Source organism: Gammaproteobacteria bacterium (assembly GCA_015709615.1).
GTDB lineage: Bacteria > Pseudomonadota > Gammaproteobacteria > Burkholderiales > Nitrosomonadaceae > Nitrosomonas.
In genome coordinates this window covers 3044884-3102554 of sequence record CP054179.1, presented here as the reverse complement: position 1 = coordinate 3102554, position 57671 = coordinate 3044884, and the positions used below count along the sequence as shown (strand labels likewise).

The following is a 57671-nucleotide window of genomic DNA, read 5'->3' as shown; positions in this document are numbered from 1 at the left end:
TTTCGTTTTAATCATCGCCGTGATAATCTCTATCATGAAATTCTTAAATTGTTACGTTTAAACCCGCTTTAACTTCCTAAGACCCAAACAAAATAAATGCGACTACTATTTTTATTGATTCTCCTTTGCTGTATCGGTCTGCTAGGCTATGCACAATTTTTGCAGCATGTGCAAGGATTGCTCCCTTGCCCGTTGTGTGTAGCGCAACGCGTTGCTTACTGGCTATTGGGATTAACCGCTTTGCTCGCGTTCCTTCATAACCCCAAAGTAATCGGGCGCCGTATTTATGGTTTCTTGCTGTGCGGATTTGCCCTGACAGGCGCAATCATCGCCGCGCGGCATGCGTGGTTGATACGGTATCCGGAAGCATTCGAATGCGGTATCAGTCCGGAGGAAGCTTTTCTGAATTCCTTACCGATTGCCGGCTGGTGGCCTGAGATGTTCGAAGCCAACGGCGATTGCGCCACTATTGATTGGCAGTTCCTATCGCTCACCATCCCCGATTGGTCGTTGATTACTTTTATGGGCCTTGGGAGTCTGGCGTTTTATGTACTGTTAGCTAAAAGATGATCCGTGATCGCTGCTTGATTAACCACGGGGGTGATGCTTAGCATGCAACTGTTTCAGGCGTTCACGCGCGATATGGGTGTAAATTTGCGTAGTGGAAATATCCGCATGTCCCAGCAGCAATTGCACAACGCGCAAATCAGCACCATGATTCAATAGATGCGTGGCAAAGGCATGTCGCAGAGTATGCGGGGATAGTTGCTTCTCAATACCAACGACTTGCGCATAGCGCTTAATCAAGTACCAAAACGCCTGGCGTGTCATAGCCGCACCACGCGCTGTCACAAAAATGGTATCGGTAACAATACCGTTCAACAGTGAGGGTCTGGCTTCTTTGGTGTAGCGGCTTAGCCATTCGAGAGACTCTTCCCCCAGTGGCGCAAGACGCTCCTTTCTACCTTTGCCCATGACGCGTAAAACCCCCATATCCATGCTGACCTGCGAGTACTTCAAATTGATTAACTCCGATACGCGCAATCCGCTGGCATATAAAACTTCCAGCATGGCACGATCACGCAAGCCAAGCGGATGTTGTAAGTCGGGAGCACTCAGTAGCAGCTCAACTTCTTTCTCAGTCAGACTTTCCGGTAAGCTGCGCTGCAATTTGGGTGTTTCAATATTGAGACTGGGGTCCGTGGTAATTTTTCCCTGGCGCAATAAGAAACGATAGAAACGCTTCAGGCTGGATAATTCGCGGCTGGTTGTACTGGCCTTGATCTTGGCGGAAACTCTGGAAGCCAAAAATTCAAGCAGATCGGTATGAGTCGCGTCAGTCAATATCCGGTTATCTTGATTGCGTTTTCTGAGCCATTCGCTAAAAAGTTGCAAATCATTGCGATAACTGTCGAGTGTGTTACGCGACAAACCATCTTCCAGCCATAAGGCATCGGAAAACTCATCCAGCAAACCAGCATTAAGTTCAGGTGCTCTCATGACGCAATAACCAACGTTTGATCTCAAGGGGATCACCATCACTCGCATTCATAAAACCTCCTAATCCGCCATTCTTAGCAATAACCCGATGGCACGGTATGATGATCGGTATCCGGTTGGCGCCGCATGCCCGGCCTACTGCTCGAGGAGCGGAGTGTAATTGCACTGCAATTTCTGCATAACTGCTTGTTTTACCGCTTGGAATTTCCTGAATAGCTTGCCAAACGCGCTGTTGATGCGCTGTTCCGCTGATATGCAAACTCAGATCAAATATAAAATCTGGTCCCGCCAGATAAGCTTGCAACTGTCTGCATACTTCTTTCGCCAGCAAGGTCTGCGGTGCGAGTGTCGGCGTATCGACTGGCAAATAATCTATGGCCGTAAGCCAATCTTCTTCTGTTTTAATACCGAGTACAGCAAACGGCGCCAGCAGCTTTGCTTGATAGGGTTCGGTTATATCCGCAATCTGATTTTTTTTTGATCTACCCACTGTCTACCTGAATGCTTATCTTTAAAATTGTTCAATGTTTTTGTATGCAAGAAATGGACAGTCGAACTGAGTAGAAGTTTCAAGCGATTCTTGAATCTTCCGGCCTCATCAGGCTTATGCCGGAAGATTTATTGGAGGCACAAAAACTTTATCAACTTCAGGATTTCAGCAGTAACAATTCATTCAGTCTTCTTACAAATGCGGCCGGATCTTCAAGTTGCCCTCCCTCCGCCAGCAAAGCTTGACCGAATAGTAAATGACTCCAATCCTCGAAATTTTCGACTTCGGTCTTCAATCGCTGTACCATCGGATGATGTGGATTGATTTCGAGGATCGGTTTGGCATGTTGCACCTTCTGTCCTGCGGATTTCAGTAATCTCTCAAGATTTCCGCCCATATCATACGTATCCGCAACTAAGCAAGCCGGTGATTCGGTTAATCGGAAAGTAACACGAACATCTTTTACTTGCTCGCTGAGCGTTTGTTTCATTTTTTCTGTCAGCTCATGGAAGGCGGTAGTTTCTTTTTCACGCTCTTCTTTTTCTGCCTCATCTTCCAGATCGCCCAAATCCAAGCCACCTTTTGCGACTGATTGCAGCGGTTTTCCATCAAACTCGGTTAAATTACTCACTAGCCATTCATCAATACGATCAGACAGTAATAACACTTCAATACCCTTCTTGCGGAAAACTTCCAGGTGAGGGCTATTCTGTGCAGCTTTCAGATTATCGGCAGTCACGTAATAAATTTTTTTCTGACCTTCTTTCATGCGCTGCACATAAGTATCGAGTGAAACAACCGGTTCATCAGTATCGCTGTGCGTAGTAATGAAACGCAACAATTTCGCGATACGCTCGCGGTTGGCAAAGTCTTCACCGACACCTTCCTTAAGAACCTGACCAAACTCCCGGTAGAAAGTTTTGTATTTTTCTTTCCCTTCTTCGTCCTCATTTTTGGATAAGTCTTCGATCAATCCCAGCACTTTTTTGACTACACCAGCTCGGATTGAGTCGATATCCTTAGATTCCTGCAAGATCTCGCGCGACACATTCAGCGGCAGATTGTTCGAATCGATTACACCACGCACGAAGCGCAGATAGTTCGGCAGTAGCTTTTCCGCATCATCCATAATGAATACACGCTGCACATACAATTTAATTCCATGCCGGCGCTCACGATCGAATAAATCGAAAGGTGCGCGCGCCGGAATGTACAAAAGCTGCGTATATTCCTGCTTGCCCTCTACACGTGCATGCAAATAAGCCAACGGAGGCTCGAAATCATGCGCTACATGTTTATAAAATTCATTGTATTGCTCAACGGTTATTTCACTCTTAGGGCGCGCCCATAATGCATTAGCTTGGTTTATCGTTTCATCTTCATCGGTAATTTTATTTTTCTTTTCATCTTGCGACCACTCTTCTTTCTTCATTACGATAGGCAACGTAATGTGATCGGAATACTTACGAATGATGTTACGAATTCGCATGCCATTAAGAAATTCATCTTCATCGGTGCGCAAATGCAAAATAATGTCCGTGCCTCTGGCTGTTTTCTCGACGGTTTCCAACGTGTAATCACCCTCACCGCTGGATTCCCAGCATACACCATGCTCGGCAGTCAATCCTGCCCGCCGGGTAATCAGGGTAACTTTATCGGCCACAATAAATGCGGAATAAAAACCGACACCGAATTGACCGATCAAATGCGCATCTTTGACTTGATCACCGGTTAAAGAGTTAAAGAATTCACGCGTCCCCGACTTCGCAATGGTTCCAATATGATCGATGACTTCTTGTCGCGACATACCGATACCGTTATCCGAAATGGTCACCGTCCGTTCGTTCGCGTTATAGCTCACACGAATTTTAAGATCGGAATCTGATTCATACAGCGCAGCATCGGTAAGACCTTCAAAGCGCAATTTATCAGCTGCATCCGATGCATTTGAAATCAATTCACGCAAGAAAATTTCCTTATTACTGTATAAGGAATGAATCATTAATCTTAATAATTGTTTCGCTTCCGCTTGAAAGTTTAAGTGTTCTTTGTTTGTTTCAGCTTGCACATTAATCTCCTCAAATGTTTTGCTTTAATGTGGGGATTACAATAAGAAAATCAAGATAGTGAAATAACAATTGAAATTTTTATGTACTGCGCACCCCTTCCTGGCAATTCTTGCAAGGAAGGAGACAATTAGAGAAAAGAAAATACTTCAGTTAGGAAGATACTTTTCAACTTTGAAGGGTGTTTTTTATAGAATGTACTGAACAAGGATATTTTCTGAGTAATACCCTTGCTTATTTCCGGCTACATGGAATTTTGAATGGCGTATAAGCTGAGACTCATCAATGCTTGAGGAAAAATACCCAGAGCCAGTACCGCAAAACCGTTCGCACTCAATAGGATTTTTACGTCACTATTAGGTGACAGCACTTCTGTGTCTTCAGGCTCGTCAAAATACATTAATTTGATAATACGTAAATAATAGAAAGCACCGACCAATGAGAACAATACCGCCGCAACAGCCAACCAAATGTATCCTGCATTCACAACAGCTTGTAATACAGAAAATTTTGCATAAAATCCGATCATCGGTGGAATGCCTGCTAAGGAAAGCATCAACAACAATGTGACAAACGCGTACCAGCTGTTTCTTTTACTGAGTCCTTTGAAGTCATTGATATTTTCAGCCTCAAATCCACTTCGGCACAGTAACATGATCATAGCAAATGTACCCAATGTCATCAGAACATAAGCAATCACATAAAATAACGCCGAACTGTAACCGTTCGAATCGGCACTGATAAACCCCAGCAACAAGAACCCCATATGCGAAATAGTTGAGTAAGCCAGCATGCGCTTGATATTAACTTGTGCAATAGCGGCAATATTACCCACCGCCATCGACAAAACAGCAAGAATCACCAGCATGCCTTGCCAATCGGAAACCATCTCTCCCAAACCTTCGATCAATAAACGCATAACAAAACCGAAGGCTGCAAACTTAGGAGCAGAACCGATAAATAAGGTGATTGCTGTCGGAGCGCCTTGATAAACATCGGGAGCCCACATGTGAAAAGGTGCCGCGCTCAATTTAAAACCAATTCCAGCCACAATAAATACCAAACCGACAACCAATACTTCTTTGCTACTTGCTTCACTTTGAATGATTTGAGCAAGTTGCGATACATGCAATGTACCGGTCGCACCGTAAACCATCGACATGCCGTAAAGTAAAAATCCAGAAGCAAGAGCACCTAACACAAAAAATTTCATGGCAGCTTCCGTCGCCACAATGGAATCACGCCGCAATGCAACAAGCGCATAAAGTGACAGTGAGAGCAACTCCAGCCCAATGTAAAGAGTGAGAAAATGACTGGCAGAGATCATCACCATCATTCCCAGAGTCGCAAACAGAATCAAGCTGAAAAACTCACCTTTCAGCAACCCGCGATCGCTGATATAAGAATGGGAATAGACTAGAACAGCCGACACAGTACCATACACCATCAGTTTAAGAATATCCGCCATCGCATCATCGACATACAGGCCATAAAAAGTCTGTTTGACTTCGGTAGAAAATGATACAAAGGTCAGCACAGCACAACCTAATAACGTTACTTGTGTCAATAAATAAGCGACATAACGTCTATTGTCACCTGCTGTGAGGTCAGCCAACATGACCACACACACCATGATGAGCATGAATATTTCGGAAGAAGCTGGCGCAAAATCAGGCGGTATAAAATTCATTAATTCTTAATCCTTATATCAGGAGCTTTATCGTTTCAAAATGATTTTTTATAACTTGCTGTTACTGACATGTGTCAATAATTGATCAACTGTCGTATGCATAACTTCAGTTAATGGATAAGGATGCACACCGATCCATAAAACCGAAATTGCCAGAATGGCCAGTAAAGCAAACTCACGTTTTGAAATATCCTGCAAACTCTCAACCGCAGGGGTTGCTATAGCACCGAATATCACTCGCTTATACATCCACAACGTATAGGCGGCACCGAAAATGAGTGTGGTGGCTGCCAGAAATGCATACCAAAAATTAACTTTGATTGCGCTCATTATGACCATAAATTCGCCGACGAAACCGCTCGTTCCCGGCAAACCAGCATTCGCCATTGCAAATAACATGAAAAAAGCTGCAAAAACGGGCATCTTGTTGACAACTCCACCATAATCAGCAATCTGACGGGAATGCAATCTATCGTATAACACACCGACACAGAGGAACATAGCACCGGAAATAAATCCGTGGGAAATCATTTGTACCATGGCACCTTCAATTCCATAAGCATTCAACAAAAAGAATCCTAGGGTAACAAATCCCATATGTGCTACGGATGAATAAGCAATCAGCTTTTTCATATCGACCTGCATCAATGCAATCAAGCCGATATAAACAACGGCAATCAAAGATAGCACGATCATCATATCTGCTAGATAAAGACTGGCATCAGGCGCAATCGGCAATGAGAAGCGTAAAAATCCGTAACCGCCTAATTTCAGTAGAATCGCCGCTAGGACGACCGATCCACCTGTTGGTGCTTCAACGTGAGCATCCGGTAACCAGGTATGTACTGGCCACATTGGAACTTTAACCGCAAACGCCAGCAAAAATGCGACAAAAATAAATATTTGCGGCGTCAGAGGAATTGCAAGTTTATGGTAATCTTCGATCGAAAAACTTCCTTCCGATGCCTGATATAGATAAATGAATGCAATCAGCATCAATAAAGAACCGAGCAACGTGTAAAGAAAAAACTTGATTGCAGCGTAAACCCGGTTAGGTCCACCCCAAATACCGATAATCAAAAACATCGGTATTAAAGAAGCTTCCCAGAATACGTAGAACAGAATGGCATCCAGTGACGCGAATACACCATTGACAATACCGGACATAACGAGAAATGCACCCATATATTGAGATACACGCTCCTTTATTACTTCCCACCCAGCTACAACAACGAGTGGCGTAATAAAGCAATTCAACAAAATCAGCGGCATTGATATCCCATCAACGCCTAGATGATAATTGACATTGAAACGTTCAAACCAGACATGATTCTCGACAAATTGCATTGCGCCTGTGGTGGAATCGAAGTTACTGCATAGTGGAATTGTTACTAAAAATCCTAATATCGATCCTACGAGAGCAATCCAACGAGCAAGTTGCGCGTTATTATGATTTCCGGTTGTAAAAACGGCAATGCCAAACACAATAGGCAGCCAAATAATTAAGCTCAATAGTGGGAATTCAAACGACATGCTTATTCCGTTTTTTGTTAGTACTTTTGTTAGTTGAGTTATTAATAGTTAACGCTCAAACTCTTTTTAAGAAGGCTAATAAAGCCATAGCGTCAAGATGACAAATATGCCGACAATCATTGTAAAAGCATAATGATAGATATAACCGGTCTGATACTTTCTTACTATAGTTGCTGATAATGCTACAACTCGCGCCGTGCCATTGACAAAGAATCCATCAATCACTTTGATATCGCCATATCTCCATAAAGCGGTTCCTAAAGCTCGCACTCCACCTGCAAATATCCATGAATAAAATTCATCAATATAATATTTATTATTCAGCATGTTATACAAATAACTACAGCGTGTTTTTATTCTCCTAGGCCATTCGGTTCTTAAACTATACAAAAGCCAAGCAGTAAAAATCCCTGCGATAGATAACCAAAATGGCGCTGTGAAAAATGCATGCAGCATCATGCCGCTTATTCCGGAAAATTCCGCACTTAATTTTTCGATAGCATCATGCTGAGGTGATACATGAATTACATTATTAAAATAATTACCAAAAATAATCGGATCAATAAACCAACCAGCCGCAATGGTAGGAATTGCAAGCACTATTAACGGCAAAGTAACTACCCATGGCGACTCATGCAGATGTTCTTTGGTATGTTCATCCATTCGAGTATTGCCGTGAAACGTCATGAATATCAATCGGAAAGTATACAAAGCTGTGACAAATACGGTTGTCAGTACACAGAAATAGGCAAAACCGGCACCCGGTATATTGGAAAAATGAACCGCCTCAATGATGGCATCTTTAGAAAAAAAACCGGAAAAACCTGGCACACCAGCACTGGCTAAAGCGGCGATGAACATCGTCCAATAGGTAATCGGCATGTAGCGTTTCAGTCCGCCCATTTTTTCCATATTTTGCTCATGGTGCATAGCGATGATGACAGAACCCGCACCTAAGAATAAAACGGCTTTAAAAAAAGCATGGGTCATTAGATGGAAAATTGCGGCGGAATAAGCTGAAGCGCCTAAAGCAACGGTCATATACCCCAATTGCGATAACGTGGAATAAGCAACAACGCGTTTTATATCGGTTTGCACAATTGCAATCAGGGCCATAAATAATGTAGTGATACCGCCAATTATTAAAATAACCGATAGTGCGGTGTCAGATAACTCGAACAAAGGTGACATACGCGCCACCATAAAAATACCGGCAGTTACCATCGTAGCCGCGTGAATCAATGCGGAAATCGGTGTAGGGCCTTCCATTGAATCCGGTAACCACACGTGCAGCGGAAATTGCGCTGATTTACCCATCGCGCCGACAAACAACAAAATACAGATCAGCGTAATTACTAACCAAGACATGCCGGATATCAATTCAATTTTCTCGTCAACAATTCCAGGTGCTTGAACAAATACAGATACGTAATCCAAAGTACCAAAGTGCATTAGCACCAATGCAATACCGAGAAGAAAACCAAAATCACCAACTCGATTGACTAAAAAAGCTTTCAAGTTGGCGTAAATTGCAGTCGGGCGGGTATACCAGAATCCAATTAATAAATAAGAAACCAAACCAACAGCTTCCCAGCCAAAAAATAACTGCAAGAAGTTATTCGACATTACCAGCATCATCATTGAAAAGGTAAACAATGAGATATAGCTGAAAAAACGTTGATAACCTGGATCATTATGCATATAACCAATGGTATAAATATGCACCATGAGCGAAACCAAGCTGACGACTACCATCATGGTTGCTGATAATTGATCAATTAAGAATCCAACTTCAAATCGTGTATCGCCAGTGACTAACCAAGTATAAACGCTGCCGTTATAGCTGTTACCTTCCAATACATCCAGAAAAATAACGATAGACGCCAGTAAAGAAACAAAAACCAATGCAATAGTTGTTCGATGACTCCATGCGGGTCCGATAAAACGCCCCAATAATCCAGCTATAAGCGCGCCAAGCAACGGGGCAAGCGGCACCAGTAAGTAAAGTTTTTGCATCTCAATCAAAGAATTCTTTATTAATGATAGGTACTTAAATTATTTAATTATTGGGTACTAACCCTTGAGCTCATCCAAATCATCGACATTAATCGTGTGCATGTTGCGGAACAGCACCACCAAAATTGCCAAGCCTATCGCCGATTCTGCGGCGGCAACCGTCAAAATGAAGAATACGAAGATTTGTCCCGATATATCCTGCAGATAATGCGAGAATGCAACAAAATTCATATTTACAGCCAACAGCATTAATTCAATCGACATCAACAGAATGATGACATTTTTTCTGTTGAGAAAAATGCCAACCAAACCGATTGCAAATAAAATCGCTCCAAGAACAAGATAATGAGATAACGATATCAAGGTTAACCACCTCTTTCTATATTTTATAAAAATGTCACAAAATCATTCCATGATTTCGTTATTCTTTCTTTTCCGCAGGCATTGTCACTATTCGCAATCGATCTTCTTTTCGTACTCTAACTTGTTTAGATGGGTCTGGAGATTTCTTATCCTCTCGATGGCGTAAAGTCAGTGCTATTGCTGCTACCATTGCGACCAATAAAAGCACGGCGGCTAGTTCAAATGCATAAACGTATTCGGTGTAAATTAATCGTCCTAACTCTCGAGTGTTACTGTAATCAGCATCTTGTGCCCTAGGCGCAGGCATTTCTTCTAGCCCGAAATATTTTCCCATCAATACCATTGACATTTCTGCGACCATGACGAGTGCGACAGCCGCACCGAAAGGAAACCACTTCCAGAATCCTTCACGTAATCGATCCAAATTGATATCGAGCATCATGACTACAAATAAAAACAATACCATGACAGCCCCAACATATACCAATACTAAAGCGATTGCTAAGAACTCAGCTTCCAGCAGCAACCATAAACCCGCGCACGTGACAAACGCCAAAACCAACAGCAACGCTGAATTTACCGGATTACGCACAGTAATTACACCCAGCGCTGATGCAACCAAAATAGCTGAGAAAACATAAAACAAAATATCTTGAAAACTCATTTTTATCTACCAACAAGATTCAGCGGTAACGGGCATCAGCTTCTCTATCTTTGGCAATCTGCTCCTCATAACGATCACCAATAGCCAATAACATTTCTTTGGTATAGATCAAGTCGCCCCGTTTTTCCCCGTGATATTCCAATATACGAGTCTCCACGATTGAATCAACCGGGCATGATTCCTCACAGAAACCACAAAAGATACACTTACTTAAATCAATGTCATAGCGTGTAGTCCGGCGTGTACCATCCGCGCGTTGCTCCGAATCGATAGTGATTGCCATCGCTGGACAAACGGCTTCGCATAACTTACATGCGATACAACGTTCTTCTCCATTCGGATAACGACGTAACGCATGAAGACCGCGAAATCGCGGTGATTGAGGCGTCTTTTCCTCAGGAAAATGAACAGTGATCTTTGGTTTGAATAAATATCGGCCAGTAACCGCCATCCCTTTCAGCAGTTCAAACAGCAAAAAAGTACTGAAAAACTTTTTGATACGATCCATTTTATTTCTCTATTTTAAAACCAGATGTTCAACGGAAATGTATTCCGAATCGATTCAGGCAATTGCATTATCGAGCCCAATAAAATAATCCATACAAGCGTAATTGGGATAAAGATCTTCCAACCCAATCGCATAATTTGATCATAGCGATAACGTGGAAAAGTTGCACGAAACCAAAGAAAAAAGAATAAGATGAATGCAATCTTCAACAATAACCAAACTATACCCGGTATCAGAGTAAATGGCGCCATATCGATAGGCGGCAACCATCCCCCTAAAAACATAATGGATGTCAATGTTGCAACCAATATCATATTGGAATATTCAGCCAGGAAAAACACGGTAAAAGCCATACCTGAATAATCAACATGAAATCCCGCAACAATTTCAGACTCGCCCTCTGCCACATCAAAAGGCGCACGATTAGTTTCAGCAACGCCCGAAATCAAGTAAACCAAAAACATTGGAAACAGCGGTATCAAATACCAATTCAGAAAACTGCTACCTTGCTGTCCATTAACAATATCACCCAGGTTTAAGCTTTGCGACATCATTAAAACACAAACTAAAGCAAAACCCATCGCCAATTCATATGATACTACCTGCGCAGCTGAGCGCATGGCACCCAAAAATGCATATTTTGAGTTTGATGCCCACCCTGCAATAATAATGCCGTATATACCCATAGACGTCATCGCTAAGATATAAAGCAATCCGGCATTAATATCGGCCAGGACTAATTCGGGAGAAAACGGAATTACCGCCCAGGCTGCCAGTGCCGGCATGATAGTCAAAACTGGAGCCAATATAAAGAGTAATTTGTTTGCCCCTGTTGGAATAACAATTTCCTTCATGATTGCTTTAACAGCATCAGCAATTGGCTGTCCCCAACCACGCAACCACGGTATTCCAAAAAAAGTAACTCTATTTGGACCAACACGAATCTGCATATAAGCTATTATTTTGCGTTCCGCAAAGGTCAAATACGCCACACCCAATAGTAATGGAACAACAATGGCAAAAATAAATGTCATGTTGGTCGCTAATGAAAACAGCATGGAACCCCATTCTGCTCCGAATATTTCCACGAAATGTTGTTGAATATTCTCCATTAATAAACTCCAACCATTGCCATCACAGTTTTTCCAGCACAATTTCGCCAAACAAGGCACCCAGTGCAGCCGTTTTAGAATGAGCCCCTGCTATACGTACACAATTGATCGGTAATTTTTCATCGCGAGCTGCTTCTAGTTGTACAACCCCATCGCCCTGCTTAACTTTCACTTGATCACCAGCGGCAATTCTTAGCTCTGTCAGCATCTGAGGTGCCATCCAAGCCTTGGGCGGCTCTGCATCCCGTGTCGCTTGTAAAGACTGAGCACGTCGCACGACCGGATCGGCCTGATAAATCGGTATTTCTCCAATACGCTGTATACTCTGGTCATCAACCACTATATTCGCAACATCACCACTCTTCAATTTATTATTCAGATACTGACTAATTTCCACGTCGTTAGGAAAAATCTCTTCACGAATCTGTTCGGGTGTTTCGTAATCAAATTTTTCCAACCCTAGCAAATTAGCCAAGACACGCAGTACTTTCCAAGCTGGACGAGTCTCTCCCAGAGGTGATACAACGCCGTTAAAACTTTGCACTCTGCCTTCGGTATTAACAAAAGTTCCTGATGTTTCGGTAAATGGCGCTATCGGCAATAACACATCAGCATATTCTTTAGCATTTCCATGAAAAGAACTCAGCGACACTACAAATTCACTTGACTTGATTGTCTTAAGTGCTAGTTGAGAATTGTAGGCGTCAAATTCCGGTTCTACATTCATCAATATAAACGCTCGACATTCACTTTCCACGGAATCATTGCTGAACCCTAAGATTTGGGCAGCGTTTAATCCAGATTCCGTATAACTCAAATTCGCTGCAGTGGTTTCAGAATTGATTTCGGGTACCGCACCTGCTAAATAAGCACCAACGCTATTTGCCGCTTCACCCAACACACCATGACTTGCACCCGTTATTTGTGCAATTAAACCGGAAAGTGAATTGATCATTGAATAATCCGGATGATGCTGTGATAGATTACCTAGATAAATTGCTGCCGGAGCATTGTCGATCAAACTAGAAGCAATCGCGAACGCACTAGCCGTACTTGAAATGTTTAGTGAATTAATGTGCTGTTTCAACTCGTTTGCTAAGTCTGCTCCCTTGATCTCTGCAGCAGCTTTCAGGATTTCCGCCAGAACTTTAACCATTGCAGCCGGCGAAACTATTGCCTTATTCGCAATCTTGACCAGCAAATCATCGTCAATTGGATTGACTATATTTAACTGCATGCCGTTTTTGACGGCTTGACGCAAACGTTGTGCAATCAGCGGATGATCTTTACGGAGCGTACTGCCGATAATTAACGTTGATTTTAATTGTGATATGTCCGCGATACTGGTACCCAGCCACGGAATGCCTTGCATCTTCTTATCCGCACGAAAATCTGATTGACGTAAGCGATGGTCAATGTTGCCACTGCCCATCGCACGCAATAACTTTTGCAATAAATAAAGTTCTTCGGCTGTACTGTGCGGTGAACCTAATGCCGCTATGCTCTTGGCACCATATTTTTGTTTAATGATCTGCAAAGAATGCGCCGTAAATTCCAATGCTTCTTGCCAATTGCATTCAAACCATTGGCCATCACGCTTGATCATGGGGTTCGTCAGCCTATCTTCCGAATTCAATCCTTCATAGGAGAATCGATCTTTGTCTGACAACCAACATTCATTAATCGCTTCATTGTCACGAGGAAGTACACGCATGACACGGTTCTGCTTGACTTGCACAACTAGATTTGAACCCAGTCCGCAATGCGGGCTTATTGATTTTCTGCGCGATAATTCCCAAGTACGCGCGGAATACCGAAAAGGTTTACTAACCAATGCACCAACTGGACAAAGATCAATGACATTGCCCGATAACTCAGAATCGACAGTCTTGCCGACAAAGGCAAGAATTTCGGAATGCTCTCCGCGCCCTGCCATTCCAAGCTCCATAATTCCAGCAATTTCCTGACCAAAGCGAACACAGCGTGTGCAATGAATGCATCGCGTCATATCTGTCGAAATCAAAGGCCCCAGATTCTTATTGACAACTACTCGTTTCGCTTCAGTGTAGCGTGAACCGCTCGATCCATACCCCACTGCCAGATCTTGCAGTTGGCACTCACCACCCTGATCACAAATCGGGCAATCAAGCGGATGATTGATCAGTAGAAATTCCATCACGCCTTTCTGTGCCGTGACCGCTTGTTGTGAATGCGTATATACTTTCATTCCATCCATAACCGGTGTAGCACATGCAGGCAACGGTTTGGGCGCTTTCTCGACTTGTACCAAACACATGCGGCAATTGGCGGCAATGGATAATTTCTTGTGGTAGCAAAAATGTGGAATATACACACCGATCTGCTTAGCACCATCCATGATAGTGCTTCCTTTAGGAACAGATACTTGCTTACCGTCGATTTCTATATTTACCATCAGCTAAAATTCTTGGATTAATCACAAATTGTAAAATTGACGCGTCTTGATTATTTAGCTCTGAAATAATCAAACCATGCATTTCTTATGTTCTATATGGTAAGCAAACTCATCTCGAAAATGTTGAATCATCGCTCGAACAGGCATCGCAGCGGCATCACCCAAAGCGCAAATTGTTCGTCCTTGTATGTTGTCCGCAATATTATCTAGCAGTTCCAGATCTTCTAACCGGCCTTTGCCGTGTTCTATGCGATTGACAATACGATAAAGCCACCCCGTTCCCTCTCTGCAGGGTGTACATTGCCCGCAGGATTCTTCGAAATAAAAATAAGACAAACGCTCAAGCGCTCTAACCATGCAGGTCGTATCATCCATAATGATGACTGCCCCTGAACCTAACATGGATCCAGCTTTGGCAATCGAATCATAGTCCATATCTGTTCTCATCATAACATCACCCGGCAACACCGGCATGGACGATCCACCTGGTATGCATGCCTTTAACTTTCGACCACCACGCATTCCGCCAGCCAATTCTAGCAACTCAGGAAAAGGTGTTCCCAGCGGTATTTCATAGTTACCTGGTTTATTGACATGACCCGAGACTGAGAAAATTTTTGTCCCGCCGTTATTCGGTTTACCGAGTTGAAGGTATTTTTCTCCACCGTTCCGGACAATCCAAGGGACTGACGCAAAAGTTTCGGTATTATTGATAGTAGTCGGCTTTCCATAAAGACCATAATTGGCTGGAAATGGCGGCTTGAAACGTGGCTGACCTTTCTTGCCTTCTATAGATTCCAATAATGCAGTTTCTTCACCGCAAATGTAGGCACCGTAACCATGGTGATTATAGAGTTGAAAGCTAAATGATGAACCTAAAATATTATTACCCAGATAGCCGGCAGTCCGCGCTTCCTCAACAGCTTCTTCCATACGCTCGTAGGTTTCCCATATTTCGCCATGAATATAGTTGTAGCCTACTTTAACCCCCATTGCGTAGCCAGCAATTATCATTCCTTCAATCAGCAGATGAGGATTAAATCGCAAAATGTCGCGATCCTTGAAAGTACCGGGTTCTCCTTCATCCGAATTACAAACGATATACTTGTCACCTTCATACCCTTTTGGCATGAAACTCCACTTAAGTCCCGTAGGAAAACCAGCACCGCCTCGTCCACGCAGTGCAGACTTTTTTACTTCTTCAATTACTTCTTCAGGAGAAATCTTTTTCGCCAGTATTTTCCTAAGTGCTGCGTAACCTTCGCGCTTCTCATAGCTTTTAAGTCGCCAATTTTCGGTATCGGAAGGATTGACCCCATTCATCAATGTTTGCGGATACTGATTCATTCGCTCAGTTCCTTCAGCAATTTATCGATCATTTCGTTAGACATAAAACTACACATGCGCTTGTTATTTAACAATAATACTGGCGCGTCGCCACAAGCGCCAAAGCATTCGCCTTCTTTGAGTGTAAATTTCCCATCCGGCGTCGTTTGATTGAATCCAATACCTAATTTTTGCTTCAAATAAGCAGCCGCGTCGTTACTACCTGATAATGCGCAAGGTAAATTGGTACAAACCGTAATTTTATATTTACCTACAGGCTCGAGGTTATACATATTGTAAAACGTCGCCACTTCGTAGACTGCAATGGGCGGCATACCAAGATATTCAGCCACGAAATTCATTGTCTCATTCGCCAGCCAGCCTTTTTCTTCTTGTGCAATTGCCAGCGCTGACATGACAGCTGATTGTTTTTGATCAACCGGATATTTCGCGATTTCTCGATCTATTTTTTTTAGAGATTCAGTGCTTAACATCGTTATCTATCTATCTCACCAAACACAATGTCTTGTGTGCCAATGATTGCCACTACATCAGAAATCATATGTCCAGTAGACATTTCATCCAAAGCAGCCAAATGTGCGAATCCAGGTGCGCGTATTTTCAAGCGATAAGGCTTGTTAGCACCATTCGATATTAAATAAATGCCAAACTCGCCTTTTGGATGTTCAACCGACACATAGGCTTCCCCCGGTGGCACATGAAATCCTTCCGTAAACAACTTGAAATGATGAATCATTTCTTCCATATTTTGTTTCATATTGATGCGTGAAGGTGGAGCCACTTTATGGTTATCGGTGATTACCGGCCCCGGATTCTTACGCAGCCAATCGACACATTGCTTAATGATGCGATTTGATTGGCGAAACTCTTCCATACGTACCAAATAGCGATCATAGCAATCGCCATTGACACCTACCGGTATATCAAAATCAAGTCGATCATAAACTTCATAAGGTTGTTTCTTTCTTAGATCCCACTCGACGCCCGAACCACGCAACATCGGGCCGGTAAAACCTAATGCTTTAGCACGCTCTGGAGAAACGACACCGATATCCACTAAGCGCTGCTTCCAAATTCGATTATCGGTAAGCAAGGTTTCGTATTCATCAACATAGGTTGGAAAACGATTGGTAAAATCTTCTATGAAATCTAACAATGAACCTTCTCGATTAGCATTCCGTATACGTGTCTGCTTTTCATTATGAATTTTTGATGCTTGATATTTGGGCATGGTATCCGGCAAATCACGATATACGCCGCCAGGTCGATAATAAGCAGCGTGCATCCTGGCACCCGAGACTGCTTCATAGCAATCCATCAGATCTTCTCTTTCGCGAAAAGCATACAAAAACATTGTCATGGCCCCCACATCTAAAGCATGAGCGCCAATCCACAGTAAGTGATTTAATATACGAGTAATTTCATCAAACATTACACGTATGTATTGCGCTCTAATGGGAACTTCAATTTGCAGCAGTTTCTCGATAGCCATCACATAAGCATGCTCATTGACCATCATTGAGACATAATCCAATCGATCCATATAGGGAACAGATTGCAGATATGTTTTATTTTCTGCTAGCTTCTCGGTAGCGCGATGCAACAATCCAATATGCGGATCGGCACGTTTTACAACTTCACCATCCAATTCCAGAACAAGTCTCAACACGCCGTGAGCTGCCGGGTGCTGCGGCCCAAAATTCATGGTGTAATTACGTATCTCAGCCATAAGCTACTTCAAAAAATTCTTATAAACATTATTCATGGAAAAATTCGGCAACCCCTAGGATTCGCAATCTCCATAATTTTCTTCACGAATCACAAGCGGCGTGATTTCTCGCGGTTCGATAGTAACCGGTTGATAGATAACTCGCTTCTGCTCTGCGTCATAACGCATCTCAACATGCCCCGTTAGTGGAAAATCCTTACGGAACGGATTTCCAATAAAACCATAGTCGGTCAATATACGACGCAAATCTGGGTGGCCAGTGAAAACTATTCCATAGAGATCAAACGCTTCACGTTCAAACCAATTGGCAACCGGCCATATCTCTGCCACCGAATTCACAGCCGGAAACTCATTACTTTCAGCCAATACGCGAACTCGTATCCTTTGATTCATCTCCACCGACAACAAATGATAAATCACGGCAAAACGCTTGTTGCGCAAATTTTGCTTTGCCGACAGATCTTCACCATATGTAGAATAATCAACCCCGCATAAATCAATTAGTGTATCGAATCTTAACTGGGAATTATCCCGTAAAGTTTCGCTCACACCGAGAATATCTTCTGCTCGCACCCCAATTGTTACTTCAGCATGCTGGATTTGCAAACCAGCTAACTTGTCCCCGAGTATACCTCTCAAGGTTTCTGCAAGATTTTCCAGTTGAGTAGTAGACATAAAAAATTAGCGGGCAATAGTGTTGGTACGGTTTATTTTATTTTGTAGTTGAATAATGCCGTACAGCAAAGCTTCCGCCGTTGGCGGGCAACCAGGAACATAAATGTCAACCGGCACAATGCGATCACATCCGCGTACCACAGAGTAAGAATAATGGTAATACCCGCCACCGTTTGCGCAAGATCCCATAGATATCACCCAACGAGGCTCTGCCATCTGATCGTATACTTTACGTAAAGCGGGTGCCATCTTATTACAAAGTGTGCCAGCCACAATCATCACATCCGATTGCCGCGGACTTGGTCTAAACACGATACCAAAACGATCAAGATCATAGCGTGATGCACCGGTTTCCATCATTTCGACCGCACAACATGCCAAACCAAAAGTCATAGGCCACATTGACCCCGTTCGTCCCCAGTTGATGATCGAATCCAAACTGGTGGTAACAAAACCTTTCTCAAGCGCTCCTTCAATACTCATAGCATTAATCCCACTCTAATGCGCCCTTCATCCATTCATAGATAAAACCTACGACCAGTATACTCAGGAATGACATCATGGCAACGAATCCAAATACACCGATTTCATCAAGGACAATCGCCCAAGGAAATAAAAAAGCAATTTCAAGATCAAATAAAATAAACAAAATTGCAACCAAGTAATAGCGCACGTCAAACTTCATTCGCGCATCTTCAAAAGCTTCAAATCCGCACTCATAAGGAGAAAGCTTCTCGCTATCCGGACGATTCGGCGCCAGAAGCCATCCACATAACATCGGGACAACACCTACCAAGAATCCCACGATAAGAAACAGTAAAATTGGAAAATAATTTTCAAGCATTTTGTAAAATTAAATAACCCGATTTAACAGAAATATTATTCATTCGCAAAAAAACAGACAACTTACGGATGCAGTTTTTGTGTGGTGCCGACGGCGAGACTCGAACTCGCACAGCTTTCGCCACCGCCCCCTCAAGACGGCGTGTCTACCAATTCCACCACGTCGGCAGCAAAAAAATTCATGTACAATCAACAGGCTGCCATATAAAGAACCGTAGATGTTATTCCGGTATTTGATTAACCTTTGAGTTACCTTCTACTTCAGGTATATCCTGATTACGATCCTTAGCAGATTTCTTTTCGCTATCTACCGCAGGTGCACTATCGGATTCTTCAATCTGATCCATCAAACTCATTGCGCTTGAACTATCAGTCTTATTGGCTGAAAGATAAGTCAAACTCATACTCGTAATAAAAAACATCGCAGCAGCAAAACCAGTAGCACGACTCAGAAATGTAGCCGATCCGCTTGCTCCAAACAAACTGCCTGCCGAACCACTACCAAATGCGGCCCCCATATCAGCACCTTTACCATGTTGCAATAATACCAAAACTACCAAGACTATCGCCAGCAAAACATGTGCTGCCCAGACTAAAATTTCCAACGTAAAGCCCCCTTCGAATTAATGATGCACAGCACGACAAATCGATACAAATTCGCTAGCAACAAGCGATGCTCCGCCTATTAAGCCGCCATCAATATCCGGCATAGCAAACAAGTCAGATGCATTGTTCGCTTTTACGCTGCCACCATAAAGAATAACCAATTCTTTGGCTACGGCGTCATTCTTTTTAGCTATGCCCGATCTAATGAATGCATGCACATCCTGCGCTTGCTGAGGCGAAGCTGTTTTACCCGTGCCAATAGCCCAAACTGGTTCATAGGCAATCACTGATTTACTCAAAGACTCAACGCCAGTTAGCTCGATAACTGCTGCCAATTGTGCTTCGATAACTTGCTCGGTTATTTCCGCTTCGCGCTGCTCAAGCGTTTCACCGACACACAAGATAGGTGTTATTCCTGCACGTTGCGCCGCCTGATATTTTTCTGCAACGATGAAATTATTTTCACCAAATAATGCTCTTCTTTCCGAATGTCCGACAATGACGTATCGACAGCCGAAATCTTTCAACATTGACGTTGAAACTTCACCTGTATATGCGCCTTTTTCAAACTGACTAACATTCTGCGCACCCCAAGCAATACTTGTGCCTAGCAATGAATTTTGTACCGATGATAAGTAAGGATAAGGCACACATACCACGAAACGCGCTTCATCTAATCCATTCAAGCCCGCTATAACCGCATCAAGTAGCTGCTTATTTTCGATCAAGCTACCATGCATTTTCCAGTTACCAGCAACCATCTTTCCGCGCATTTTTTCTTCTTACCTCAGCTTCTTAAAAGGGTGAGATGCTACATTTGATTCTTTACCAAGTCAATTATGATTCCATATTCCTAGCAACTTGTTGCAACTGGATTGCTGCCATTTATATTGCACATTACATTCGGAGATGCGCACTTCATAATTGATACTTGAACACATTAGCCAAATCTACCAGTAATATAATCTTCAGTTTGCTTATTTTTTGGTTTGATAAAAATCGTATCCGTTACATCAAATTCGATCAGTTCCCCCAAATACATGTAAGCAGTGTAATCGGAAACTCGCGCAGCCTGCTGCATATTATGGGTGACTATCAGGATAGTAACCTTATTTTTTAGATCGGTTATCAATTCTTCAATACTCGCTGTCGCTATTGGATCAAGCGCGGAAGTGGGTTCATCAAACAATAGAATCTCAGGATCTGTGGCTAAAGCTCTCGCAATACATAGCCTTTGCTGTTGTCCGCCGGAAAGATTAAAAGCCAGGTCATGCAAGCGATCCTTTACTTCGTCCCATAGCGCCGAATTTCTCAAAGCAGATTCAACTTTCTCGTCCAGAATAGCGCGTTGCTTAATTCCTCGCACGCGAAGCCCGTACGCAACATTCTCATAAATGGACTTTGGGAAAGGGTTAGGTTTTTGAAAAACCATACTTATTCGCATTCGCACCTCAATCGGATCAACATTAGAAGCCAGAATATTAACGTCATCTGGATGAAGGATAATTTCACCCTCGTAACGATTCCCGGGATACAAATCATGCATGCGATTAAAACAGCGCAAAAATGTTGATTTTCCACAACCCGACGGTCCAATCAGGGCAGTAATTTTTTTATCATGCAAGACCATGTTAATCTTTTTTAATGCATTAAATCCACCGTAATAAAAACTGAGATTCTTAACCTCCGATTTATACTGGATCGGTTCTATCGGTTTTTCTGGATCAATCTGCATAATTCTCTTACCACTTAATATTTTTTCGCATACGATAGCGTAAATAAATTGCCAGCCCATTCATCGCGAGCGTCATAACCACCAATACCAGCCCTGCCGCTGCTGCATTCAATTGGAATGCCTCCTCAGGACGCGATACCCAATTAAACATCTGTATCGGCATCACAGTAAAAGGTGCTGTTAACCATTCAAAGGATACATAGGGAAATTCACTTTTCACCGGAGAAGGCGGTAAAAAAGCAATAAATGTTAACGCTCCGATCGTAATAATCGGTGCAGTCTCACCGATGGCTCGAGCCAAACCGATGATAATCCCTGTCAGAATTCCCGCAGATGAATACGGCAATAGATGATCTGAAACCGTTTGCCATTTGGTTGCACCGAGTGCGTAGGCGCCCTCTCTTATAGCAACGGGAATTGATCTTATCGCTTCGCGGGTAGCGACAATGACAACCGGCAAGATTAAGAGCGCCAAAGCGAGTCCAGCAGCTAATATACTTTGCCCGAAACCAAGCTGATAAACAAACAAGCCTAAAGCGAGCAAACCATAAATAATGGAAGGAACGCCTGCCAAATTAGTGACATTGATTTCAATTATTTCTGTTAACAGATTTTTCGATGCATATTCTTCCAAATACACACCTGATCCTATTCCCAATGGCACTGCTGCAATAGCAGTTACCAGCATTACCAGCGTAGTTCCAACCCATGCCGACAAAATTCCTGCTGATTCTGGGCGCCGCGATGGAAACGATGTAAAAAAATCCCATGATAACCTGGGCATTCCATCCACAAGCATATGCGCAAACAAAGCCATGAAGGTTAACACTGCAATCATAAGGGCAACAATTCCAGTAATCATGAAAATTAGATCCCATCTTTTATGCAATCCAATAATTCTTCTGATTTCTTCTAGGTCATTTACACTTTTCATCACAAAACACCGGTGAAAAATATTTTCATGATTGCATTTATTAATTTTAATCTTAGTAGACTTCTCTGTATCGCTTGCGCAATATATGACCGGCGATATTAAATGCAAGCGTTATCAACAACAAAGTCAAGCCTGCAGCAAAAATGGTTTGATAGCCGATGCTCCCATGAGGCAAATCTCCTAGGCTGACCTGAACGATATAAGCCGTAATGGTCGCTGCCGGCTCCATCGGATTCCACGTCAAATTGGGCTGCATTCCAGCGGCAATTGCTACCACCATTGTTTCTCCGACAGCTCGCGATATACCGAGAATATAAGCCGCTGCAATTCCCGAGAATGCAGCCGGCATGACAACACGGATAGCTGTTTGGAAACGCGTAGCACCCATCGCATAGGAGCCTTCTCGCAAATTCATCGGTACAGCGCGCATTGCATCTTCAGTCATTGAGCTGACATAAGGAATTATCATGATTCCCATGACCAATCCAGCCGATAGCAAATTAAAACCGGGCAACTCAGGAAAGATGGTTTGCAATATTGGTGTAACAAATAATAATGCAAAATAGCCATAGACAACAGTCGGTACACCCCCCAGCAACTCTAAAAAAGGTTTCGCCATTTCCCGCACAGTAAAGGGTGCAAATTCGGAAAGATAAATAGCAATGATGGTTCCCAAAGGAAGCGCAACCACTAGCGCAATGAATGAACTAACTATCGTCCCCGACACTAATGGCATTATTCCATAGTGTGCATCATCGAATAAGGGTGTCCATTGAGTATCGGTAATAAATTCCCATATCGATACATGCTGAAAAAAAACAAACGATTCTTTGATTAGCATCACAATAATCGCTAGCATAATCGCTATTGATAATATTGCGGATAAGAACAAGAGAGCTTCAATAAGTCTCTCGTGCAGATGACGACGAAAGCTATATCCCAGCTTGCCAGCATGAGCTATTTTATTTCGTGACTCTTCTGTCAAAATATGCAAGCCCTTCTTTGAGTTGAAGCATTCGTTACGAGAGAATTGCCAATTAATCTAAAGCCGACATAACACTTTCAGCACGCTTTAGCTCGACATTAATTTTCCAAAATTTTTAGACACATACCTTTTCTTGCAAGCAAGAAATTTTATTACATTATATGTGCTTAAAAACTATCAATCGATCTCTCTTTTTTATTATGTATTATGCTTTTCTTTTTTGATGTCATAAAAAAATTCTGGAGATGTAAATATCTCCAGAATTTTATTTGCTCTATTTAAAAATGCTGATGTTTACTAAGGATTACTCCTCATCGTCCTCATCATCATCGTCCGAGGCTTCCGAGCTTCCGGCTTCACCGCCAGCAGCAGCACCGCTGCCCGCACCTTCGCCTTCGTCCTCATCCTCTTCGTCTTCTTCTCCTGACCCACCTTCATCCTCTTCCTTCACCAGTACCATCTTGCCCGCCTTCAAGCTCGCATTCAGGTCGGTCTTCGGCACTTCTTCATGTACCAGATTCTGATGGCAGTCTATGCACGTCGCACCTTCCGTCTTCAGCTTCTTGTGCGCTTCCTGTGCGTCCGCTCCCGGCGGATTCGGGTTCTTATGGCAGTCGCGGCAGGTGATGCTGTCCCATTTCTTCAAGTTCATCCGCGCATCGTGCGCCATGATTAAACGGCGCTCATTAAACTTCTCCAGCGTCGAGTAATCGTTCACCAGTTCCAAGTACAGTTCTCTCGCACCATCCACCGCGTGGGTATACACGGCTAAGTGGAAGTTCTTGAACCCTTGCGGTATGTGACAGTCTTTACAGCCGGGATTTACACCCAGCGCACCGTAGTGCGTCGATTGCTTCAGTTCCGTTTGCGTATAGGTCATCGAGTGGCAGCTGGTACAGAATTCTTCGGTCGATAGCGCCGCTTCTCCGCCAAATACTACCGCTACCAGTACGATACCCAGCAATCCGCCTGTCAGCAGCGTGCCTATCGCTCCTTTTTGTATCCCTGTCATTACTCTTTTCCTTTATCTTTTTTGTCCGCTGTCTTTTCCTTGGCGCTGGCTTGGAATTCGTCATGGTACTTGAATTTCGGTTCGCCTACGAAAGTGCCGTCCAGTTTGTAGTGTTCGTGCATCGCTTTGACGTCTTTGACCATTTTGTCAAAGTCAAACGTGTATTTCGCGTCAACTGCTGGTGTGAATGGGGTGTACGGAGCTTTCGCGCCTTTCCAGGGTGAGCCTTCGTAGTTCAGGTGACAGGCGGCGCATGCTTCTTCAAAGTGGAAGTCTTGTCCTTTGTCTGCAACCACTTTGCGTTGTGTGGTGGTGCCTTTGCTTTCAAATGCTTGTCCTGCTTTGCGATGATCTCCACGGTAGCTCTTTCCAGGGCCGTGACAGGATTCGCAGCCAACTGCCGCCAATGGTTTTTTCGGTGCGTCTATGTTGTAACCGCCTTTTTTGCCGAAGCCGTCGACGTGACAGCCTACGCAGTCTTTGTCTTGGGTGTAGTCTTTTTCCGGATCCAGTTTGGCTTTAACTTTGGCTTCTTTGCGCGCGCCCGGTTTTAGCGATTCCATCGCTTTGGCGTGTGCGGTGTCTTTCCACGATTTGGCTTGTGATTTGTGGCAGGAGCTGCATTTCGCACGGCCTTCAAAGGTGTCCGCCAGTGCCGCGCCTGAAAAAAATGCGGTTGCCGCTAGTACCGCCAGTATATAGGTTATTGGGTGTTTCATCCTTCCTCCTTTATGCTTTTTTTAATTCAAGTTTGTTGGCTTCGTATTGTACGCTATCGCCGCATTGTGTAAATGGCTATTTTGCTGGCGTTGCCGTTTATGGTAGTTTGTAAACCCAGTAGCCGCCTTGTTGATAGATCAGTTGCGCTACTTCCAGTTCCGTCGGGGCTTTCTTGTCGACAAACGGCAGCATTCTGGCCAGTAGCGTTTGACTGCTCTTTTCATCGCTCAGGAAGAATACTCTGATTTCTTCGTCCGCGACCGATTGCAGGGTGTAGGTGTTGAAGTCGTTTTCCTTCAGTTGCACTTTCATTTGGTTGATCATGCCGTGCATGTTGCCGGTCATCGGGAAGTTCTGAAACGCTACGCCAATTTTGTCCGGGTGCATGAGTCCGACTTTGTATAGGTCGGTGACGTGTACGATGACGTAGGTTTCCCGGTCTGAGCCTACCAGTTCCCGCAGTTGCTTGACGCCTTCTTCCGCAGGGGCTGTCAGGGCTTCGCTGAAGCGTTTGAATTGTGCGCGTTCTTTTTGACTGGCTTTGCTTTCCCAGAATTGGTTTTCATAGGCTTGGATGGCTTCGCTTTGTTCCAGCCAGGGCACCGGTATCATCAGCGGTTCGTTCAGGTGGCTGGTAAAGAGCGTGTCGTTGCCGGTGAGCAGTTTGAGTTGCCGCGAGGTATCCCACCAGGACAGTATCAGGGCGTCTTTCGGCGCGTGTCTTTTGATTACGGCGGCCAGCGCACTGAGTTCCGATGGTTTGCGGTCGAAGTTGTACAGTATTTCGTTGGTGCTGTTCTTCCAGTAGATCAGTACCGGCGCTCCGCCTTCTTGCCGCGCTACCATGAATTCGGCTATCGGTTTGGTTACTCCGTCGGCTTGTACTTTGTATTGGCTGAGCTTCAGTTCCGGCCAGCCTTCCAGGTCCATTTTGCTGAACTTCCGGCTGTCGCCTTCCGCAACCAGTTGATAGTGATAGGGGGCCGGTACCGGTTTGAACCATATATATGTAAACCAGCCCAACAAAAGCAAACCTCCCGTCACCAGGAGGATCCCTAATGACGGGAGTAGCTTGTCTCCCGATCGCACTGCCTTGGCAGTGCGATCTTCTGCGTTAGCGCTTATCAAGCTTCGCTTTGCTTACGTTTGCGCCAGCCTGCCAGAGCCAGTGTTCCGGCCAGCAGCATGCCACCGCCTAAACCGCCCAGCGAGATTTTCTCTGCTGTGCCGTCTAAGTCGAGTAGACTGGTTTTCTTGCTTTCAAGATTCTTAACACGTTCTTGCAGTGCAACCATTTCACGGATGCGGGTGTTTTCGTCTTGAATTTCAACGTAGGCGCGGTTGATCGGCCCCCAGCCTTCGGTGTAAGTCCAGCCGCCCGGGTTGACGTGCGCTAAGCCTACGTGCATTTTAGCCAGGTCGTTTTCATGCATTTCCAGCACTTTCAGCTCGATCGCTGCAGGGCTGTTGCCTTTCGACCAGAACAGTTGGGCAAAGTATGCATAGCCTTCTTTTTCCGGTGCAGGTGGTGCAGGGCGGTTGGTTTTTTGCCCTGTCAATAAGCCTTCCTTGTACAGTTGGTGTACGATAGCGTTGGCTTCTTGGTATTTAGCCAGTCCTTCCAGCGTGCCTCTGTCCATCAGGTCGAGGTAGGAGCGGGCAAAACGTTCCGAGTGGCATTGGGTACAAGTCACGACCCATGAGTCCAGACGTTTTTCCGACCATTCGCTCTTGATGTTTTCAGCAATCCCAGGAACAAACGGATAGTTCGCCCAGCGGATTTTTCTAACCATGTTGTGGCTGTATTCGCCTTCGTATTCCATGTGGCAGCCGGCGCAGGTTGGCGCGCTTTGTCCGCCTACTGCATAGGCGTCTTTTAACGGTGCTTCCCAGTTCCATTGGTTACCCAGCATGCCGACAATCTTGCCGTGCTTGGACATGGAGTAAGCTTCCCAGTTGTTGTGGTCTACGCCGCTGTGACAGGTTGCGCAGGCTTCCGGTCTGCGGGATTCCGCTGCTGAGAATTCGTGACGGGTGTGGCAGGAGTCACATTTGTTTTGGTTGGTGTGGCACATCGAGCAGCCTTCGGCTACTTCGCGTTGCGGCATCGCTGCCCATACCGTGGTTTCCACGTTGGCTTTGTAGTCCAGCGCATGCGATGGACGTCCATCCGGCCATTGGTCGTGCGGCCAGATCATCGTGTCGCGTTCCGATTCACGTTCTGCAAATTCTTGCAGGTGACAGGTACCGCATACGTCCGCCGTCGGCATTCTGATGTCTTTGGTGTGATCGGCTTTTTTCTTCGCGCCAATGTCTACGTGGCAGTCGATACAGCCGACTTCTTTCAGGTTTTCACCTTCAGCCAGTCTGCCCATCGAGCGTAGGTTCTTTTCGATGTCTTCCAGTTTGGCTTTCTTATAAAAAGTAGGATCGCCCGGTTTCAGATTGCGGACTTTGTCCAGGTTCGCATGGCTGCTTCTCTTCCACGCTTGTACCCATACCGGCGATTCGTCGGTGTGGCATTCCACGCATTCTTTACGGCTCGCAACTTCTTTGTTCGTGGTAGGCGATTTGTAAAATGTCGCCGGATCCAGGTAAATTCCATACGGAATCGGTTCCCAATATTGCGCCAGCGTGCCGCGGCCCGCTCCTTGCGCAGGATCCTTGTAACGCTTAACCAGCGCTTCGTGCAATTCCTTCGGCGTTACTTTCTCTCGATCCAGTTTCAACGCTTCATATAATTCGTTCGGTACGCTCGGTATGTTCGCGTGCGCCGCTCCTATCAGCAACCCACCCAACATCGCCGCTACTATCTTCGGCCATAGCTTGCCTTTCATCTCTCTCTCCTTTGGTTTTCCATTCTCTTTTAACCCTTCGCCTTCCTTCTATTCTTATTTTCTCTTACTCTTTATCAATGCAAGTACAACAAATACCACCATACCCCTTCAACACTACTACTACAAACCCAATTTTCCCTTTAACATTGCTTCCATTACCGCATCCAAGACTACTTGCCATTCCAAGGACTGTCAAGGAACTGCAAAGTGTGCATTCTCAAGAATTAAGTTTTAATCTTCTCAGTTTTTATCAAGCTGCCGAAAAAAATCTAGCCATTCATCGCCTTGATAGCAGCTGACAAACGACTTTTATAGCGCGCTGCCTTATTCTTATGAATAATGCCTTTGCCGGCGATTGAATCGACAGTCCTCAAGGAGCTATTAAATACATTTTGAGCCTGCTCTTTATTTCCATAATCTATTGCTTTTCTTACTGATTTAATTGCGGTACGCAATTTAGACCGCAAACTGAAATTATACTCCCTGCGTTTTACCGCCTGCCTCGCACGCTTTCTTGCTTGTGCACTATTCGCCATAAAAATCTCAATCCCTTCAAAGAAAAAGGCTTAAATACTACTTTCTTTTTATCTATATTGCAACCATTGACAAAGCCTAATCTGTAAGAAATCTCAGGGTTGTTTACAGAGAGGTTGATTGAAATAAGCGTTGAGTATTTCATAAGGGGTTGCGTTATACAAACTCTTATGGGGTTTGACGGTGTTGTAGAAGTTAATGAAACGGACAAGTTGAATACGTCGGTCAGCAGTGTCTTTAAAACAGAATTTGTTGTGCCACATGTCCATGAGCGTGCGGATCACGCGCTCAGCTTTCCCGTTGGTTTGAGGACGATTGACACGAGTAAACTTCTGACCGATACCGTGTTGCCTGCAAGCTTTGACAAAAGCATGATCGTCAGTTCCTTTAAATTCCGTGCCGTTATCGGAATAAGTGCAATCGATTTGATAAGGACATTGGGCAACAGTAGCGATGAGAAAGCAAGCGGCGCTGTATTGAGTTTTATCGGGGAAGATATCGGCATATAATTCCCTGGAGAAATCATCGATGGCCACAAACAGGTACTCGCGAGGTTCATTGGCAGACTGTCCTTTCAATAATGGAAGCCGCTTGGTATCGAGGTGAACGAGCTCGCCCGGATAAGATTTGTTATAGCGCTTCGCTTCACGCTTGAGACGTTCCTGGATGGTTTGCTCTACTTTAGCCAAACGTTTGAGGCCATACTGCAGTGTCTTGAAGCGCTGATTGGTACTGCTACGCGGAGTAAATTCCTGGAGTCTGGCTCGTTTCAGTACGTCATAAATCGTTGGCCGGCTGACGTGAAAGTATTCTGCCAGCTGAACTACCTTCCACAGCCGGGTTTGATACAGCCGCCAGATTTCCTGACGATCCAATAATGTTAAACGAGTGCGTTTGTGTATGTTCATCTACAGTATTCTCCTGAATACTGTAAACAACGCTAGAAATTCTTACAACTGAAAAAGTAGCTGAAGTTTTTGACAAGGCGCTAGACCAGCAAACAAGATCTGTTAATCTAAAGCCTTTATAACAAGCCATTGATTACGAACACCAGCAATCAAGCCTATTGATTAACAATATTTTGACATGAAATTAAATACAATACGGGATTTCAAATTTTCAGTAGTTTTTGACATGAAACAGAAATTCTTAGCGCATTGCCTGTATTGTTTAATCATGTCCGCGACAATGACGTGCTGTGTATCCGCAACCGTGACTGCAGTAAACCTCGGATTTTCCAGTAATTTTATTGAAGAATGGCTCTATTCCTGGGGCATCGCTTTCCCGATCGGTTTAGTGGTTTTATTACTGCTTTCCCCCGTGTACCGGCGAGTGGTGGAAATAATAGTTCACTGAAATTTTAGATCAATCTGAGTTAGCAGACTTCGGCTGCCAGACGATCTTGTTTCACGCTATCGAAGAAACACACGGTCTGAGTATTTATCTCAGCAATTTCCCATTCCGCTCATTGAACACATCAGTCACGCCATATAAGCAGTTGTTGATAAAGCATGGCTGGCGCTGCCATCGGAATAATGAATCTAATGAATCAAGTCTATCAGACTGATTGTATGTAAGAATTTCTAGCGTTGTTTACAGTATTCAGGAGAATACTGTAGATGAACATACACAAACGCACTCGTTTAACATTATTGGATCGTCAGGAAATCTGGCGGCTGTATCAAACCCGGCTGTGGAAGGTAGTTCAGCTGGCAGAATACTTTCACGTCAGCCGGCCAACGATTTATGACGTACTGAAACGAGCCAGACTCCAGGAATTTACTCCGCGTAGCAGTACCAATCAGCGCTTCAAGACACTGCAGTATGGCCTCAAACGTTTGGCTAAAGTAGAGCAAACCATCCAGGAACGTCTCAAGCGTGAAGCGAAGCGCTATAACAAATCTTATCCGGGCGAGCTCGTTCACCTCGATACCAAGCGGCTTCCATTATTGAAAGGACAGTCTGCCAATAAACCTCGCGAGTACCTGTTTGTGGCCATCGATGATTTCTCCAGGGAATTGTATGCCGATATCTTCCCGATAAAACCCAGCATAGTGCAGCTTGCTTTCTCACAAGCACTGTTGCTCAATGTCCTTACCAGATCGACTATGCTTATTCTGACAACGGCAAAGAATTTAAAGGAACTGACGGCCATGCTTTTGTCAAAGCTTGCAGGCAGCACGGTATCGGTCAGAAGTTTACCCGTATCAATCGTCCGCAAACCAACGGTAAAGCTGAGCGGGTTATCCGCACCCTGATGGATATGTGGCACAGTAAGATTCACTTTAAAGACAGCGCCGATCGACGCATTCAGCTTCTCCGTTTCATTAACTTCTACAATACCGTTAAGCCTCATAAGAGTTTGAATAATGCTACCCCTTATGAAATACTCTTCGCTTATTTCAATCAACCTCTCTGTAAACAACCCTGAGATTTCTTACAGATTGTACAAATCGATAGCTATCCAATAAGATTCAGATTACAAGCGATTGTCTCATTTGCTTACTTACAAGGGTTGTCACTGAGTAATGATTTTATAAGCGTCAACGAAGCCAAACCTCACTTCAATTCTTGCTCTACGATGCTGCTTGCTTTTTTCGGACTTCTCTCTTCATGCGCAAAGTCAACTGCCATTAGCGCATTACATCTTACCTAGACTGCTTTTGGTCCACATCCACAAAAAAATTGAATTAGAGACAAGAGACGTTTGAGACATTATCATTAGTTCACAATTAGTTACGATGAATTTTGCACGATATTTAAGTAACCGATCGAAGAAAACAAGAGCACAGGAAGAAAAAAATCTATTTCTTAATTGCCTGTAGACATGCCACTGAATTGGAAATCAGGTGGATCAACGAAGGAATGGCCGGACTCTGGAAAATAGCGGAAAGTTACTGGCTCGATTCTCCCGTACTACTAGATGTTTACGCAAAGAAAGAGGATATGCTTGCCGAACTCTATAGGAATTACTGGCCGGAATGAATGACTGATACTCACCCCGGTTTTAGACACACTAACGGTCTAAAAATATACAACAGAAAGAATCTGATATAAGATCAAAAAATATATTGAAATCTGGATTCCTGCCTAGACTTTAAGTATTAGTGAATCAAAAAAGCCCAGTGACTCTTTTTTCGGTATAGTTTTAGGTATAGAAATACTTGATGTAAAATTTAATTATCTAATACTCAGTAACTTATTAAGTACTGATGGTGCCCAGAAGAGGACTCGAACCTCCACACCCGAAGGCACATGGACCTGAACCATGCGCGTCTACCAATTCCGCCATCTGGGCCAAGGACAGCCAGGTCAGGCTGCCGAAGAACGCGTAATTCTATAGGAAATCATTGTTTTGTCAATTAAGAAAAATCATAAACTGCGTAATTTGGATCCTTTTCTCAAACGTGAGAAAGAGCGCTACAAAAGTCCATTACCAAGCCGGGAATATATTCTGCAGATTTTACAGCAACAAGGAATACCGCTTGCTGAGCCGGTATTGCGGAAATTACTGGATATCACAAAAAAAGAAGAAGAGCTGTTCAACCGCCGCTTAACGGCGATGATGCGCGAAGGTCAGATTTTCCGTAACCGCAAAGGCGATATTTGCGTGATGGAAAAACTGGATCTGATCAAAGGCCGGATACAAGGTCACGCGGATGGATTCGGCTTTTTGCTTCCCGATGACGGCAGCCCGGATCTATTTTTGAGCGCTAAAGAAATGAACAAAGCGTTGCACGGCGACCGAGTCGTGGTTCGTGAAATCGGGTTGGACCGGCGCGGCCGGCGCGAAGCCGTCATTGTCGAAGTCCTGGAACACACGAACACGCAACTGGTGGGACGGCTGCATATCGACCACGGTATTTTATTCGTCGTCGCCGAAAACAAGCGTATCAGCCAGGATATTCTGATCGCCAAGGAGCACTCGCTCAAAGCCAAGGCTGGGCAAATTGTCATTGTCGAAATCATCCAGCAACCGAATAAACAAACACAACCGATCGGTAAGATTATCGAGATTCTGGGCGACTACACCGCGCCAGGAATGGAAATTGAAATCGCTTTGCGCAAACACGATTTACCTTACGTGTTCCCTCCCGAAATTGAAAAACTCGCGGCCAAATTTCCCAAGAATGTCCTGAAGAAAGAATTCAAGGGACGTAAAGACATCACGCATTTGCCGCTGGTCACCATCGATGGCGAAACCGCGCGCGATTTCGACGATGCGGTTTATTGCGAGAAAGCGGATGACGGATACCGCTTATATGTGGCGATCGCGGATGTCAGTCACTATGTCAAACCGCGTGACGCGCTTGACCAAGAAGCGCTGGACCGGGGCAATTCCGTGTATTTTCCGCGCCGCGTCATTCCGATGCTGCCCGAAGCACTATCGAACGAGCTGTGTTCGCTCAATCCCGATAAAAACCGCTTGTGTATGGTATGTGAGATAGAGTTCCAGAAAAACGGCGAGATACTGGATTACATTTTTTATCCCGCGGTGATGCGCTCGCATGCACGCCTGACTTACACCACGGTAACGGCGATACTGGAAAAACCCAAAGGAGCCGAAGCTAAGGAACATGCCGCACTGCTGCCACACTTGCAATTGGTCTACAAACTGTTCAAGGCGTTGCTCAAAGCGCGCAAAAAGCGCGGTGCAATCGATTTTGAAACCACCGAAACCCAGATGTTCTTCAACGACCAAGGTAAGATCGAAAAGATTGTGCCGGTGCAGCGCACCGAAGCGCATCGCCTGATCGAAGAATGCATGCTGGCGGCGAATGTCTGCGCTGCAGATTTTCTGCAAAAAAACGGTCAAACTACGTTGTATCGCATTCACGAAAGCCCGGCTGCAGAAAAAATCGAGGCTTTGCGCAATTTTCTGAAGGAATTCGGTATTCAATTAGGTGGCAAGAACAAACCGGGTGCCAAGGATTACGCGCAAACGCTGCTTAAAATCCAAGGCAGACCGGATGCGCAACTATTGCAAACCGTCATGCTCAGATCGTTGCAGCAAGCCATCTACAGCCCGGATCTCACAGGTCATTTCGGACTCGCATATGATGCTTACACCCATTTCACGTCGCCGATCCGGCGCTATCCCGATTTGCTGGTGCACCGCGCGATCAAAGCGGTCTTGCAAGGTGAAACCTACAATCCCGGCGATTGGAACGAATTGGGCCTGCATTGCTCGATGACCGAACGGCGCGCCGATGACGCTACGCGCGATGTCGAATCCTGGCTCAAGTGTTTTTATATGCAGGACAGAATCGGTGAATGCTTTGACGGCGTCATCAGCAGTGTGACCGGATTCGGTCTGTTTGTGGCGCTGGACGGCGTGTACGTCGAAGGGTTGGTACATATTTCCGAATTACCGAGCGATTATTTTCATTTCGATGCCACCAAGCATCTGTTACTCGGCGAACGTAGCGGCAAGCAATATCGCCTCGGCGACCGGTTGCGCGTCAAATTGGTACGCGTCGATCTGGAAACCAGCAAAATCGATTTTGTGTTAGCCGAACCGGATAAAAAACCGGAACGAGCCAAAACCCAAACAAAAACCAGAACAAAAGCCAAAGCTTCGGCCAAAAGCAAGAAATCACATTTATAGGTGATGAATTGCTCTAAAATACGCGCAAAAATCAATCACCCGGCCAAACAGCCGGTTATTTTCCAATCAAGCTCAGGTTAAAACGTGTCCAACACCCGCTTTATCTTCGGTTTTCATGCCGTCACCAGCCGCCTGCGGCAAAATCCGGATAGCATCAAAGAGATTCTGATCGATGCTGCGCGTGACGATCAGCGTGCACGCAATCTCATCCAGCTGGCCGAAAACCGGAAGATCCGCCTGGTTCCATGCGAAAGCGCAAAACTCGCCAGCATGACCGGCAGTGATCGTCATCAAGGCGTTGCGGCCAGTATCGACAGCGCGCGCAGTCATACCGGCATTGACGACATTTTGGATACACTAACCGGCCCGGCACGCCTGCTGGTGCTGGACGGTATTCAGGATCCGCACAATTTGGGCGCCTGTTTGCGCGTCGCCGATGCGTTCGGCGTGCATGCTGTGATCGCACCGAAAGACCGCGCGGTCGGCTTGACGCCAACGGTTTATAAGGTTGCCAGCGGCGCGGCGGATACCGTTCCCTATATCGCCGTCACCAATTTGGCGCGCACTTTGAATCAATTAAAAGAACGTAACATTTGGATATTTGGCACCGCGGAAGATGCGGATTACGATTTGACGCATTTCCCGATCCAGGGCGCTGTTGCCTGGGTGTTGGGTTCAGAAGAAAAAGGACTGCGGCGCCTGACACGCGAGAATTGTGATCAGTTAGTGCGGATTCCCATGCTGGGCAGCGTGGAAAGCTTGAATGTTGCCGTCAGCGCGGGAATTTGTTTGTTTGAAACGCATCGCCAGCAATCTTTGGTCTGAACCGCGCCACCTGATAAAATACCGCTTATATTCTAACAACTGTGATTCTCATCCCGCGCAGCAGCATTGCGTAAAAAATTTCGATACCGCTGATTCCCAACCATGAATTCATCCGCTCATCCACATTTCAAAACCCATTTCGCCGAGCTATTCCGTACCGCCGCCAATGCCATCGCGACGCCGGACGTCGATGTCCGCATTGAATTGACGCGCACCAAGCAAGCCAGTCACGGCGATTATTCGTGCAATCTGGCCATGCAACTGGCCAAGTCGCTGCATAAAAACCCGCGCGAAGTGGCGGATTTATTGATCAATGCCCTGCCCGCCTCGCCTTATCTGGAGAAAGTGGAAATAGCAGGCGCCGGATTTATCAATTTGTTCCTGAAAAATTCCGCGAAACAGCAATGCGTGCATCAGGTGTTGCGAAGCAAAGAAACATTCGGCCACAGTGATTCCGGTCAAGGAAAGAAAATCCAGGTGGAATTCGTTTCGGCCAATCCGACCGGCCCCTTGCATGTCGGTCATGGACGCGGCGCCGCAATCGGCGCCAGCCTGTCGAATGTTCTGACTGCCGCCGGTTTCAACGTATCGCGTGAATTCTACGTGAATGATGCGGGCCGTCAGATGGATATTCTGACGCTTTCTACCTGGTTGCGGTATCTGGAGCTAAACGACATCCACATTCCGTTCCCGCAAAATGCGTATCAGGGAGACTACGTCAAGTCGATGGCTCGCTTGATTCACCAGGCACACGCCGAACGATATGTTCATCATCCGGAGCTCGTGTTGGATGGTTTGCCTGTGAGTGTCATGGAAACAGCCGTGAGTACCGACGAACATCTGGATCGGTTAATTGCCAACGCCAAAAAAATACTCGGCCAGGATTATGCGTATATCCACAATTTTGTGCTGACCGAGCAAATTGGCGATTGCCGCAATGACCTGATGGAATTCGGGGTTGAATTCGACACTTGGTTTTCCGAACAATCGTTATACGATAATGGCTCGGTCGCGCGCACCATCGAATTGCTCAAAGAAAAAAAATACTTATACGAACAAGATGGAGCAATCTGGTTCCGTTCAACCGATTTCGGCGACGAAAAAGACCGGGTGGTGCAGCGGGAAAATGGTCAATTCACTTATTTCGCATCGGACATCGCTTATCACCTGAATAAATTCGAGCGCGGTTTCGATCAAGTCATCAATATCTGGGGCGCGGACCATCACGGCTACATTCCACGCGTGAAAGGCGCATTGCAGGCGCTCGGGCTGGAACCAGCAAAACTGGAAATCGCTCTGGTGCAGTTTGCCGTACTTTACCGCGACGGTAAAAAAGCGCCGATGTCGACCCGCTCCGGTGAATTCGTCACGCTGCGGGAATTGCGCGAGGAAGTCGGCAAAGACGCGGCACGGTTCTTTTATGTGATGCGCAAAAGCGATCAGCATTTGGATTTCGATTTAGACCTGGCGAAGTCGCAAAGCAACGAGAATCCGGTTTATTACGTGCAATATGCCCATGCGCGCGTGCGCAGCGTACTGGCGCAATGGGACGGCGATATTGACGATCTGGTTGAAGCCGGAACAGAAGCATTATCCAGTCCTGCCGAACTGGCTCTGCTGCAGAAACTGATCGATTTTCCCGACACCGTGGAAATGGCCGCGAAGGAATTTTCTCCCCATCTGATCGCCTTCTACTTGAGAGAATTGGCCAGCGAATTCCATAGTTACTATAATTCAACGCGCTTCCTGGTATCCGAAATTCCCCTGCAGCACGCCCGGCTGGCGTTGATCGCCGCTACCCGCCAGGTACTGCATAATGGATTGACCTTACTCGGTGTCAGCGCACCTGATAAAATGTAATTGAATTAATGTAGAAGGATATTCATGAGCCGAGATTATAAAACCCGCAAGCCAGCAAAATCCTCGTCCGAAAAGGGCGGCTCCGCTTTCTTTGGCGGATTTGTCGGTTACGCTTTGGGCATTGCGAGTGCAATCGGCATCTGGTTATATCTTAATTACGCTCCCAGTCCGTTTTTACCTGCAGAGAAAGTAGCCGCTTCAGCGGAAAAAACGCCTCCACAGCCGGTTGCAGAAAAAGCCAAAACAGCGGAAAAGGCCGTACCGGAAGAACCGGTAGCTGTAGCGGAAGAAAAACCCCGGTTTGATTTTTACAAGATCTTGCCAGGTATCGAAGAACCTGAAATCGATCGTGAATTCAAACGTACCACCGAAAAACCAGCGCAACCGCAAATAACCGCGAAAACACCGGAAAATAACAACAAGCCGGTTGAAATTGCGCCGTCACCCGTGGCACCGCAGCCCATTGCTCCGCCCCGCCCCGTTGTGACTCCGGTCACTCCGCCGCCGCAAGTCGCTGCCATCCAGCCGCGCGCGCTTCCGGTCGAACCGAAACAGCCTGTGCAGCAGCAGCAACAGCCGGTAACGCCTCAATCGCAAACCAAAACACCAGCTCCAGCGAAAGAGAAAATTTTTCTCCAAGCAGGGTCATTCAGAAAAAATGACGAAGCGGAAAATATGAAAGCCAGGCTTGCTCTGCTGGGGGTATTTGCATCGGTGCAGGCGATCGATTTGGCTGAGAAAGGCACCTGGTACCGTGTCCGTATCGGGCCATTCAACAACAGAACGGATAGCGATCAAACCAGTGCGTCATTAAGGGAAAATGGCATAGAAACGCAGCCCGTCAAGATACAATAACACTTCATTGCAACGTTTCACTGACGTTTGCCCTGAATCTTCATCACTCATCGCAACCCGTTAAATACTTTTTAAGGAGTCAGCATGAATCGTCAAGCCCTTGCAGTTTTCTTCCTAGTATTCAGTTTTGGTTTAATCAATCCAACCGGTGCAAACGCCGAAATCGTTGAAGGCAAAGATTATACAGTCTTGGCAAAACCGCAGCCGGCTGAGAGCAGCGGCAAAATCGAGGTTCTGGAATTCTTCTGGTACGGCTGCCCGCATTGCTACAGCCTGCATCCGCATCTAAAAAACTGGCTCGCGAATATCCCCGGTGATGTCAGTTTTCAGTATGTACCGGCGATTCTTCGCCCCAATTGGGTGTCAGCTGCAAAAATATTTTATGCCATTGAGGCGCTCGGAATAACCGGTTCGCTGCACGATAAAGTATACGACGCCATTCATCGCGACAAAATTGATCTGAATAATGAATCGGTCTTGTTCGATTGGATTGAGAAACAAGGCATCGACCGGAAGAAATTTGAAAATACCTATCAGTCTTTCGCAGTGCAAAATCAGGTATCGAGATCGACACAAATGTCACGCCAATATCAACTCACCGGTGTTCCGGCATTGGTAATCAACGGCAAATATCTAACCAGCGGCAGAATGGGCAGCACGCCGCAAGATACCATCAAAACCTTGGATGCGCTGCTGGAAAAAGTCCGCAAGGAAAAGTAGCGGCACTTTTGCCTTTTCCCCGATGAAACATCCATAGTGATAAACAGAACAGTGCGGATTTTGGCTGTTTCAAAGGATTGATACAGCCTCCCGCCGGGTCAAAAAAGATTCCCGGCATCACCAGCGGCTATTCCGGCAGACATAGCGTCAGCCAGTATATGAAACACCGCACTGACACTACAGACCCATCATTTTGTACTGGAACAGAAACCAGCTGCGCCATGATCGGAAGATGGCAAGAAAATCTTGCCAACCGGCTCTTTTCATTCAGCAAAAGATTTGCAACAGAATCATTTCAAGAAATATGGCATTCCTTAACCCTATCATCAACTAACCTTTAATTGTGCCGCTAATAAAAACATTATATATATTGATATTAGATATTAATTATCAGATGAAAAATCTGAAGCCAATATCGAAATTTTTTGCGCCACCCAATGGCCATTTTTCTTGAAAAGAATCCAAGATGCGATCAATTCACTCACCCGCTACACCGGAAAACGCACCCAGCTCCCCGAACTCCCCGGTACTAAGAAATTGCAACAGCAAAACAATCAAAGACCGTTTGATCGAGGCGGCTGCCAATGACCCCGATCTCCCCGCCCTTGGCAGCTCCATCGCACGCATCATCCAGTTATCTTCATCCGACGATCAATCCATCCAGCAATTGGCATACTGCGTATTATCGGATGTTTCATTGACGCAAAAAATTCTGCGCTTATCCAATTCTGCTACTTTTAAAACCGCATCCAGCAAAGTCAATGCCAATATCACCAAAGCCATCTTCCTGCTGGGCTTTAATTCCGTCAAAACCTGTGCGCTCGCCATGCTGCTGGTGGATGGTATGTCCGGAAAACGCGCCGAGCTTGTACGCACCGAGTTAATACACGCGCTTGCAGCCAGCATGATCAGCCGTGAATTCGCTAAAAACAGCAATTTTATCGATGTGGAAGAAGCCGCCATCACGGCTTTATTCAAGAATCTTGGACGCTTATTACTCGCGGCTTACGATCATAATCTTTACCAAGAATTGATAACGCTGATCGCGCAAGGCACGCATACGCCGGTGCAAGCATCCATGCAAGCACTGGGTTTTAATCTCGACACCTTGACTGAAACCGTATTGGAAAAATGGAGTATTCCGAGCAGTATTATTCAAGGGCTCAAAAGCAGACCTTTCGGGAATCTAGGTATTGCGAGAGGCAAGCAGGAATGGATGCAGCAAGTAGCCGAATTTAGCGAGAAGGCCGCACCCTTGATCGTAGAGACCGACACGCCGCAAGACCCGGAGCTTAAAAACAAGCTGCTCACGCGCTTCGGAAAAGCGCTTAATCTGGATAAATCCGGATTGGATCAACTGATTATGGATGCCAAACTGGAAACACACTCCTTGTTGATCAATGCAAACTTGCTCGATGTCGATAGAAATCAAAAAATAAACACGGATTCGGCGCCTACGGAATTCACTCTCCCCGTTGATGAAAGCTTACTGGATGAAATGATTATCGATGGCGATGAAATTGAAGATACGCAGGAAATTCAGCGCCACCCCAGCGGCAAGCCCTTTAATGCACCGGCGTTACTATTGACCGGCGTGCAGAATGCCAGCGAAATTATGGCGCCAGGTCATTATAAATTGGATAGTCTGATCATGCTGATCCTGGAAACTTATTATAATAGTCTGGGTTTTCGTTTCATCACACTCTTTCTTAAAGATTCCAAAATGAATCAATACTGCGCACGAGGTTCCCTGGGAGAAAACAGCAGGGAATATCAAAAAATTCTTAACTTCCCCATTGCTTCGTCCACCGATGTCTTTCATTTTGCACTGAGAAGAAATGTAGATCTATTGATTTCCGATGCCGGCGCCCCCAAAATTCGCAGATTGATGCCGCAATGGTATAACGATCTGTTTCCAGACGTACGCAGCTTTATGGTGTTACCCCTCGTAACCAACGATAAGCCCATCGGGTTATTCTATGCCGACCGCAAATCGGCAGCACCGGAAGGAATAACGCAGGAAGAAATCCGCCTGATCAGAACGTTAAAAGGTCAAACATTGACTGCTTTCAATTCAAGATAAAATAATGACTTCACACATGATGGATACAAAATGACGCAAACGACAGGTTGCTTATTTATCATCAGCGCACCATCCGGAGCAGGAAAAACCAGTCTGGTCAGAGCATTATTGCAATCGGATTTAAATCTCAGCTTGTCAATCTCACACACGACCCGCCCGCCGCGCACCGGAGAAATCAATGGTTGTGATTATCATTTTGTCGCTGTAGAAACGTTCAAACAGATGCTCCTCAGAGGCGAATTTATTGAAAGCGCCGAAGTCTACGGAAACTTCTACGGCACCTCGCATCAATGGATCAATCAAGCCATTGCATCCGGGCAGGATATTCTGCTGGAAATCGACTGTCAGGGCGCACGGCAAATACAACAAATTTTTCCTCAAGCGGTCAGTATCTTTATTCTTCCGCCATCCGCCGAAACACTGGCAACGCGCTTAAAATCACGGGCACAGGATAACTCCGACGTTATTCAAAAGAGGCTTGCAGCAGCACGGGAAGAAATCAGCCATATCGCAGAATTCGATTATATTATTATCAACCATCAACTCGATGAAGCGCTTAATGACTTAATTTGCGTCATTAAAGCAGAACGCCTAAAGAAAGAACGTCAAATCGTGAAGCACTACAAACTTATCAATGAACTGTCATGAGCGATTTGCGCACATGATTGACATTATTTCTGGGTCTTTTTATTGTAAAATTGGCCCATAACTTATTACCGGAATTTATACGATGGCACGAATTACTGTTGATGATTGTTTAAAAGCAATACCGAATCGATTTGATATGACATTAGCCGCAACGACGCGCGCCAGACAGCTGGCCATCGGATCGGCTCCTCTGGTAGAAGCCGGACGTGACAAGGCGACCGTCATCGCACTGCGCGAAATAGCACAAGGTAAAGTCGGTCTGGATATACTCAATCCCAAGAACATGTGATGTCATCTGTTCCAAAGCCAGCTCGCTTGGCAATCGGAATCAGTACAGTGGAAGTTTGAAAAAATAACAAGCGACAGCCAGATAAGGCCGGGGCAGGTGGAAAAGCGCAGTTTACGAATGGTAAATAAGCATTTTTAGCCTGATTTCAACGCAGCATGACCGAACGCGGCAGTTTTTCGGTACTTCCCCAAGGAAACGCTGATTAATTCAGCGAACGAGCTGAAGTGATAGGCGCTCGGAACACAGCAACCGGAACCTATCAACAAGATAGGCGAGGTAGTGAGTGCCGCGCAATTAAGCGATTCGCTCGTGCAATCAATTAATCAGCGTTTCCCTAAGTTTCCTTAAAGAACATGAGTTGCATCCGGTCTGACCGGCGCTCATCCGATTGATCAAACCATGCCAGAAACAGAACTTCTTTTTTCAGAAACATCGCAATACCTCAAGCCGGATGATATCGCGCAACTGAGGGTTGCTTATTCTTTCGGCCAGGGAGCACATTCCGGACAGTTCCGCAAATCCGGCGAGCCTTATATTTCCCATCCGGTTGCGGTTGCCAGAATTCTCAGCAAACTACACCTGGATGCGCCGACATTGATGGCCGCTTTACTGCACGATGTCGTCGAAGACACGGATATCTCCAAAGCGGAAATCAGTGAGCGGTTCGGCGAGCCGGTGGCGGAATTGGTCGACGGTGTTTCCAAGCTGACCAAAATCGAATTCCAAACACAAGAAGAAGCGCAAGCCGAAAACTTCCGTAAGATGCTATTGGCGATGGCGCGCGATGTGCGCGTCATTCTCATTAAACTAGCGGACCGGCTGCATAACATGCAAACACTCGAAGCCATGCTGCCGGCAAAACAGCGCCGCATTGCCCGCGAAACTCTGGAAATTTATGCCCCGATCGCTCACCGGCTGGGACTTAATAATATTTATCAGGAACTGCAAGAACTGGGCTTCCGCTATTTCTACCCGCTGCGCTACCGCGTGCTGCAAAAAGCCACCAAGGCCGCGCGCGGCAACCGGCGCGAGGTCGTGGGAAAAATTCTCGATGCCATCAACCTGAAATTAAAAGAAGCGGGATTGGAAGCAGATGTAACTGGACGGGAAAAACACTTGTACAGTATTTACATGAAGATGGTGGAAAAACGCCTGTCATTTTCCGAAGTGCTGGACATTTACGGCTTCCGCGTAATTGTCAAAGATATTCCTTCGTGTTATGTCGCACTCGGTATGCTGCATAGTCTATACAAACCGATTCCCGGTAAATTCAAGGACTACATCGCGATCCCCAAAACCAACGGTTATCAATCGCTGCACAGTACATTACTGGGTCCATTCGGCATACCGATTGAAATACAAATCCGCACTTCGGAAATGCACCGCATTGCCGAAAACGGCGTCGCTTCGCATTGGCTCTATAAAAGCTCGGATGGCGACTTCGATGAGTTACATCTAAAAACCAGTCAGTGGCTGCAAAGCCTGCTGGAAACGCTGAGCGGCTCGACCGATTCTTTGGAATTCCTGGAGCATCTTAAAATTGACTTGTTCCCCGGCGATGTTTTCGTTTTCACACCGCAAGGAAAAATTCTCACGTTGCCAAGAGGTTCAACCGCCGTCGATTTTGCGTATGCCGTTCATTCCGATGTCGGTAATTGCTGTGTCGCGGCAAAAATCAACAGTGAAAATGCACCGTTACGCACCAAACTGAAGAGCGGTGACCGGGTTGAGATTGTCACCGCCCCATACGCCAAACCCAATCCGGCTTGGCTCAGTTATGTTGCGACCGGCAGAGCGCGCTCGCATATTCGGCATTTCCTCAAAAACATTCAATACGGCGAATCGGTTAAGTTGGGTGAACGCATGTTAAATCAGGCGCTGTTATCTTTTAATATGAATCCGGATACGATCACCGACGCGCAATGGGAAAAATTAGTGCGTGACAGCGGCGTCAAATCCAAGGAAGAATTGCTTGCTGAAATGGCGCTCGGCAAACAACTCCCGGCTGTGGTGGCAAAACGGCTGGCCTCCCCTGAATCCATTTCATCAGAACAGAAAGCGGGTCCGATCACGATATTGGGAACCGAGGGCATAACCGTGCAATTCGCCAAATGCTGCCGCCCTATTCCCGGCGACGCCATTATCGGCGTGATCAAAAAGGACTCCGGACTGACCATTCATACGCATGATTGCGCCAACGTTACAAGCAGCCATAAAAATCCGGAAAATTATCTCGATGTCACTTGGGGTAAAGAGATTACCCGGACGTTCGAAGCCGGTATCAAAGTAACGGCGCTGAATAAACAAGGCGTACTGGCGCGCGTAGCCGCTGTCATTGCCAAAGCGGAATCCAATATTGACGATATCGCAATGCAAAGTGAGGATGATTTCATGCACATGCGCTTTATTCTGCAAGTCAACAACCGGCATCATCTGGCGCAAGTCATGCGTAGTCTGAGACACCTCAGGGAAGTGGCCAAAATCAGCCGCCTGAAAGGCTGATATTGTTTTTGAGCAAAAGCCCCTGGGGCCGGCCGCCCGTTTTACCCGGCTCCTTGCAGACCCAGAACCGGCTAATAACGATTCAGCACAATCTCCAGCACGAACTTGCTGCCGATATAGGCCAGCAATAAAGTAACGAATCCCGCCAGAGTCCAGCGGATTGCAATCCGTCCCCGCCAGCCGTAAAACTGCCTTCCGGCCAGCAAAGCGGCGAATACGCCCCAGGAAATAAAGCCAAACAACGTTTTATGTGAGAAAGTCACGGGTTGGCCGAATACCTCTTTTGAGAAAACCACACCGCTTAACAGGGTCAGCGTCAACAAAACAAATCCGACCCAGATAATATGAAACAGCAATTTTTCCATCGCCAGCAGCGGCGGCAGGTTTGTCAGCACCGAGCGCGCAACCGGATGGTGCAATTGGCGTTCCACCACCGTCATCAGCAAAGCATGCAGCGCTGCGATTGTCAGCAGGCTGTATGCCAACATGGCAACCAGCAAATGCGCTTTAAATGCCGGCAGTTCGGTATTTTCCAGTATGCGCAGTGAAGGGAAGAACAATGGCAATAGCACTGCAATCGCGGATGCGGCGGCCACCGGCGCAACCAGCGATTGCAGCCCCTGCAAACGTTTGAAGAAACCGGAAAACCAGTAGATGAATGCCGTTAACCAGACTATCACCGAAATCGCATTACTCACCCCGAAACGCAATCCCGCACCGGCAAACATCGACTGATAAATTGTTGTGGCATGCAATAACAAAGGAATGAGCATGGCATAATGCATCCAACCGATCGTCGCTGACGCAGGCTCACTCGCCTGCAATGATGGCTGATTCCAAGTATTGCGCCAAAAGTACCAACCGATCAGTATATAAAGCAAAAAGGCTGCGGGATAAGTTAAAATGCTGATCATTGACAGTGCAAATTTTAGAAGACTGAAATAACTGTTAAGTCTACATGGCACGTTAATAAATTCAAAGCATTCTCCCGGAATTTGTTAAACATGAATGCCTGCACTGTTCACGATCCATCTAATTCTATGAGGTTTTAAGTATGTTCGATAATCTGACCAGCCGGCTTAGCGGCGTCATTAAAACATTACGCGGCGAAGCCAGGCTTACCGAAAGCAACATTCAAGACGCTTTACGTGAAATTCGCCTGGCACTGCTGGAGGCTGATGTCGCTTTACCGGTGGTCAAGGATTTCATTGCCCGCGTTAAAGAAAAAGCCGTCGGTCAAGAAGTATTGAGTAGCCTTACCCCTGGACAAGCCCTGGTTGGCGTGGTCCATCAGGAGTTGATCGCCATTATGGGCGGCGATAAAGCCGAGATCAATCTTTCCACCGTGCCGCCTGCCGTCATTCTCATGGCGGGATTGCAAGGTGCCGGTAAAACCACGAGCAGCGGCAAACTGGCCAAGTGGTTAATGGAACAGAAGAAAAAGAAGGTGTTGTTAGTGTCTTGCGATATCTACCGTCCGGCTGCGATTCACCAGCTGGAACTGCTGGCCCAGCAAACCGGTGCTGACTTTTTCCCCGTGCAGGACGGCCAGAAACCGGGAGAAATCGGTGCAGCCGCATTGGACTTTGCACGCAAACATCATCATGACGTCATGATCGTCGACACTGCCGGACGATTGGGCATCGACGAAGCCATGATGCAGGAAATCACCGAGCTTGAAGCGCTGTTGAAGCCGATCGAAACCCTGTTCGTCGTGGACGCGATGCAAGGGCAGGATGCCGTCAATACCGCCAAGGCATTTTCCGATGCGTTGCCGCTGACGGGTGTCATCCTTACCAAGCTCGACGGCGATGCGCGCGGCGGTGCTGCGTTGTCGGTCAAGCACATTACCGGAAGACCGATCAAATTCGCCGGTGTTGCGGAAAAACTAACCGGACTTGAAATCTTCCATCCGGACCGGATGGCATCGCGCATACTCGGTATGGGTGATGTGCTGGGGTTGATCGAAGAAGCGCAACGCAATGCCGATCAGGAAGAAGCTGAAAAACTGATGAAGAAAATGAAATCAGGTAAGTCGTTTGACTTGAATGATTTCAAGGCGCAATTTCAGCAAATGCACAAGATGGGTGGCATGAACGCGCTGATGGATAAACTGCCGGCGCAATTCAGCCAGGCGGCGCAGAACGTTAAAGTGGACGACAAACTCATCCACCGCACCGTGGGTATTATCAATTCCATGACGCAGCAGGAACGCACCAAACCGGAAATTCTTAAAGCTTCGCGCAAGCGCCGTATCGCGGCGGGTGCGGGCGTTACCGTGCAAGAAGTCAATCGTCTGCTGTCACAATTCGAGCAAGCCCAAAAAATGATGAAAATGATGAATAAAGGCGGGATTGCCAAAATGATGCGCGGATTAAAAGGCATGATGCCGCGCATGCATTAGCAATATTCAATCGCCAGCAGGCGCTCGTTCCAATCCGGTGACTCGGGCGCCTGCTGCAATCTTTCTCGCCGCAAACCATCCTTTGTTCATTTCCAACGCATATTTCGCCATTCCCGCCGCATCGTGCGACGTCAACGTTTCTGGCTGCATCTCGGCAATATTCAGAATGACACCGCGCACATCGATAAAAGCGACACTCAGCGGAATATAGGTGTTTCTCATCCACATGCTGTAATAGCCACTGCTCGGAAAAACGAACAACATGCCGGCATTCTCTTCCAACGATTCCCGGTACATCAGCCCTTGCGAGCGCGATAGCTGGGTATGCGCCACTTCCGCGCTAATCTCATAACCGGCTATTGTCAATGGAATCGTACCGGCTTCCGCGGCGTATGCATCGGCAAGCGGTAACCCGAATACGGTAAAAAATACTGCAAACCAGCGCATCAATGCTTGCCGGTGCTGCCAAACCCGTCTTCGCCGCGGTGACTCTGATCGAAACTGTCCACCCGGCTGAATTCAACTTGAATCACCGGAACGATAACAAGCTGGGCAATACGTTCCAGCGGATTCAGCTGAAATGCCGTCTGTCCTCGGTTCCAACAGGAAACGAGAATCTGGCCTTGATAATCCGAATCGATCAATCCGACCAGATTCCCCAGGACAATCCCGTGCTTATGCCCGAGCCCCGAGCGCGGCAATACCAGCGCCGCCAATCCGGTATCGGCGAGATGTATCGCAATGCCGGTTGGAATCAGGCAGGTTTCCCCAGGATTGATGGTCAGCGGCTGCTCGATACAGGCACGCAAATCCAATCCGGCCGAACCCGGCGTGGCATAAGCGGGAAGCTGTTCATCCAAACGTGCATCCAAAATTTTAATGTTGATTTTTTTCATTCTCTTTGTTAGTGCTGTTGGCTGTATAGTTGATGAATATGTTTTATCAAGTGCCGCGCTTGTTCCATTTTAGAAGCCTTAGGGAGAATGTGCTGGCCGCTATCATCGAACAGAACCAGCTCGCTTTCATCGGAACCGATCGCATCCTGCGCTAAATTGGCCACCAGCAGCGGAACATTCTTATTGCGCCGTTTCATGACCGCATTCTTTTCAAGATTCTCCGTTTCCGCTGCAAAACCCACGCAGAAAGGCGGATTGGGTAAGCTTGACACGGTCTTTAGAATATCCGGATTGGGGACTAATTCGAGCGCTAGATTGCCTTCAGATTTCTTGATTTTTTGCTGACTGACATGAGCTACGCGATAATCCGCAACGGCAGCGACGCTGATAAAAATATCGGTTTGCGCTATCTCTGCTTGCACGGCACGCAGCATATCTTCCGCGCTGACCACTGGGATAAATTTACCGGCAACCGGCGGCGCCAAACAAACCGGGCCGGAAATGAGCGTTACCGCTGCTCCCGCCTCTGCCGCAGCCTGGGCAATGGCATATCCCATCTTCCCGGAGCTGCGGTTGGTGATGCCACGCACCGCATCAATCGCTTCAAACGTAGGCCCTGCCGTCAGTAAAATATTTTTACCTTGCAGCAGCGTAGCGGCTCGAAAAGCTGTCTGTACCGCTTCAGTCAGCTCAGCGGCCTCCAGCATCCGGCCCATCCCGATCTCACCGCAAGCTTGCTCGCCGCTGGTCGGACCGGCGATGGTTATACCATCTTGCCGTAACCGGGATAAATTACGCTGGGTCGCGGGATTCTCCCACATTTGCCGGTTCATCGCGGGCGCTATCATCATCGGGCAATCACGCGCCAGACAGAGTGTCGTCAGCAAATCGTCCGCCATGCCATGAGCCAGTTTAGCGATAAAATCCGCACTGGCTGGCGCGACCAGAATCAAGTCGGCATCCCGGGATAGATTGATATGCGCCATATTTTGCGCAGCGTTGGCGTCCCACAAATCGGTATAAACAGGATTACCGGTCAACGACTGGAAAGTGACCGCCCCCACAAAACGGCAAGCTGCTTGCGTCATTACCGTTTGCACATTCATTCCGCTCTGGGTCAGCAGGCGCGCCAATTCCGCAACTTTGTAAGCAGCCACACCGCCGGTCACGCCCAGCAGCAAGCGTTTTCTAGATTCAGGTGATGCCCGAGAAGTCATAATCGATAAGAAAAATTCCAAATAAACTTAATCCAGCCGGTGCGCAGAGCGCAAGACTTATCTACAAAAGCCCGCGCGTAATATGCCGATTCTACTCAACATAGCCACGTTGCGTGCCGCTATCACTGACAAAATTACGATTATGCGGCAAGTCGCAGCCAGCCCTTATTAGTACCGGCAACGAATTTCATTTTACATCACTCAGTATTTCACTAGAGCTTATGGCAATTACAAATTGGCCGGTATCCGAGCGGCCGCGCGAGAAATTATTACAAAAAGGCGTTACTGCCCTTTCGGATACCGAACTACTGGCGATATTTCTGCGCACCGGGATCACGGGTAAAAGCGCCGTAGATCTGGCACGGGAGTTACTTTCACACTTCGGCAGCTTAACCAACATATTTGCAGCCAGCCAAACCAGTTTTTGCCAAATACCGGGAATGGGCAGCGCAAAATATGCGCAACTACAAGCCGTGTTGGAAATGGCTCGACGCTCACTCAGCGAGGAGTTGAAAAGCGGCAATGCACTGAGTTCACCTGAACTGGTACGCAATTTTCTGCGCTTAAGTTTAGCAAACAAGCAGCACGAAGTATTTATCGGTATCTTTTTGGATGCCAAGAACCATACGATCGTCACTGAAGAATTATTCAGCGGCACACTAACCCAAGCCAGTGTTTATCCCCGTGAGGTCATTAAACGTGCGCTACATCATAACGCGGCCGCGATTATCTTTGCGCATAACCATCCTTCGGGGGTTGCTGAACCCAGTCAGGCCGACAAAACATTGACACAATCCTTGAAACAGGCACTAACCATGATCGATGTCAAAGTGCTGGATCACTTTATTATAGGCAGTGGCACCGCTTTCTCATTTGCCGAGAATGATTTAATTTGAGTAAATCACCCAAATCAGGATATAATCGCCGCTTTTAGAAATTCTGGAGTGCGCTAACATGGCACGAGTATGTGAAGTAACTGGCAAAAAACCGATGTCGGGTCATAATGTTTCCCATGCGAACAACAAAACCAAAAGACGTTTTCTACCCAATCTGCAACGCCGCCGGTTTTGGGTTGAAAGCGAGAATCGCTGGATTAGTTTACGATTAACTAATGCTGCGCTACGCACTATCGACAAGAACGGTATTGATGCGGTGCTGGCGAAAATGCGCTCGGAAGGTAAAAGCATTTAGGAAACCATTAGGTTAGTTAAGGAGTTATCGCAATGCGTGAAAAAATTAAACTTGAATCCTCTGCGGGTACAGGACACTTTTATACAACCACCAAAAATAAACGTGCCAAACCTGAGAAAATAGAAATAATGAAGTTCGACCCTGTTGCAAGAAAACACGTTAAGTACAAAGAAACAAAGCTCAAATAGATTCGTAATAATTTCAACAATAAAAAACCCGCCAAAGCGGGTTTTTTATTGTTGGCATTACTTGCTGTTATGCATAACACCGTAACCGCTGAGAAAAGGTTCTTAACACTTCGATTCCGCTTTCTTCTGCACGCCGGCACCAATCTTCCAATTGTTTAACCAGTTCTTCCGTTGATGCTGTGGAGCGTTGCCAGATTTCGGCCAACTCTTCGCGCATGGTATAAACTTTATCGAGTGTTTTGGCATTACTAAGCACTTGATTTAGTTTCTCGCGCTCATGTTCCTGCAATGTTTTGGAATCCGCCAAAATCCAGCGTTTCAAAGTTGTGTTATCCACGCCGTATTGTGCCGCCGCTTCTTTCAAATGAATCATTTCATTGGCAAAAGTTGCTTTTAACGATTTTGTATATTTGGCAAGAACTTCATAACGATGAGAAATCACAGCTTGCAACGTATCCGAATCGCATTGGGTTTTTGCTTTATCAATACGCAGCTTCGGAGCAATTTTCTTAACTTTTGCAAGTCCGAGCATTTCCAGAGTGCGGATATACAACCAACCGATATCAAACTCATACCATTTATTGGATAAGCGTGCAGAAGTCGCATACGCGTGATGGTTGTTATGCAATTCCTCGCCGCCGATTAAAATGCCCCACGGAACAATATTCGTACTGGCGTCTTCCGCGCGGAAATTACGATACCCCCAATAGTGGCCAACGCCATTGATGATACCGGCAGCGAAGATCGGCGCCCACATCATTTGCACCGCCCATATCGTTAACCCAATGGGACCAAACAAAATCACATTAATAATCAGCATCAGCGCAACACCTTTCGCACTATGCTTAGTGTATACATTCCGTTCCAGCCAATCATCCGGTGTACCGTAACCGTATCTTTTTAAGGTTTCCTGATTCTTCGCCTCTATTCTGTACAACTCCGAGCCTTCGGCCAGAACTTTCTTAATGCCGTAAATGACCGGACTGTGCGGATCATCTTTACTCTCGCATTTGGCATGATGCTTACGATGAATCGCAGTCCATTGCTTGGTAACCATCCCGGTCGTCAACCATAGCCAGAAACGGAAAAAATGACTCGGTATTGGATGCAATTCCAACGCTCTATGTGCCGAATGGCGATGAAGATAAATTGTAATTGACGCAATGGTGATATGTGTTAAAACCAAAGTGACGACAACATACCCCCACCATGGCATATCGATCACACCTGAGATCAATGTTAGAAAATCAGAAATCATATAAATTACCATCCTTTAAAGGCTTACTCAGATGCAAGCCGATATATAAAAACAACCCCCGAACTACCTATCAATTTAATGACAATATCACTAATTTCAACTGTTTCATTCACAGTAGATTAATACTCACTTTCACTATCTTTTAAAATTTTATACTACACCTGATAGAAATGAAATATCAATTTGCAACGATTATTTGTTTTAAATCTACGGTTATCCCTACTCAATAATTGCTCTCTCAAGCATCTTTCAATAGACACCATTCTCCCGGTGCGAGACCTTGCAACGTATGCTTACCGATGGCATAACGAACTAACCGCAATGTGGGAAAAAGCGCGGCCGCCGTCATTCGCCTTACCTGACGGTTTTTACCTTCACTGATAATCAGAGATATCCAACTTGTGGCAATATTTTTGCGGTAACGGATAGGCGGTGTACGCGGCCAGAGATGATCCGGCTCAGCGATTAGATTGACTTCTGCCGGCCGAGTTCTGAAATCTTTCAAAATCACCCCCTGGCGAAGCTGATTAAGTGCCGCTTCATCCGGCTTGCCTTCGACCTGAACCCAGTAGGTTTTGGGTAATTTGAATTTCGGATCGCTAATCTGCTGTTGCAGCTTACCATTGTCCGTCAACAATACTAAGCCTTCGCTGTCTGCATCCAATCTGCCCGCCGGATAAAAGTCCGGTAATGGGATAAAGTCTTTCAGCGACTGATGACCGTTTTCCGGTGTAAATTGGCAAATCACACCGTAGGGCTTGTTAAATAGAATTAATCGAGGCATAGCATCCGGATTGAACCGGAGAAAAACTCATAACATTTCTGGATAAATGACAGTATGCAATTTAGGTTCAATCACCCCGTCTTTTTCTTCATTCCGAATCCACCAAACAGATCCTTTTTTCACCTGCAACCCGGCAGGTATGACCGGAATCAAACAACCGGCGATTTCGCCCAGTGTAGGCTGATGACCCACGATCACGACCACACCGCCCGCAACAGGCCAGCCCGCCACGGCTAGAACGGCATGAGCACTGGCACCCGGAGCTAACGCACTTTCGGTCACAAAGTCAGACTCCAATGCCATCGCCGTCTGCTGAGTCCGGCGCGCCGGGCTGACGATTATCCTTGTATTTTCAGGTAATTTTGGTTTGAGCCAATCGGCCATGCGCCTTGCCTGATCCAATCCTTTTCCGGTCAATTGGCGCGCGCCATCGGGAAAACCGTCTTCCGCTTCGGCATGACGCCACAAAATCAATTCCATCGCAATTTTTCAAATAAAAAAGTTATCGATAATCAGCTTGGCGCCTCATCAAACAACACTTCCGGGCCATGCGCAGGCCGCACAATCATGATTACTTTATGACGTGATTTATCGCCTTGTTTCAATACCACACGGGAAAGCGGCACATCAAACCGCTCAGCAAGATACTTTATCAATGCAGCATTTGCTTTACCTTCAACCGGCGGTGCCGCGAGTTTTATTTTGAGCGCTTCACCATGCAAACCTGCCGCCGTGGTATTTTTTGCACCCGGTTGAATATGCAGCGTTAAAACAAGATTGTCCGCTTCATCATACCGGTACCACCGCATGACCGTAGCAACCGATCAAAAAAGCATCAGGGTGATTTCCTTATGTATCCCGGCAACGATCATCAATAGCACCTGAATCAGAATCAGCACGAACAAGGGAGACAAATCGACATTGGCGATCGGCGGAATCCTTCTGCGGAAAACAGCCAGGAATGGGCTGGTAAAGCTATCCAGCAGCGGTGCTAACGGACTGTGCGGATTAACCCACGACAAAACTGCTTGCACGATAATCGCCAGCAGTACGATATAGAGCGTAGTTTCAATAATCTCGACGATGCCCAGCAATCCCATCACCCCGAGCGAGGTTACAATATTCGCCTCGAAATCATAGCCTTGTGCCATAAACATGCTGGTTACGATAAAACTTTCCAGCAACCATGCCAGGATCAATGTCGACAAATCGATGCCAGCCCAACCTGGAATAAATCGGCGCGCCGGACGCACCATAAAATCAGTCACCGCAATGAGAAACTGGGAAACTGAGTTGTAGAACGGAACGCGTAATAACTGAAAATAAAAACGCAACAACAACGCCAAGGAAAGCAACCCCAGAATAGTATCAACAAGAAAAACCAAGATCTGACTGGACATAACAATTTCCCAAAAAAACTAAAACTGATGATTAAAAAATTGCTGACGATTCATTGCATGCTTTCACTTCATATTTTGCTGAATTCATCGCTTAATTCCCGTGAACGTTTATAGGCGGCGTCAATGGCAGCCATGATCTTACACTTAATATCATTTTTTTCCATAGCCAGGATCGCTTGCTCGGTTGTGCCGCCTCTGGAAGTCACTCGGGCGCGCAATGTCGCCGCATCTTCATCGCTGACGCCGGCCAGCTTACTGGCGCCAGCGAATGTCTGCAAGCTGAGCTGCCTGGCCTGGGATGGCGACAGACCCAAGTCTATCGCCGCCTGTTGCATTGCTTCAATAAAGTAAAAAACATAAGCCGGTCCGCTGCCGGAAATCGCCGTCACGGCATGCAGCATTTCCTCGTCATCAACCCAAAGTGTCGAGCCCACCGCGGCAAGAATCGATTCGGCATTTTTTTTATCCGAATCACTGATACCAGCGGCGGCATACAGACCTGCAACACCGGAGCGCACCAGCGATGGCGTATTAGGCATTGCACGCACCACTCGCAGATATCCGCCCAGCCAGCGCATCAAATCGGCCACGCGAATCCCCGCGGCAATCGATAGGATCAATTGATTACTCAACAGCGGCGCCAGTTTCTGCGTCAATTCGAACAGCTGTTGCGGCTTGACGGCCAATACAATGACATCGCTATCGGCTATACCGCCAGCAAGATCGGCCACCGCTGAAATACCAAATGACTGCTTGAGTTTGTCACGGCTTTCCGCGTTGATCTCGACTACGTGCAGTTGTTCCGCACCATAGCCTTGCTGCAGTAATCCGCTGATTAAAGCGGACGCCATGTTTCCGCCGCCAATGAATGTAATGTTCATATGACCCTTCTCAATAAATTATCCGTTTCACCCGATCAATGCTGGCAAGACGGACAATAATAGCTGGAACGCTGACCTTGCCGGATGTGTTTGATGATCCCTGCACATTTTTTGCACAGTTGTCCGGTACGCCCGTAAACCCAATATTGCTGCTGAAAATAACCCGAGCTTCCGTCACTGTGAACAAAATCACGCAATGTGCTGCCACCCGCCTCGATCGCCAGCTGCAAAGTTTGCTTCACCGCTTGCACCAGTATTTCATAACGCGGCAATGCGATTCTGCCAGCGGCGGTTTTAGGATTGATCCCAGCCAAAAACAAAGCTTCGTTCGCATAAATATTACCGACACCCACCACCACGTGATGATTCATCAAGGTCTGTTTGATGGCGGTACGGCTGCCTCTGGTTTTCTCGAATAGCTGCGCCGCGCTGAAATCCGCTGTCAAAGGCTCCGATCCGAGATTCAATAACAGCGGATGCTGCAAACCATCGCCCGCATGCCATAATACTGCACCAAAACGGCGCGGATCGCGCAATCTCAGAATCGTTTGATCGCGCAAAACCAGATCAAAATGATCGTGCTTTTGCGGCAGTTCACTGTCATACCCTGATTTTGCTGAAAGTATACGCAAACTTCCCGACATTCCCAAATGAATGAGCAACGCACCCGCATCGCAATCCAGCAGCAGGTATTTTGCGCGCCGCGTTACGCTCCGGATTGTGAGTCCCGGCAGCAACGATGGTAATTCATCCGGTACCGGCCAGCGCAACCGGGAATTCCGGATTACGGCTTGCGCAATCGTTTTTCCCGTCAAATGCGGCGCGATTCCACGGCACGTTGTTTCGACTTCTGGTAATTCCGGCATCGGCTATCGGAGCACCTGGTTTACGAGTGCATTGGGATCGAGCAATTGACGGCCTGTCTCGAGCGGAAATTGATAGCCGATTCCTTCCGGCACGCGTAACAAAACGATAGACGATTGATTTTGCAGGACTTTTAAGCTGATTTCACTCTCGTCTTGCAAATCGATTCTTACTGAACCGGTTTCGGCAAAACCGGAGTCCAGCTCGGCTGCCATTTTCAATTCAGCAGCTCGTGCGCTTTGCCACAATTGCACCCAATGTTTCAGCGTTGCCGCGTTCAATGCTTCGGCTGCATGCTGCGGTGTCACACGCCAATTGCCATCATGCAACGCCACTTCTCCGTGCGGCAACTTAAATTTGACCGGAATCTCACCGGCAACGAACAATCGGGGATTAACCCAATCGCCGGCGTTGCGTGGCAATGCCAGTGCATAACGAGGCGCAAGCAAATAGACATAATCGCCGACTGCTACATATTGCTGGTGAGTGGTCGGTGCAAATCCGCCAAAATCAAAATGCGCATTGCCGATGAATAATTGCGCATGCGGGTGCTCCAAGCCAAAGCGTCCCAAATCGGCTTTCTCAAAACGTTGCTGGCTGCGCGCTTGAAGAATTTCCAGAATCTTTCCAATCTTCTCATCGTCAGCCCGGATTTGCACCGGTTTTTCCAGATACCATTGATTGTCTTGCCGCTTGAGTACAATTTCCTGTTGCTGCTTGACGATGCGCAAATGCCGCACAGCCTCGGCCGATTCGTTGGCAACCGGGTACTCCATATTCCCGGAAGATTGCGGCCTGAAATACAGAAACACGATCAAAACGATGATCGTGGCGGTCATAATTAAATTAAGCCGTGCGTGGTGTGTCATGGTCCTATTTTTCTCCGGCGGCGCCACCAGATCACGATCCCGCTTATCAAAAATAACAGAGGCAACACGATCAGAAAACCGAGCGCAATCAGCGTAAGTTCGAATTCACTTAAAACCAAACTGCTGTCCAGCGTTGCGCGCGGTTGAATCACGATCAGTTCTTCATCGCCAGACAGCCAGTTGATCAAGTTGATGCCAAAATCCAGATTACTGCCATTGCCCAAATAAGTGTTCGCGAGAAAATGCCCGCTGCCGACAACGACAACGCGCTGCTCGCGATCCTCGATATTGCGCGACAACGCTACCGCAATACTGACCGGTCCCGCTACATCCGCATCCTGATCAAACGTAATTTCGCCATTCAAATCGCCGGTTTCAACCCACCCCTGCTGGGCCGCCTCAACCAGAGCAACACTGTGCCATTCCTCATTTTCATCGATTGTAAGCTGACGGGCAAAGGGAAACACGGTAATGTAATTGAAATCACTGGTTATCACATGCGGCCCGTAAATCGCCCCCAATGCGAAAGTAATCGGCGCTTTGAGCTGCACTGCTTGCGGATCGGCAACAACGCCGGGGGTCAGCGTCAAGCGCAATTTTTCCGCTAACGGCTGCAAGCCGCGTAACGATTCCTGATCGACCAGCCACAGCAAATTACCGCCACGGTCGATATAATTCAACAGCTTCTCCACCTCTCCCGGCAACAAATCGGTCTGCGGCGAAGCAATCAACAACGTGCTGGCATGGACGGCGGGAATATCCGCTTCGATGGCAAGATTCAGTTGTCGGCTGCTAAAACCATTGGTACGCAAATGACGGCCGAATTCTCCAAGATCATAGTTGGCGCTACCGTCAAGCTTGCGTTCGCCATGCCCGCTTAACTCGACGACCAACTTATCCTCTCCGCGCGCCAACCGCATCAGAGCATTGGAAAACGCCTGTTCGTTGATGGCCGTCAGACGCTCGATTCTCTGATTGAATCGGATGATCAGTTCACCGTTGACTTGCACATCCGCTTCCTGCGCCAAGACAGGCTGTTCCACCGGATCGATGAACGTCAAGGAAAGATCCGGTTTCACCCGCTGATACAGTGCAATAAAGTCGGTAATAATCTGACGGATATCGCCCAGTTGCGCATCCTGTTCGGAAGCATATGCGATTACCTGCACCGTTCCTTGCAATTTTTGCAATATTTCGATGCTTGCTTCGCTTAAGCTATTACGCCCGTTCTGACTGACGTCCCATTGCTGCCGGGTCTGCTGCGCAAGATAACCGAGCAAAAAAACCAGCAACAGGAGCAAAATGACAAAAAAGCCATTGTGCATCCGGTAATGCCGTTGCATTTTTTTGTTCGATTCAGCCATGCAACCGTTCTCCATCCAAGCGGCGTATCGTCAGCACCAGAAATGTAACCGTGCACAAAATAAAATAGGCAATGCTGAAGGTATCGATCAGGCCTTGATTAAAGTAGCCGAAATGCTTTAGCAAAGAAAAATAGTGCAACCATCCAACCGTTGCATTGTTCGCCAGATCAATCAGCCACAATCCCAATAACGCTCCCAGAGAACCTGCTGCTGCAATGACCGGTTGCGACGTCAGGCTTGAAATGTAGAGCCCCAACGCGGAAAAACACGCCGCAAGTAAAAGCAAACCCAGCGTGTTGCTGAGCAACAGACCAAGATCCAGCGCACCACCGGTACGCAGCGAAAAACACAGCATCACCAGCAAAACAATAACAGCCGAATAAAACAGCACAAGACTCAAAAACTTGCCCAGCACGATATCGGTAATCGAAACAGGCGCTGACATCAGCAGTGTCAGCGTGTGGTTGCGGCGTTCCTCCGCCAACAAGCGCATCGATAATAAGGGCGTAATCATCAACAGTAGCACCGCCGCCACCATAAACACCGGAGAAACGATGACTTCGGTAATTCCCGGAGGATTGGCGATTTGCAGTAATTGCGGTTGAATTTCCAGAAACGCATCCAAACGCACC

58 protein-coding genes, 2 tRNA genes and 1 pseudogene (2 of these 61 only partly in view) are annotated in these 57671 nt (G+C 46.4%); 17 read left to right on the top strand and 44 right to left on the bottom strand.

Annotated features, from left to right (window positions below):
• On the top strand, positions 1-72 hold the 3' portion of the coding sequence (locus HRU77_14840) for an IS1595 family transposase (GenBank protein QOJ21844.1). The gene continues 606 nt to the left of window position 1, outside the view; the window shows 72 of its 678 coding nt (coding positions 607-678); the start codon falls outside the window, past its left edge; the stop codon is at positions 70-72.
• A gap of 24 nt (positions 73-96) precedes the next feature.
• Positions 97-570: a disulfide bond formation protein B gene (locus HRU77_14835; protein ID QOJ21843.1), complete on the top strand. Its 474-nt coding sequence runs from the start codon at positions 97-99 to the stop codon at positions 568-570.
• A gap of 18 nt (positions 571-588) precedes the next feature.
• Here the strand turns inward: HRU77_14835 and xerD are convergent, their stop codons facing one another.
• The 29 genes from xerD to HRU77_14690 all read right to left on the bottom strand — a co-directional run bounded on the left by xerD (position 589) and on the right by HRU77_14690 (position 29241).
• Positions 589-1500, bottom strand: coding sequence for a site-specific tyrosine recombinase XerD (gene xerD, locus HRU77_14830; GenBank protein ID QOJ21842.1), 912 nt, complete (start codon positions 1498-1500; stop codon positions 589-591).
• Entirely contained in the window at positions 1487-1990 is a 504-nt protein-coding gene (locus HRU77_14825) for a methylated-DNA--[protein]-cysteine S-methyltransferase (GenBank protein ID QOJ21841.1), read from the bottom strand. Before HRU77_14825 ends, xerD begins: the two co-directional genes overlap by 14 nt.
• A 157-nt stretch (positions 1991-2147) precedes the next feature.
• A complete protein-coding gene (gene htpG / locus HRU77_14820) occupies positions 2148-4058 on the bottom strand; it encodes a molecular chaperone HtpG (protein ID QOJ21840.1) in 1911 nt (636 codons plus the stop codon).
• 242 nt (positions 4059-4300) lie between these two features.
• Positions 4301-5746 (bottom strand): NADH-quinone oxidoreductase subunit NuoN, encoded by a 1446-nt coding sequence (nuoN, locus tag HRU77_14815; GenBank protein QOJ21839.1) that lies wholly within the window; start codon positions 5744-5746, stop codon positions 4301-4303.
• A 48-nt stretch (positions 5747-5794) separates the two neighbouring features.
• Positions 5795-7279 carry an NADH-quinone oxidoreductase subunit M gene (locus HRU77_14810; GenBank protein ID QOJ21838.1) on the bottom strand — a complete coding sequence of 495 codons (1485 nt, stop codon included), beginning with the start codon at positions 7277-7279 and terminating at the stop codon, positions 5795-5797.
• A gap of 75 nt (positions 7280-7354) precedes the next feature.
• Entirely contained in the window at positions 7355-9295 is a 1941-nt protein-coding gene (gene nuoL / locus HRU77_14805) for an NADH-quinone oxidoreductase subunit L (protein QOJ21837.1), read from the bottom strand.
• 57 nt (positions 9296-9352) lie between these two features.
• A complete protein-coding gene (gene nuoK / locus HRU77_14800; protein QOJ21836.1) occupies positions 9353-9658 on the bottom strand; it encodes an NADH-quinone oxidoreductase subunit NuoK in 306 nt (101 codons plus the stop codon).
• 58 nt (positions 9659-9716) lie between these two features.
• On the bottom strand, positions 9717-10322 hold the full coding sequence (locus HRU77_14795) for an NADH-quinone oxidoreductase subunit J (GenBank protein QOJ21835.1): 606 nt from the start codon (positions 10320-10322) through the stop codon (positions 9717-9719).
• Positions 10323-10341: 19 nt separating this feature from the next.
• Positions 10342-10830 carry an NADH-quinone oxidoreductase subunit NuoI gene (gene nuoI, locus HRU77_14790; GenBank protein QOJ21834.1) on the bottom strand — a complete coding sequence of 163 codons (489 nt, stop codon included), beginning with the start codon at positions 10828-10830 and terminating at the stop codon, positions 10342-10344.
• 14 nt (positions 10831-10844) lie between these two features.
• Entirely contained in the window at positions 10845-11942 is a 1098-nt protein-coding gene (gene nuoH, locus HRU77_14785; protein QOJ21833.1) for an NADH-quinone oxidoreductase subunit NuoH, read from the bottom strand.
• 22 nt (positions 11943-11964) lie between these two features.
• On the bottom strand, positions 11965-14376 hold the full coding sequence (locus HRU77_14780; protein QOJ21832.1) for an NADH-quinone oxidoreductase subunit G: 2412 nt from the start codon (positions 14374-14376) through the stop codon (positions 11965-11967).
• A 69-nt stretch (positions 14377-14445) separates the two neighbouring features.
• Positions 14446-15723 (bottom strand): NADH-quinone oxidoreductase subunit NuoF, encoded by a 1278-nt coding sequence (gene nuoF / locus HRU77_14775; protein ID QOJ21831.1) that lies wholly within the window; start codon positions 15721-15723, stop codon positions 14446-14448.
• Complete coding sequence (gene nuoE, locus HRU77_14770) at positions 15720-16196, bottom strand: NADH-quinone oxidoreductase subunit NuoE (protein QOJ21830.1); 477 nt, start codon at positions 16194-16196, stop codon at positions 15720-15722. Before nuoE ends, nuoF begins: the two co-directional genes overlap by 4 nt.
• A gap of 2 nt (positions 16197-16198) precedes the next feature.
• Positions 16199-17452 carry an NADH-quinone oxidoreductase subunit D gene (locus HRU77_14765; GenBank protein ID QOJ21829.1) on the bottom strand — a complete coding sequence of 418 codons (1254 nt, stop codon included), beginning with the start codon at positions 17450-17452 and terminating at the stop codon, positions 16199-16201.
• 54 nt (positions 17453-17506) lie between these two features.
• On the bottom strand, positions 17507-18127 hold the full coding sequence (locus HRU77_14760) for an NADH-quinone oxidoreductase subunit C (GenBank protein ID QOJ21828.1): 621 nt from the start codon (positions 18125-18127) through the stop codon (positions 17507-17509).
• Between the two features lie 6 nt (positions 18128-18133).
• Positions 18134-18610: an NADH-quinone oxidoreductase subunit B gene (locus tag HRU77_14755; GenBank protein QOJ21827.1), complete on the bottom strand. Its 477-nt coding sequence runs from the start codon at positions 18608-18610 to the stop codon at positions 18134-18136.
• Between the two features lie 4 nt (positions 18611-18614).
• Complete coding sequence (locus tag HRU77_14750; protein ID QOJ21826.1) at positions 18615-18971, bottom strand: NADH-quinone oxidoreductase subunit A; 357 nt, start codon at positions 18969-18971, stop codon at positions 18615-18617.
• An 82-nt stretch (positions 18972-19053) separates the two neighbouring features.
• Positions 19054-19138, bottom strand: a tRNA-Leu gene (locus HRU77_14745).
• Positions 19139-19191: 53 nt separating this feature from the next.
• Positions 19192-19575, bottom strand: coding sequence for a preprotein translocase subunit SecG (gene secG, locus HRU77_14740; GenBank protein ID QOJ21825.1), 384 nt, complete (start codon positions 19573-19575; stop codon positions 19192-19194).
• A gap of 18 nt (positions 19576-19593) precedes the next feature.
• Entirely contained in the window at positions 19594-20349 is a 756-nt protein-coding gene (locus HRU77_14735) for a triose-phosphate isomerase (protein ID QOJ21824.1), read from the bottom strand.
• Positions 20350-20516: 167 nt separating this feature from the next.
• The gene (locus HRU77_14730; GenBank protein QOJ21823.1) at positions 20517-21311 is read right to left on the bottom strand and encodes a phosphate ABC transporter ATP-binding protein; all 795 of its coding nucleotides are present in this window, start codon (positions 21309-21311) and stop codon (positions 20517-20519) included.
• A 7-nt stretch (positions 21312-21318) separates the two neighbouring features.
• Positions 21319-22245: a phosphate ABC transporter permease PstA gene (pstA, locus tag HRU77_14725; protein QOJ21822.1), complete on the bottom strand. Its 927-nt coding sequence runs from the start codon at positions 22243-22245 to the stop codon at positions 21319-21321.
• Between the two features lie 52 nt (positions 22246-22297).
• Positions 22298-23230 (bottom strand): phosphate ABC transporter permease subunit PstC, encoded by a 933-nt coding sequence (gene pstC, locus HRU77_14720; GenBank protein ID QOJ21821.1) that lies wholly within the window; start codon positions 23228-23230, stop codon positions 22298-22300.
• Between the two features lie 304 nt (positions 23231-23534).
• Positions 23535-24242 (bottom strand): NapC/NirT family cytochrome c, encoded by a 708-nt coding sequence (locus HRU77_14715; GenBank protein QOJ21820.1) that lies wholly within the window; start codon positions 24240-24242, stop codon positions 23535-23537.
• On the bottom strand, positions 24242-24961 hold the full coding sequence (locus HRU77_14710) for a cytochrome C554 (protein QOJ21819.1): 720 nt from the start codon (positions 24959-24961) through the stop codon (positions 24242-24244). Before HRU77_14710 ends, HRU77_14715 begins: the two co-directional genes overlap by 1 nt.
• Positions 24962-25058: 97 nt before the next feature.
• The gene (haoB, locus tag HRU77_14705; protein ID QOJ21818.1) at positions 25059-26090 is read right to left on the bottom strand and encodes a hydroxylamine oxidation protein HaoB; all 1032 of its coding nucleotides are present in this window, start codon (positions 26088-26090) and stop codon (positions 25059-25061) included.
• A complete protein-coding gene (locus HRU77_14700) occupies positions 26087-27799 on the bottom strand; it encodes a hydroxylamine reductase (protein QOJ21817.1) in 1713 nt (570 codons plus the stop codon). The genes haoB and HRU77_14700 overlap by 4 nt, the downstream gene beginning before the upstream one ends.
• Positions 27800-28068: 269 nt before the next feature.
• Positions 28069-28335, bottom strand: coding sequence for a 30S ribosomal protein S20 (gene rpsT / locus HRU77_14695; GenBank protein ID QOJ21816.1), 267 nt, complete (start codon positions 28333-28335; stop codon positions 28069-28071).
• Positions 28336-28428: 93 nt separating this feature from the next.
• The gene (locus HRU77_14690; GenBank protein QOJ21815.1) at positions 28429-29241 is read right to left on the bottom strand and encodes a transposase family protein; all 813 of its coding nucleotides are present in this window, start codon (positions 29239-29241) and stop codon (positions 28429-28431) included.
• 226 nt (positions 29242-29467) lie between these two features.
• Between HRU77_14690 and HRU77_14685 the strand changes: the two genes are divergently transcribed.
• Positions 29468-29689, top strand: coding sequence for a DUF2798 domain-containing protein (locus HRU77_14685; GenBank protein ID QOJ21814.1), 222 nt, complete (start codon positions 29468-29470; stop codon positions 29687-29689).
• A 263-nt stretch (positions 29690-29952) separates the two neighbouring features.
• A pseudogene (locus tag HRU77_14680) lies at positions 29953-30764 on the top strand (transposase family protein).
• A gap of 782 nt (positions 30765-31546) precedes the next feature.
• Here HRU77_14680 and HRU77_14675 read toward each other — a convergent pair.
• Positions 31547-31631: transfer RNA gene (locus tag HRU77_14675), tRNA-Leu, on the bottom strand.
• A gap of 57 nt (positions 31632-31688) precedes the next feature.
• On the opposite strand from HRU77_14675, the gene rnr reads away from it, so the two are divergent.
• From rnr to HRU77_14630, 9 genes are all read left to right on the top strand, one after another.
• Positions 31689-33941, top strand: coding sequence for a ribonuclease R (rnr, locus tag HRU77_14670; protein QOJ21813.1), 2253 nt, complete (start codon positions 31689-31691; stop codon positions 33939-33941).
• A gap of 84 nt (positions 33942-34025) precedes the next feature.
• Positions 34026-34766: a 23S rRNA (guanosine(2251)-2'-O)-methyltransferase RlmB gene (gene rlmB, locus HRU77_14665; protein QOJ21812.1), complete on the top strand. Its 741-nt coding sequence runs from the start codon at positions 34026-34028 to the stop codon at positions 34764-34766.
• A 102-nt stretch (positions 34767-34868) separates the two neighbouring features.
• Positions 34869-36626 carry an arginine--tRNA ligase gene (locus tag HRU77_14660; GenBank protein QOJ21811.1) on the top strand — a complete coding sequence of 586 codons (1758 nt, stop codon included), beginning with the start codon at positions 34869-34871 and terminating at the stop codon, positions 36624-36626.
• Positions 36627-36650: 24 nt separating this feature from the next.
• Entirely contained in the window at positions 36651-37481 is an 831-nt protein-coding gene (locus tag HRU77_14655) for an SPOR domain-containing protein (GenBank protein QOJ21810.1), read from the top strand.
• A gap of 84 nt (positions 37482-37565) precedes the next feature.
• Positions 37566-38201 (top strand): thiol:disulfide interchange protein DsbA/DsbL, encoded by a 636-nt coding sequence (locus HRU77_14650; protein ID QOJ21809.1) that lies wholly within the window; start codon positions 37566-37568, stop codon positions 38199-38201.
• Between the two features lie 466 nt (positions 38202-38667).
• Positions 38668-40284, top strand: coding sequence for an HDOD domain-containing protein (locus HRU77_14645; GenBank protein ID QOJ21808.1), 1617 nt, complete (start codon positions 38668-38670; stop codon positions 40282-40284).
• 30 nt (positions 40285-40314) lie between these two features.
• Positions 40315-40932, top strand: coding sequence for a guanylate kinase (gmk, locus tag HRU77_14640; protein ID QOJ21807.1), 618 nt, complete (start codon positions 40315-40317; stop codon positions 40930-40932).
• 82 nt (positions 40933-41014) lie between these two features.
• Positions 41015-41221 carry a DNA-directed RNA polymerase subunit omega gene (locus tag HRU77_14635; protein ID QOJ21806.1) on the top strand — a complete coding sequence of 69 codons (207 nt, stop codon included), beginning with the start codon at positions 41015-41017 and terminating at the stop codon, positions 41219-41221.
• Between the two features lie 399 nt (positions 41222-41620).
• On the top strand, positions 41621-43723 hold the full coding sequence (locus HRU77_14630) for a bifunctional (p)ppGpp synthetase/guanosine-3',5'-bis(diphosphate) 3'-pyrophosphohydrolase (GenBank protein QOJ21805.1): 2103 nt from the start codon (positions 41621-41623) through the stop codon (positions 43721-43723).
• A 71-nt stretch (positions 43724-43794) separates the two neighbouring features.
• Here HRU77_14630 and ccsA read toward each other — a convergent pair whose 3' ends face one another.
• Positions 43795-44637, bottom strand: a complete 843-nt coding sequence (gene ccsA / locus HRU77_14625; GenBank protein QOJ21804.1) for a cytochrome c biogenesis protein CcsA — start codon at positions 44635-44637, stop codon at positions 43795-43797.
• Between the two features lie 140 nt (positions 44638-44777).
• Between ccsA and ffh the strand changes: the two genes are divergently transcribed.
• Positions 44778-46127, top strand: coding sequence for a signal recognition particle protein (ffh, locus tag HRU77_14620; GenBank protein QOJ21803.1), 1350 nt, complete (start codon positions 44778-44780; stop codon positions 46125-46127).
• Between the two features lie 6 nt (positions 46128-46133).
• Here the strand turns inward: ffh and HRU77_14615 are convergent, their stop codons facing one another.
• The 3 genes from HRU77_14615 to coaBC are packed head-to-tail and all read right to left on the bottom strand — an operon-like array spanning position 46134 to position 48240.
• Positions 46134-46574 carry a DUF192 domain-containing protein gene (locus tag HRU77_14615; protein QOJ21802.1) on the bottom strand — a complete coding sequence of 147 codons (441 nt, stop codon included), beginning with the start codon at positions 46572-46574 and terminating at the stop codon, positions 46134-46136.
• A complete protein-coding gene (dut, locus tag HRU77_14610) occupies positions 46574-47023 on the bottom strand; it encodes a dUTP diphosphatase (GenBank protein ID QOJ21801.1) in 450 nt (149 codons plus the stop codon). The genes HRU77_14615 and dut overlap by 1 nt, the downstream gene beginning before the upstream one ends.
• A gap of 8 nt (positions 47024-47031) precedes the next feature.
• Positions 47032-48240 carry a bifunctional phosphopantothenoylcysteine decarboxylase/phosphopantothenate--cysteine ligase CoaBC gene (coaBC, locus tag HRU77_14605; GenBank protein ID QOJ21800.1) on the bottom strand — a complete coding sequence of 403 codons (1209 nt, stop codon included), beginning with the start codon at positions 48238-48240 and terminating at the stop codon, positions 47032-47034.
• 221 nt (positions 48241-48461) lie between these two features.
• Between coaBC and radC the strand changes: the two genes are divergently transcribed.
• From radC to rpmG, 3 genes are read left to right on the top strand one after another with little or no spacing between them, the layout of a single operon-like run.
• A complete protein-coding gene (gene radC / locus HRU77_14600) occupies positions 48462-49136 on the top strand; it encodes a DNA repair protein RadC (GenBank protein QOJ21799.1) in 675 nt (224 codons plus the stop codon).
• Between the two features lie 58 nt (positions 49137-49194).
• Positions 49195-49431 (top strand): 50S ribosomal protein L28, encoded by a 237-nt coding sequence (rpmB, locus tag HRU77_14595; protein ID QOJ21798.1) that lies wholly within the window; start codon positions 49195-49197, stop codon positions 49429-49431.
• Between the two features lie 32 nt (positions 49432-49463).
• Positions 49464-49619 (top strand): 50S ribosomal protein L33, encoded by a 156-nt coding sequence (rpmG, locus tag HRU77_14590; protein ID QOJ21797.1) that lies wholly within the window; start codon positions 49464-49466, stop codon positions 49617-49619.
• Between the two features lie 67 nt (positions 49620-49686).
• On the opposite strand, the gene HRU77_14585 is transcribed toward rpmG, so the two are convergent.
• The 10 genes from HRU77_14585 to HRU77_14540 all read right to left on the bottom strand — a co-directional run.
• Positions 49687-50877 carry a fatty acid desaturase gene (locus HRU77_14585; protein QOJ21796.1) on the bottom strand — a complete coding sequence of 397 codons (1191 nt, stop codon included), beginning with the start codon at positions 50875-50877 and terminating at the stop codon, positions 49687-49689.
• 238 nt (positions 50878-51115) lie between these two features.
• Positions 51116-51661, bottom strand: coding sequence for an rRNA large subunit pseudouridine synthase E (locus HRU77_14580; GenBank protein QOJ21795.1), 546 nt, complete (start codon positions 51659-51661; stop codon positions 51116-51118).
• Positions 51662-51688: 27 nt separating this feature from the next.
• Positions 51689-52141: a histidine phosphatase family protein gene (locus HRU77_14575; GenBank protein ID QOJ21794.1), complete on the bottom strand. Its 453-nt coding sequence runs from the start codon at positions 52139-52141 to the stop codon at positions 51689-51691.
• 32 nt (positions 52142-52173) lie between these two features.
• Entirely contained in the window at positions 52174-52470 is a 297-nt protein-coding gene (locus HRU77_14570) for a YggU family protein (GenBank protein ID QOJ21793.1), read from the bottom strand.
• 15 nt (positions 52471-52485) lie between these two features.
• Complete coding sequence (locus HRU77_14565; protein QOJ21792.1) at positions 52486-53061, bottom strand: YggT family protein; 576 nt, start codon at positions 53059-53061, stop codon at positions 52486-52488.
• 68 nt (positions 53062-53129) lie between these two features.
• The gene (locus HRU77_14560) at positions 53130-53942 is read right to left on the bottom strand and encodes a pyrroline-5-carboxylate reductase (protein QOJ21791.1); all 813 of its coding nucleotides are present in this window, start codon (positions 53940-53942) and stop codon (positions 53130-53132) included.
• Between the two features lie 35 nt (positions 53943-53977).
• Positions 53978-54808 (bottom strand): bifunctional DNA-formamidopyrimidine glycosylase/DNA-(apurinic or apyrimidinic site) lyase, encoded by an 831-nt coding sequence (gene mutM / locus HRU77_14555; GenBank protein ID QOJ21790.1) that lies wholly within the window; start codon positions 54806-54808, stop codon positions 53978-53980.
• Between the two features lie 3 nt (positions 54809-54811).
• Complete coding sequence (locus HRU77_14550; GenBank protein QOJ21789.1) at positions 54812-55675, bottom strand: DUF4340 domain-containing protein; 864 nt, start codon at positions 55673-55675, stop codon at positions 54812-54814.
• Complete coding sequence (locus HRU77_14545; GenBank protein ID QOJ21788.1) at positions 55672-57039, bottom strand: GldG family protein; 1368 nt, start codon at positions 57037-57039, stop codon at positions 55672-55674. Before HRU77_14545 ends, HRU77_14550 begins: the two co-directional genes overlap by 4 nt.
• Positions 57032-57671: the 3' portion of an ABC transporter permease subunit gene (locus tag HRU77_14540; protein ID QOJ21787.1), read on the bottom strand. It continues 104 nt past the right edge of the window; 640 of the gene's 744 nt are visible here — the last part of the coding sequence; its start codon lies beyond the right edge, outside the window; it ends in the stop codon at positions 57032-57034. Before HRU77_14540 ends, HRU77_14545 begins: the two co-directional genes overlap by 8 nt.

Bases quoted from the DNA above. Each gene is read 5' to 3' on its own strand.
- HRU77_14835 (QOJ21843.1), top strand. From the start codon at position 97: ATGCGACTACTATTTTTATTGATTCTCCTTTGCTGTATCGGTCTGCTA.
- xerD (QOJ21842.1), bottom strand. From the start codon at position 1,500: ATGAGAGCACCTGAACTTAATGCTGGTTTGCTGGATGAGTTTTCCGAT.
- nuoN (QOJ21839.1), bottom strand. From the start codon at position 5,746: ATGAATTTTATACCGCCTGATTTTGCGCCAGCTTCTTCCGAAATATTC.
- HRU77_14810 (QOJ21838.1), bottom strand. From the start codon at position 7,279: ATGTCGTTTGAATTCCCACTATTGAGCTTAATTATTTGGCTGCCTATT.
- nuoL (QOJ21837.1), bottom strand. From the start codon at position 9,295: ATGCAAAAACTTTACTTACTGGTGCCGCTTGCCCCGTTGCTTGGCGCG.
- HRU77_14795 (QOJ21835.1), bottom strand. From the start codon at position 10,322: ATGAGTTTTCAAGATATTTTGTTTTATGTTTTCTCAGCTATTTTGGTT.
- nuoI (QOJ21834.1), bottom strand. From the start codon at position 10,830: ATGGATCGTATCAAAAAGTTTTTCAGTACTTTTTTGCTGTTTGAACTG.
- nuoH (QOJ21833.1), bottom strand. From the start codon at position 11,942: ATGGAGAATATTCAACAACATTTCGTGGAAATATTCGGAGCAGAATGG.
- HRU77_14780 (QOJ21832.1), bottom strand. From the start codon at position 14,376: ATGGTAAATATAGAAATCGACGGTAAGCAAGTATCTGTTCCTAAAGGA.
- nuoF (QOJ21831.1), bottom strand. From the start codon at position 15,723: ATGAATCAGTATCCGCAAACATTGATGAATGGGGTCAATCCTTCCGAT.
- nuoE (QOJ21830.1), bottom strand. From the start codon at position 16,196: ATGTTAAGCACTGAATCTCTAAAAAAAATAGATCGAGAAATCGCGAAA.
- HRU77_14765 (QOJ21829.1), bottom strand. From the start codon at position 17,452: ATGGCTGAGATACGTAATTACACCATGAATTTTGGGCCGCAGCACCCG.
- HRU77_14760 (QOJ21828.1), bottom strand. From the start codon at position 18,127: ATGTCTACTACTCAACTGGAAAATCTTGCAGAAACCTTGAGAGGTATA.
- HRU77_14755 (QOJ21827.1), bottom strand. From the start codon at position 18,610: ATGAGTATTGAAGGAGCGCTTGAGAAAGGTTTTGTTACCACCAGTTTG.
- HRU77_14750 (QOJ21826.1), bottom strand. From the start codon at position 18,971: ATGCTTGAAAATTATTTTCCAATTTTACTGTTTCTTATCGTGGGATTC.
- HRU77_14735 (QOJ21824.1), bottom strand. From the start codon at position 20,349: ATGCGCGGAAAGATGGTTGCTGGTAACTGGAAAATGCATGGTAGCTTG.
- HRU77_14730 (QOJ21823.1), bottom strand. From the start codon at position 21,311: ATGCAGATTGATCCAGAAAAACCGATAGAACCGATCCAGTATAAATCG.
- pstA (QOJ21822.1), bottom strand. From the start codon at position 22,245: ATGAAAAGTGTAAATGACCTAGAAGAAATCAGAAGAATTATTGGATTG.
- HRU77_14715 (QOJ21820.1), bottom strand. From the start codon at position 24,242: ATGACAGGGATACAAAAAGGAGCGATAGGCACGCTGCTGACAGGCGGA.
- HRU77_14710 (QOJ21819.1), bottom strand. From the start codon at position 24,961: ATGAAACACCCAATAACCTATATACTGGCGGTACTAGCGGCAACCGCA.
- HRU77_14700 (QOJ21817.1), bottom strand. From the start codon at position 27,799: ATGAAAGGCAAGCTATGGCCGAAGATAGTAGCGGCGATGTTGGGTGGG.
- rpsT (QOJ21816.1), bottom strand. From the start codon at position 28,335: ATGGCGAATAGTGCACAAGCAAGAAAGCGTGCGAGGCAGGCGGTAAAA.
- HRU77_14690 (QOJ21815.1), bottom strand. From the start codon at position 29,241: ATGAACATACACAAACGCACTCGTTTAACATTATTGGATCGTCAGGAA.
- HRU77_14685 (QOJ21814.1), top strand. From the start codon at position 29,468: ATGAAACAGAAATTCTTAGCGCATTGCCTGTATTGTTTAATCATGTCC.
- HRU77_14660 (QOJ21811.1), top strand. From the start codon at position 34,869: ATGAATTCATCCGCTCATCCACATTTCAAAACCCATTTCGCCGAGCTA.
- HRU77_14655 (QOJ21810.1), top strand. From the start codon at position 36,651: ATGAGCCGAGATTATAAAACCCGCAAGCCAGCAAAATCCTCGTCCGAA.
- HRU77_14650 (QOJ21809.1), top strand. From the start codon at position 37,566: ATGAATCGTCAAGCCCTTGCAGTTTTCTTCCTAGTATTCAGTTTTGGT.
- HRU77_14645 (QOJ21808.1), top strand. From the start codon at position 38,668: ATGCGATCAATTCACTCACCCGCTACACCGGAAAACGCACCCAGCTCC.
- gmk (QOJ21807.1), top strand. From the start codon at position 40,315: ATGACGCAAACGACAGGTTGCTTATTTATCATCAGCGCACCATCCGGA.
- HRU77_14635 (QOJ21806.1), top strand. From the start codon at position 41,015: ATGGCACGAATTACTGTTGATGATTGTTTAAAAGCAATACCGAATCGA.
- HRU77_14630 (QOJ21805.1), top strand. From the start codon at position 41,621: ATGCCAGAAACAGAACTTCTTTTTTCAGAAACATCGCAATACCTCAAG.
- ccsA (QOJ21804.1), bottom strand. From the start codon at position 44,637: ATGATCAGCATTTTAACTTATCCCGCAGCCTTTTTGCTTTATATACTG.
- ffh (QOJ21803.1), top strand. From the start codon at position 44,778: ATGTTCGATAATCTGACCAGCCGGCTTAGCGGCGTCATTAAAACATTA.
- HRU77_14615 (QOJ21802.1), bottom strand. From the start codon at position 46,574: ATGCGCTGGTTTGCAGTATTTTTTACCGTATTCGGGTTACCGCTTGCC.
- dut (QOJ21801.1), bottom strand. From the start codon at position 47,023: ATGAAAAAAATCAACATTAAAATTTTGGATGCACGTTTGGATGAACAG.
- coaBC (QOJ21800.1), bottom strand. From the start codon at position 48,240: ATGACTTCTCGGGCATCACCTGAATCTAGAAAACGCTTGCTGCTGGGC.
- radC (QOJ21799.1), top strand. From the start codon at position 48,462: ATGGCAATTACAAATTGGCCGGTATCCGAGCGGCCGCGCGAGAAATTA.
- rpmB (QOJ21798.1), top strand. From the start codon at position 49,195: ATGGCACGAGTATGTGAAGTAACTGGCAAAAAACCGATGTCGGGTCAT.
- rpmG (QOJ21797.1), top strand. From the start codon at position 49,464: ATGCGTGAAAAAATTAAACTTGAATCCTCTGCGGGTACAGGACACTTT.
- HRU77_14585 (QOJ21796.1), bottom strand. From the start codon at position 50,877: ATGATTTCTGATTTTCTAACATTGATCTCAGGTGTGATCGATATGCCA.
- HRU77_14580 (QOJ21795.1), bottom strand. From the start codon at position 51,661: ATGCCTCGATTAATTCTATTTAACAAGCCCTACGGTGTGATTTGCCAA.
- HRU77_14575 (QOJ21794.1), bottom strand. From the start codon at position 52,141: ATGGAATTGATTTTGTGGCGTCATGCCGAAGCGGAAGACGGTTTTCCC.
- HRU77_14570 (QOJ21793.1), bottom strand. From the start codon at position 52,470: ATGCGGTGGTACCGGTATGATGAAGCGGACAATCTTGTTTTAACGCTG.
- HRU77_14565 (QOJ21792.1), bottom strand. From the start codon at position 53,061: ATGTCCAGTCAGATCTTGGTTTTTCTTGTTGATACTATTCTGGGGTTG.
- HRU77_14560 (QOJ21791.1), bottom strand. From the start codon at position 53,942: ATGAACATTACATTCATTGGCGGCGGAAACATGGCGTCCGCTTTAATC.
- mutM (QOJ21790.1), bottom strand. From the start codon at position 54,808: ATGCCGGAATTACCAGAAGTCGAAACAACGTGCCGTGGAATCGCGCCG.
- HRU77_14550 (QOJ21789.1), bottom strand. From the start codon at position 55,675: ATGACACACCACGCACGGCTTAATTTAATTATGACCGCCACGATCATC.
- HRU77_14545 (QOJ21788.1), bottom strand. From the start codon at position 57,039: ATGGCTGAATCGAACAAAAAAATGCAACGGCATTACCGGATGCACAAT.